The organism is Vibrio tapetis subsp. tapetis (assembly GCF_900233005.1).
GTDB classification, from domain to species: domain Bacteria; phylum Pseudomonadota; class Gammaproteobacteria; order Enterobacterales; family Vibrionaceae; genus Vibrio; species Vibrio tapetis.
Map to the genome: position 1 here is coordinate 2,075,935 of NZ_LT960611.1, position 57,671 is coordinate 2,133,605.

Below are 57,671 nucleotides of genomic sequence, written 5' to 3' on the forward strand. Positions count from 1 at the left end.
AGCAGCCCATGTAAAAAAATAATCACAGGCTTACTGGAGTCTAGATCAGCGGTTAACCAATGAGTGTTTAGCTTTTGGCTTAACATTATTGATGACTGTCACGTAGATGGCTTGCCGTGCAGAGGCTTTGCTGTAGCGCAGAAATTCGTTTAAGTTCGTTTGATGCCTGCCCAGCAGGAGTAATGATTTCAACGACCAACGCCCCTTTACCGTAGGCAAAGTGTTGCTCGACGACATTCTGACACTCAGTTAGACTTTGTGGGGCGTGGTAAGCCAAACCAAATTGTTTCGCTGCAAATTCGAATTGATAGCCGTGAGGCATCTGGTACAGTGCGGTTTTCTTGTCATCCTCGACGGGCAGTAAATCGAAAATTGCCCCACCATCATTATTCGTAACGATCAAAACCACTGGAAAATCATTCGTTGCGAACTCATCAGTATGCGATTGATGTGAAGTCAGCAAAGCCAGAGAGTTTAAGTCATGCAGTAAGGACGTATCTCCTAGCATCACCAGCATCGGACGCTGACGATAACGTTGCACACCAGCCGCAGTCGCGACCAACCCATCGATACCAGAAGCACCACGATTACTGTAGGTTTCTCGCGGCAGCCAAACCCCTAACATATCTATCAAGCGAACAATCAAACTGTTACCGATAAATACATCGCTCTCTTGTAAAGACCAAGTGAGCACCTCTTGTGCAAATGAGGTTTCACTAAACGAAGTCGGAGTCTTGATACCGTCGACATCACGTTTAACTGACAAACTATAATCCGCTAACTGCTTCGACCAACGTTTAACGTCGCGATCAACATCCAGCGGTGTCGCACAAGCTTCTAATTCATTCAGTTGGGCATTAACCCAAGCTACCGGGTCGCAAACCACAGTCTGCATACGTATATGGCTTGGATTTAAGCGCTGGGTGTTATCTTGCACCAGCCGGTACTCACAATCAGGATTCAAGTTAGTAAGTACCTGATTAAGACGTTTTGAAACCAGACGAGCACCAAATTGAATGACCACGTCACATTGGCTTAATACAACATTGGCTTCTGGATTTTGTAGCCAGAAATCGAAATGAGCCCATTCACTGGTTACGCCTGATTGGGGGTCACACAATACGGGCCAGCCAAGATGCTGAGCCAGCTTCAAACCGGACTGAGCCTGCTCCAAAGAAATAGAACCGAGAATAACCACACCTTTACGCTGCGGCTGCCATAAAGGCAATGGAGGGTTAGCTTGCTCACAGGCAGTAGCCGTTTGCACATAAGTCTGTTTCGCTTGGTCCTGATACCATGACGACAGTGGCAACAAATAATCATGCTGCCAAGGCAATGCACCTTCGCCATAAAGTGGCTCAGGATAAGCGCAGTTAATATGAATCGGGCCACCAAGACGTGCTTGAACCTCAAGACCTCGGTCAAGCGAAGTTAATAACCAACACGGAGAAATTCGTTCGCTAGGGCTTGGCAAGTCAAGAGCCCAACCAACATGAGAAGAAAAAATCCCACTTTGAACAATCGCTTGATTTGCCCCACAGCCTACCAATTCAGGCGGCCTATCCGCCGTTAGCAAAATTAGCTTCTCACCAGTAAGGCAAGCTTCTGCAACCGCCGGTAACAAATTGGCAACCGCTGTACCGGATGTCACCACAATCGCCACCGGGGTTTTGCTTGCTTTGGCAAGCCCTAGTGCCATAAAACCAAGCCCGCGCTCATCAAAATGCCGATGGAGTCTTAAACGAGGATGAGCATCCGCTTGCAAAATAAGTGGGGTAGAACGAGAGCCGGGAGCAACACAAACATCAGTCACTCCATGGCGAGATAATTCTTCGAAAATGATCGTAGACCAAGTGCTGTTTAAGCTAGCTTGCCCTATCACGAAGCCACTCCTAATGGAGATTGTTCAGTGATTAATGTAAGAAGCGTCGACATTTTTCTATCTAACTCCTGCCATTCAAATTCACTGTCTGAACCAGGAACAATTCCCGCTCCTGCAAATAACTTGACGCATTTATCTAATACCAACGCACTGCGAATCGCGACACAAAACTCAGCTCGGTCATGGCTAATGAATCCAACTGAACCGCTATACCAACCACGAGCAAATGGTTCATGCTCGGCAATAAAGCTTAGTGCTTCATCACGAGGCAGACCTGCCACCGCAGCCGTCGGCTGTAATGCAGCCAGTAACTGTACGCCATTAACACCAATTTTGAGTTGAGCGCTGATCTCTCGTTTTAAATGCTGAACTTTACGTAAGCGAATTAAACGAGTTTCATCTTGTACGTCAATTTCATGGGCATGCTCCGCCAGGCTACCGACAATATCATCCACGACATATTGATTTTCTTGCAAATTCTTCGCATCGTTGCTTAACCAATTTGCCAGCGCTAGATCTTCTTGGGCATCACAACCACGGCCGATAGTTCCCGCGAGAGCTTCGGTAAACAACTCGGTTCCATAGCGACAATATAGGCGCTCAGGAGTAGAACCCATAAAAGCATGGGACTTATCTAAGGCAAAAAGAAAGTGAAAACTGTGGTGATTGCTCAAGGTGCTCGCTTTCAAAAATTGAGCCGCGTTAATAGAATGGTGCAAAGCCAATTCAGTTTTACGAGCCAAAACGACTTTCTTGAACTGGCCTTGTTCAATATGTTCGAGCGCTTTGTCTACTAACGCCGACCAATGTGGAAACTCAGGGGTATGTTGGATAGATTCAATATGAGTTGGCTCATCTTGCAATGTCACCACATCACAACACAAACGCGTCAGTGCTTGAATTGCCTTCGCTTTTCCACCATTCAAATTCACATTTAACGACCAATGCTGGTCAAAGCGGATTAATTCAATTTGAGGTAAGAAGAAAAAAGACGACATACAGCGTCGGTTTTTCTCCGTGCTGCCATCAAAGGATCGACCGCCCCATACTCGTTGACCTTCGCTCAAAACAGCATAAGCCGGAGCAGGTTCAGAAAAGATATGTTCTTTACCAAGCGCGACGACCTCTTCACGAGTGTCACGAGACTGCCAATAAAACTTTGGAAATAAAGGTTGCGCGTCTAGCCAATCAATAAACGAAAAACCAGCGTCTAGCTCAATGCTATGACTGATTCTACTGTCGTTTTCTGATGCCTGCTCTATTTGCTGAATTAGCGCATTTATTGTCTGCTGAAAGTGCGACAAAGTCACCTCGCTCACTTATGATTCTTATTAATATGCCACTTGCGGGTGATACTTTATTTGTTGAACTCTATTAGATCAAGAAGTAGCAAGGTAATTTGCGGGCTACTGACTATCTTGATGATTAAAATTCAAACAATTCTGATATTTATCTTTGGCTAGTGAAGTAAGATTTGTCAGATATTTATTCTATACAAATGTAAAATAGTGTAATTTGGTAACGTAAAATAATTATTATCGGGATGCAAGTAATGAAAAATATCGGGATGTCATCAAAACTCAACAATGTCTGCTACGACATTAGGGGTCCTGTACTCAAACATGCTAAGCGCATGGAGGAAGAGGGGCATAAAATATTGAAGTTAAATATTGGCAACCCCGCCCCATTTGGTTTTGACGCCCCAGACGAAATACTTGTAGATGTGATTAGAAACCTACCAACATCACAGGGTTACTGTGATTCAAAAGGAATTTACTCAGCCCGAAAAGCCGTTGTCCAGCATTATCAGAAAAAAGGCCTGCTCAATTTAGACGTTGAAGATGTCTACATCGGTAACGGCGTTTCAGAATTGATCGTAATGGCGATGCAAGCTTTGCTAAACAATGGCGATGAAATGTTAGTACCAGCGCCAGACTACCCTTTGTGGACCGCTGGTGTGTCTCTCTCAGGTGGTACGGCCGTGCACTACCTTTGTGATGAAGAATCGGATTGGTACCCTGACCTTGATGACATTAAAGCCAAGATCACACCAAAAACACGTGGCATTGTACTAATCAACCCTAACAACCCGACGGGTGCCGTTTATAGCCGGGATTTCTTACTCCAAGTGGTCGAGATTGCACGTCAGCATAATCTGATCATTTTTGCAGACGAGATCTACGACAAAGTGCTTTACGATGGCGCCACCCACACTTCCATTGCCACACTTGCAGATGACGTGTTAATGGTGACGTTCAATGGTATATCCAAAGCCTATCGAGTATGTGGTTTCCGTGGTGGCTGGATGTTCCTAACCGGCCCTAAACACATGGCGAAAGGCTACATCGACGGCTTAGACATGCTTTCCTCGATGCGTCTATGCGCTAACGTGCCAATGCAGCATGCTATCCAAACGGCGTTAGGTGGCTACCAAAGTATTAATGAACTCATTCTTCCTGGCGGCCGCCTGCTAGAGCAACGAGATAAGGCCTACGAACTGATCACCCAAATTCCGGGCATCACTTGTGTTAAACCAAAGGGAGCCATGTACCTATTCCCTAAACTGGATGTTAAAAAGTTCAACATCACCAATGACCAACAGTTTGTGCAAGATTTCTTAGTTCAAGAAAAAGTACTACTGGTGCAAGGTACTGGTTTTAATTGGCCAAAACCGGATCACTTCCGAATTGTCACCTTGCCACATATTGAAGACTTAGAAACAGCGATTGGCCGACTGGATCGATTCTTGTCGACTTATAGACAATAAGAACTAAGTACTAAAAACGAAGTGCTAAAAGCGAAGTGCTAAAAGCGAAGTAAGAGCAAAAATTCAGAGCTCTAGACTTAGCACTTCGTATCTATCGCTTAGTACTTCCTGTCTCTCACTTCGCATTTAGCTTTTCGTACTTAGCACTTGAAATAATGCTACTATCCCACCAACTTTCTTCACTCAGATCTTCGCTATGCTTTTAACTCAACAACCCGCAGACACGCTTATCGTTCTCGATTTTGAAACCACTGGTCTTTCTCCTAATCAAGGGGACAGAGCAATAGAGATTGGTGCAGTAAAACTAGAAAATGGTCAAGTAACCGATCGTTTTCAACAGCTCATGAATCCAGGGTTTCGAGTTAGTGGTTTTATTGAAAACTATACGGGGATTAATAACAACATGCTGCGTAATGCACCGAGTTGTGAAGAAGTCATGGCTGATTTTGGTGAGTTTATTCAAGGATATAACCTTGTGGCGCATAATGCGTCTTTTGACCAACGTTTTTTGGATGCAGAACTCGATACAATTGGCTGTCAGTATCAAGGGGAATTTGTTTGCTCGATGCTGTTAGCACGGCGTTTATATCAGAATGCACCAAACCACAAACTGGGTGGTTTAGTGGAATACAAGAATATCCAACACGATGGTGTGTTTCACCGAGCATTAGCCGATTCCGAGATGACCGCTAAACTATGGTTGCAGATGCTGGAAGATCTAAAAACGCAGCATCAGGTCAATCAGCCAGATTTCAAGTTAGTGAAAAAAATCACTAAAACCAGTAAATCAGCGCTTCCCCAAATGCTGCGTCGAAGTGCTAAAGGCTAAGTTAAAAGTAGTCGCTCTACTTAGCTTTTAGAACCTCGCTTTTAGTACTTCCCTTTCACCACCAAATTGTTTCGGTTATCTCGGCTACTGCGAATCAACTCGTCACCTTGAATACGTTGAGTTGACTTCGCAAGGCGATCGTAGAGCAGTACATTAACCGTTGCAGCTAAGTTCATGCAGCCTACGGTTGGTACATAAACCACGCTGTCTGCGCGATCGACAACATCCTGTGTAATGGTGCCATCTTCAGGACCAAAAACGTATAACGCTTGTTCAGGATGTTCAAACTCTGGCAACGAGATCGCCCCCTCGGCCAACTCCACACACACAACTTTCGTTTCTGGATGTAAATCATCTAGCAGAGAAGACATGCTTTTAAGCGGGATTTTGTTTGCCACATTTTTAGTGTCGGTTTGAAATTTAGCAGCCTTCCCGTAGCGTTCACCGGTATAAAGTACTTGGTCTACCTGATAGCATCCAGCGGCGCGCATGACAGCACCTACGTTGGTTGGGCTTTTCGGGTTACTCAGTCCAACGGTAACTTTGACGATGTTTACGACTTCTGCAGGTTCGGCCTGTTGCGAATTTTCACTACTCACGATTCATCTTCCACTAAATGAGCACAACCACACTCTCTTTGAGTCGTGGCGACAATTAAGCGCGGCATTTTAACAAACACCGCAAAAAAAGACAGCATCATCACCATTCCAGCCTTTTACAATAATTCTGCGCATAAGTTGTTATCGATGAAACAATCACTTAACCTTATGGTTACGAGTTATACAAGGAGGTCGTATGGCACACAGTCATTTTTTCGCTCATCTCGCCCGCATGAAACTCATCCAACGCTGGCCATTGATGCGTTCAATTTCTAAAGAAAACATTTCCGAGCATAGCCTGCAAGTGGCTTTTGTTGCTCATGCACTTGCCATCATCAAAAATAAGAAATTTGGCGGTAATGCCAACCCAGAACGTATTGCCATTCTTGGCATGTATCACGACACCAGTGAAGTGCTCACAGGCGATCTACCCACACCGGTCAAATACTACAACCCAGCCATCGCAAAAGAATACAAAATCATCGAAGCCGCGGCTGAACAAAAGCTTCTCTCTATGCTGCCTGAAGAGTTTCAAGAAGACTTTGCTCCTTTTTTAGTGTCTTCTAAAGCCAATGAAGAGGACGCGCGTATTGTCAAACAAGCCGATAGCCTGTGCGCATACCTGAAGTGTTTAGAAGAGCTTTCAGCAGGTAATCACGAATACGAAAAGGCAAAAAAACGCTTAGAAGCCACGCTAAAAGAAAGAGAAACACCGGAAATGCGCTACTTTCTAGAAACATTCTCTGAAAGCTTTAAGTTATCCCTAGACGAGATCAGCTAACTAATTGTAAAGTCGGGATTATAGCGGTAGATAGCGTCACTACAGGTCTACACAATAATCGCGTAAAAGGGGTTCCGATGGATATGACCAAAAAGAAGGTTTGGCAAGCACGAAATAACAATGAACATGTTATGAGGCGTGATGATCACCGAGATCCTTTCCAACGCGACCGTGCTCGGGTTTTACACTCTGCAGCGTTTAGGCGCTTACAAGCGAAAACTCAAGTTCACGGAACAGGCACGAACGACTTCCACCGAACTCGCCTGACCCACTCACTAGAAGCCGCTCAGTTAGGTTCGGGGATCCGTGCCCAACTCAAACGCAAGCAACCTGAATTTTCTGACATCTTGCCATCAGCCAGTTTGATGGAAGCTTTATGTTTGGCGCACGATATCGGTCACCCGCCGTATGGTCATGGTGGTGAAGTCGCACTCAACTACATGATGCGTGATTTTGGGGGCTTTGAAGGTAATGCTCAAACTTTTCGTATTGTCACTCGACTAGAACCCTACACGCCTGAGCACGGCATGAATCTTACTCGCCGGTCAGTTTTAGGCTTACTGAAGTACCCCGCCTTTATAAGCCAAACTCAATCACTATTGCGCCCAGAACCCGTCGCGCATCAACGTCAGTTGAAAGCGCATGATTGGCTACCGGCCAAGGGAGTGTATGACGCCGACAGCGATTTACTTGATTGGGTATTAGCTCCTCTCAGTAACCACGACAGACACCTGTTTTCGACCATGCGAGAATCAAATTATTCGGATTCAGAACACAAGAAAACGCGTTTTAAATCTCTCGATTGCTCCATCATGGAGTTGGCCGACGACATTGCTTACGGCATCCACGACTTAGAAGACGCCATCGTGTTAGGCATGGTCACTCGAAATCAATGGCAGGAAAGCGCAGCGAGCCAATTAGCGGAATGCGGTGACTCATGGTTTGAAAGTAACATTCAACAAATCAGTGAAAAGCTCTTTTCTAGTGAACACTATCACAGGAAAGATGCGATCGGCAGCATCGTAAATGCCTTACTCACCAGTGTAAAAGTCGCCCCTTTACCCAATGCTAATTTTGATGAAGTGCTACTCAATTGGAACGCATTTTTAGACCCTGAAATGGAGCAAGCACTGGAGATATTCAAACAATTTGTCAGTCAATATGTGATTCAAATACCACAGGTTCAAATTGTTGAATACAAAGGCCAGCAGATCGTAATGGATTTGTTTGAAGCCTTAAGCGCAGACCCCGCAAGGCTTTTACCCGATACCACTAGAGAAAAATGGTTCAGTGCACAGCAAGAAAGCCAGGCAAGCGGCATGCGAGTGATCAGTGACTACATCTCGGCCATGACCGACGGTTACGCACAACGATTACATCAGCAACTATTTTCCGCCTATTCGCCCTATTAGCCTTGATCTACTCTCTACCAGAAAAGTGCTTGGCCCTTAATTCTGCCGGAATGTGGGCCATTTGCTTATCGACCATTTGATCAAACGCATCGATAAGAGGTTGATAATCTGTCTCTCCATCGAGGAGAGTCAAAACATGAAAACCCGCCTCAACGGTGGATAAACTGTTCGCTGACGGCGCTTTTCTCATGCGATAATTACCCGATAAATCTTCTGGTAACGCGATGCATGGCAATGAATGTAAGTTGGTAGAAAGTTGCCACATTTTATAGGCTTTTTTCCACGTACCATCTAATAAGATCACACGCCATTGTGTTGATTGCCCCAACGGGTGTTGATTTTTCTGTTGCATCGCTATCAAATCTTCAAGAGCGGTACTCGATTCACCAGGGTACAGAACTAACGTCACCACGCCCTCTTCAGCCAGTAACTCGTTCAGTACTTTGTCTTCACTGAAGTTTTCTCCAACCAATATTTGGCTATTAGCCAGCGATAACTTCAAGATACGCGCCGTTCCTTTAGGTTGGTGTGCTTCGCTTGAATGCTGAAGAATGATAAGCTCAATCTCCGATTCAATCGGCGTAATCAAACAACAGATACACATTTTTGTGGCTTTACCACATTGAAGACAATATCGATACATGGAGTGACTTTGTACCCTTTGTTAATAGTAATCAGCCTAGTGATGACACTAGCTCAATGGCCCGCATTACAACCTTTCATCACTTGGGATGCAAGCCTTATTGCAGGCGGACAATGGTGGCGATTACTTTCTGGAAACTTCACTCACACTAACCTTATTCACCTTGGTATGAACACCGCAGGTCTTTGGGTTATTGCGTTCTTCTTTCGCTCTATCGCACAACCTAAAGAGTGGTTAGCCGTATTGTTGGCCAGTTCGATACTGATAGGAGTGACATTACTAGGCAGTGACATCCAAGTTTACTTAGGCTTATCAGGTACATTGCATGGATTATTCGCCTATTATGCCCTCAAAGAGTCTTTAAGCGGCCGTAATTCAAGTTGGCTACTGATAGCGGGTATTTTGGCGAAAGTCGCTTATGAGTGTCTTATAGGAGCACCAGAAAGTACGGCGAGTATGATTAACGCTAGAGTAGCGACAGAGGCGCATTTAGTTGGGATGCTAGCTGGGTTCGCCTTAGGGTTACTGAACCATAAACTAACACCGCGCACCGTTAAGCAGAGTAATACCGACAACAGGTAAGTATTTAACATCATAGCTAACTCTACGCTGACCATTTGAAATAAGATTGAACTACAATAGCAGCCTCTTTGCTTCTACTTATGGCTCTGAATTAATGACCGACATCAACAACACACCTCATGAAAACAACGCATCATGGCAGAAACCTTTTTTACTCTGTTTTGTATTTTTGATGATTGCGTTGCAATTCGTAGCTTACGGTAACGGAAATGAAGCCGTTGGGTTCCCGTTCAATTTCTATTCGTATAATACCAAGTTTGATACCCACCACTTCTTCGCAGTGAGGTTAGCATCAAGCCTGTTGTTCTGGCTTGTTTTGTTCACCAGTGGATATACATTCATACGCTTTTATACTCGCAGAAAAAAGCAATCTGACTAATTTGTACATGATACAAATTAGTCAGATACGAATGCGCTGTGATTAAAATAGACGTTCAACGACAGCAACAAGCATCTACGTAGATAAGCTCTCAGTATTCTAGGGGGGCTCTGGAACTCACTACACCTTAACCGGCAGCACATTCGATTGGCAGCAAGCTTACTACAGCTTTATTCGACCGCGGTTTTTCTCGACGGTTGCTAAGCCAATCCCTTTTACATTTGCCAGTTCTTCTGCAGTTTTAAACTGACCGTTCGCTTCTCGAAATTCGACGATTTCATGCGCTTTCTTCTCTCCGACACCTTTTAATAGAATCGCTAGCTCTTCTGCATCGGCGGTATTAATGTTAACGGTGATCTCGATACCTTCATGCTTACTTTGTGTTGTGGTTTCCGCTGCTATACCTAATTTAGGCACCATAAAAGCGAAACTAGCCATAAGTAGTGCGATCAGTATTTTCATCTGTATTCCCTTTTTAGTAATGAAAGCCGCATACTCCCAACAAAAGAACGCTGATAAAAATGTAGTTTGCTAAAAACAAAACAGGCCGCATAAGCGGCCTGTTTTAATTGCATGTTTCTCTCGGTAAATTACTGAGCGGCATCCAATACGTAGTACTCGATATCAGCATCCGCACGCAAGGCGTTTAGCGTTGCTTGAAGATCTTGTTGAGTATTAGTACGAACTAACTGAGCACCGATTTGCGCTGTATAAGCTGGCTCTATTTGAGACGCAACACCAGACAACTCAACAACAACGATGTTGCCTTGCATGTCTTTCGCTTGGCCGTAAACTTTGTCACCTTCAGCTGGCTTCGCCATAGCGAAAACAGTGTTAGCAAACTCATGCCCACGATCAATGGTTTCAACGTCGCCAAAGCTCAATTGGTTAGCTTCTAATGCTGTTTGTGTGCCCGCTCTAAGCTCGCTGACTAGCGTTGAAGCCAATTCAATAGCTTGTTGCTCGCCTTTCTTAGAAGCCAGCGCAGAAGTCGCCTGCGCCTTCACGTCTTCTAAAGGAAGAACAGACTCATCACGGTAATCATCAACACGAACGACGATAACGTGCTCAGGTGCCACTTCCACCACTTCTGAGTTAAGACCTGTGTCTTTTACTTCAGAGTCTAAAATGGTTTGCATTACCACTGGGTTTAGTAGCAGTTCAGGCGCATCAACTTCAGAGATAAAGTCGGTATGTGCAACTTTATGACCAATCGCTTCTGCTGCGTCATCAAGAGAGTCTGGGAATTCAAATGCTACGCGCTCTAGTTCCGTTTGCAGTTCGTAAAAACGCTCTACCGCTTGAGTATCAATCAGCTCTTGTTTGATTTCAGCGGCAACCGCTTCAAATGGCTGAGCTTGTGGCTCTTTTAGGTCATCAAGTTTAATGATGTGGTAACCAAAGTCTGATTTCACAAGGCCCGTTACATCACCCGCTTTCTCGATAGCAAAAGCTGCGTCTTCAAATGCTGGATCCATCACGCCACGTTCGATCCAATCTAGTGAACCACCTTGCTCTGAACTGCCAGGATCTTCAGAGCGAGTTTTCGCAAGCTCAACGAAATCTGCACCCGCATTAAGCTCATCAAGCACCGATTGAGCTTTTGCTTCATCGTCGCCGATGATTAAGATATGACTTACTTGGCGTTGCTCTTTGGTTGAGTATTGGTCGATGTGTGCTTGGTACTGAGCTTGTACTTGCTCGTCAGTCACTTTAACTTGTGATTTTAGCTCTTGCGCCGACAACTCAAGGTACGCCACTTTTAGCTGTTCAGGTCTTGTGAACTGAGCGGCATTTTGTTCGTAGTACTCTTTCACTTCTTCGTCGGTCAGGCTTACTTTTTCGCTGAACGTTTTCAGGTTAAGTGACAAAGAACGAATATCACGAGTTTGACCAATAAGCTTACCTTGTTCCGCAACTTCGCTAGGAAGGCTAAACTCACTGGTTTGCAACGCAGACACTAGCTGATTGCGCACTTCATCACGACGCAAGTATTCGGCAAAGCTTTCAGGGCTAAAACCGGCACGGCGTAGTGCAGAAGCGTAAATTTCTTGGTCGAATGCACCACCGCTTTGAAACTGTGGCATTTCTAGAATCATAGCGCGAATTTGGTCGTCGCTGATTCGTAAACCCATTGCCTGAGCATGTTGCTCAAGTAAAATATCGTTGATCATTCGATCAATGATAGATTTACGGAATGACTGAACGTACTGAGGGTCACCAAGTAGCGTCGAGAAGTAATCACCAAGTTGAGATTGCATTCTGTTGCGCTCATTTTGGTACGCTTGCTCAAATTCACCACGGCTAATTTCTGTATTTCCTACTTTCGCCGCTGCATTGTTGCTCGAACCTAAATAACCGCTCACTCCCGTAAATACGAAAGAAAGAATGATCAAACCTAGGATAATTTTTACCGCGATGCTGTTTACGCCTTCGCGCAATCGCTCCATCATAATCTAAATACTCTCTAAAATTACGCCGAACGGCGAGTCGCTCTTGTGAGCGGAATGCGATTGATGATATCAGAAAAAGAAATGCGCACCAATTTGATGCGCATAATTCAGATACTTTTGGCAGATTTAGCTGCCAACTTATAACTATTTGCTGTTGTTTTAAACAATCAGCTTAGTTACAAGCGTCTTTAAGTGCTTTACCAGCTTTAAATGCAGGTACTTGCGCTTCAGCGATTTGGATTTCTTCGCCAGTCTTAGGGTTACGACCTGTGCGAGCTGCACGAGTACGAACACTGAAAGTACCGAAGCCAACTAAAGCCACTTGATCACCAGATTGTAAAGTGTCGCTCACTGAGTCAATGAAAGCATCTAGAGCGCGACCAGCTGAAGCTTTAGAGATGTCTGCGTTCTCTGCAATTTTTTCTACTAGTTGTGTTTTGTTCACTTGATGTTCCCCTTTACTACTACCTGTATGATTTGGCAGTATTCGTTCCGTTAAAAAAAATCTAATTATTTTTAGACCACGCCTTATAAATAAAGGCGTCGTCCTTGGTGAATTAACTTAGCGCCCTAAAAAAACGCTGACAAGCCTTTTAGGGCCTGTCAGCGCGATTCTTTTACTTATTTTTGCTACACGTCACTATTTTGCAGACTCTAAAGCCACACCGGACGGGTCGTTAGCCAATGCAATGGTCAATACTTCATCAATCCATTGAACTGGTTTTACAACTAAATCAGCAATAACGTTGTCTGGAATCTCTTCTAGATCACGTTCGTTTTCTTTTGGAATCACGACTGTTTTGATGCCACCACGATGTGCAGCAAGCAATTTTTCTTTCAGGCCGCCAATCGGAAGTACTTCACCACGTAGGGTAATTTCACCCGTCATAGCCACTTCAGAACGAACCGGATTACCCGTTAAGCTTGATACCAATGCAGTACACATTGCGATACCTGCACTAGGGCCATCTTTCGGGGTTGCGCCTTCAGGAACGTGTACGTGAATATCGCGCTTTTCGTAAAAATCGGCATTAATGCCCAATTTTTCTGCACGCGCTCGTACAACCGTCATTGCCGCTTGAATCGATTCTTGCATAACGTCGCCAAGTGAACCCGTTTGGGCTAACTTGCCTTTGCCTGGCATAGATTCAGTTTCAATCGTTAGTAGATCGCCACCCACTTCAGTCCAAGCTAAGCCCGTTACTTGCCCTACTCGGTTACTGTCATCAGCTTTACCAAAGTCGCAACGCTGAACACCTAAGTAATCTTTTAGGTTGTCGATATTAACCGTCACGCTCTTAAGCTCAGAGTCGAGTAAGATATTCTTCACTGCTTTACGGCAGATTTTTGAAATCTCACGCTCTAAGCTACGTACACCCGCTTCACGCGTGTAGTAACGAATAATGCCGATGATCGCGGAGTCTTCAATCGTGATCTCATGCTCTTTAAGGCCGTTGCGTTGAATTTGCTTAGACAACAGATGGCTTTTCGCAATGTTTAACTTCTCGTCTTCTGTATAGCCAGAAAGACGAATCACTTCCATACGGTCCAGTAGCGGCCCCGGAATGTTCATAGAGTTCGACGTTGCAACGAACATAACATCAGACAGATCGTAATCGACTTCTAAATAGTGATCGTTAAATGAATTGTTTTGCTCAGGGTCAAGCACTTCCAACAAGGCAGAAGCCGGATCGCCACGCATATCTGAAGACATTTTGTCAATTTCATCAAGCAAGAACAGTGGGTTCTTCACTTCGACTTTTGACATCTTCTGAATCAACTTACCCGGCATAGAGCCAATGTAAGTGCGGCGGTGACCGCGGATCTCTGCTTCATCACGTACGCCACCTAGAGCCATACGAACGTATTTACGACCCGTAGCCGAAGCAATAGAGCGTCCTAAAGAGGTCTTACCCACACCAGGAGGCCCAACAAGACATAAGATAGGCCCTTTTAGCTTGTTGATTCGGTTTTGAACGGCGAGGTACTCTAAAATGCGTTCTTTAACACGCTCAAGGCCGTAGTGGTCTTCGTTAAGTACTTCTTCCGCTTTTGCTAAGTTCTTTTTCACCTTCGAGCGTTTAGCCCAAGGTACGCCAATCATCCAATCGATGTAGCTACGAACCACTGTTGCTTCTGCCGACATAGGCGACATCATTTTCAGTTTCTGTAACTCTTGCTCGGTTTTTTCACGAGCTTCTTTTGGCATTTTAGATTCTTCAATCTTAATCTTTAGCGCTTCAAACTCATCAGGAGCATCGTCCATCTCACCCAGTTCTTTTTGGATGGCTTTCATTTGCTCGTTCAGATAGTACTCGCGCTGAGATTTTTCCATCTGCTTTTTAACGCGACCACGAATGCGTTTTTCAACTTGCAGCAGATCGATTTCTGATTCCATCTGACCCATCAAGAACTCTAGACGTTCATTGACTTCAGTGATCTCGAGAACTTGTTGCTTTTCTTCTAGCTTAAGCGGCATATGCGCAGCGATGGTATCCGCTAGGCGCGCTGCTTCATCGATGCCATTTAGTGAAGTCAGTACTTCAGGTGGGATCTTTTTATTCAGCTTAATAAAGCCTTCAAATTGGTTAATAGCGCTGCGAACAACAACTTCTTGCTCACGCTCATACAGTTCAGGCGTTAATAAATATTCTGCGTCAGCAACAAAAAATTCATCTTCTTTGAATTTATGAATTTTAGCGCGCTGTTGGCCTTCGACGAGTACCTTCACAGTACCATCTGGTAGCTTAAGCAACTGCAAAATCGTGGCGACTGTACCAATTTCAAATAAGTCATCAATTGATGGCTCATCGGTGTCAGCTTGTTTTTGAGCAACTAACAATACTTGCTTGTTGGTATCCATTGCAGATTCAAGGCAACGGATTGATTTCTCTCTTCCAACAAACAGAGGAATGACCATATGTGGGTAGACCACAACATCTCGTAAAGGTAATACGGGAATCTCGATACGCTCGGAACGTTCCAAGTTCATACTATTCTCTCTTCCGTTTCTGCTTATGAGCAGTATATGGGGGCAATTGGCGTATATTCAACGAGATAATAAAAAAAAAGGAGGCAAAAGCCTCCTTAGTTTAATAATTGTGAATTACTCTGCGCCGGCGGCCTGATTTTCAGTGCCGTTGTAGATAAGTAGCGGTTCAGATTCACCGTTAATTACGGAATCATCGATAACTACTTTGCTTACATCAGTGCTTGATGGAAGCTCATACATCGTCTCTAGAAGTACACCTTCTAGGATAGAACGCAAACCACGAGCACCTGTTTTACGGTCCATTGCTTTCTTAGCAATCGCTCGTAAGGCATCCTCGCGGAATTCAAGTTCAACATCTTCAATATCGAACAGTGCTGCGTACTGTTTCGTCAATGCATTTTTCGGCTCACAAAGAATTTGGATAAGTGCTTCTTCATCCAACTCTGTTAGCGTCGTTGTGACAGGAAGACGACCGATAAACTCTGGAATCAATCCATATTTAACGAGATCTTCTGGCTCAACCTGCATGAACAGTTCGCCAACCGTTTTGGTTTCATCTTTAGAGCGAACTTCCGCGCCAAAGCCAATACCAGAACCTGTTGCTGCACGTTGCTCAATCACTTTATCTAGCCCAGCAAATGCACCGCCACAGATAAATAGAATCTTAGATGTATCAACTTGAAGGAATTCTTGTTGTGGGTGCTTACGTCCGCCTTGCGGTGGAACCGACGCCACAGTACCTTCAACTAACTTAAGCAATGCTTGTTGCACACCTTCACCAGATACGTCACGAGTAATTGATGGGTTTTCTGCTTTACGAGAAATCTTGTCGATTTCATCGATGTAAACAATACCGCGCTCAGCTTTCGCTACGTCGTAATCACATTTTTGCAGTAGCTTTTGAATGATGTTTTCAACATCTTCACCCACATAACCGGCTTCGGTTAGTGTGGTTGCATCTGCCATTGTGAAAGGTACGTCTAGGAATCTTGCCAACGTTTCTGCAAGCAAGGTTTTACCACTACCTGTAGGGCCGATAAGCAAAATATTACTTTTACCTAGCTCAACACCTTCAGCAGTAGTGTCACCGTTACGCAGACGTTTATAGTGATTATAAACCGCAACAGCTAGCACTTTCTTAGCATAATCTTGACCAATCACGTAATCATCTAGATGGGCACGGATCTCACGAGGCGTTGGTAACGCTGTAGATTCCTTTTTAGGCAACACATCTTTGATTTCTTCGCGAATAATGTCGTTACATAGATCGACACATTCGTCACAAATATATACGGATGGACCTGCGATTAGCTTGCGAACTTCGTGCTGGCTTTTGCCGCAGAAAGAGCAATATAGCAGTTTACCACTACCGCTCTCTTTGCTTTTATCTGTCATTCGCTAACCTCTTTAGCCTTTTTCATTCTGGTTTGAGTGTATAACACTTTTGTTCAAAATGCGCCTGCATCTTTGAATACAGGCACCTTTTGCAATAATAGGTCGGGCTTTATTATGCCCTAGATATTATTTAGCGTTGCGTTCCAAAATGGAATCCACCAAACCGTATTCCACAGCCTGATCCGCAGACATGAAGTTATCGCGGTCTGTGTCTTGCTCAATCACTTCTAGCGGTTGGCCAGTGTGTTCAGCAAGTAATTTATTTAGTCGTTGCTTGATCGTTAGGATCTCTTGCGCGTGGATCTGAATGTCAGACGCTTGGCCTTGGAAACCACCTAATGGTTGGTGGATCATCACGCGAGAGTTAGGCAATACATGACGCTTACCTGGTGCACCACCAGCTAGCAAAAACGCGCCCATTGAACAAGCTTGTCCCATACATACTGTGCTCACGTTTGGCTTGATGTACTGCATGGTGTCATAGATAGACATACCTGCTGTTACGCTGCCGCCAGGAGAGTTGATGTATAGGAAGATGTCTTTGTCTGGGTTTTCTGACTCAAGAAACAGAAGCTGCGCCACAACAAGGTTTGCCATGTTGTCTTCAACTTGACCTGTAAGGAAGATGATACGTTCCTTAAGCAGACGAGAAAAGATATCGTAAGAGCGCTCACCACGGGATGTTTGCTCTACTACCATAGGTACTAGCGCATCAATAATTGGTGACATTGCATTTTTTTCTTGGTAGCTCATATTCTTATATCCCTAAAATAAAATGGCCCGAATGATTTACTCACACGGACCATTGTTAGCAGAAGAGTTAAAACAAAGTCAACTGTCTACACACAGAAACCTGAGTTATGCAGGTTGTTGTGCATTCATAAGCTCGTTAAAGCTTACTTCTTTGTCAGAAACTTGTGCTTTAGCGATGATTGCATCGATCGCTTGCTCTTCTAGCGCAACGTTACGCATGTTGTTCATCATTTGCTCGTTTTGCTCGTAGTAAGCAATAACTTCTGATGGATCTTCGTAAGCAGTAGCCATCTCTTGGATGATTGCTTTCACTTTCTCGTCGTCAGCTTTTAGCTCTTCAGACTTGATTACTTCACCTAATAGTAGGCCAACCACTACGCGACGTTTAGCTTGCTCTTCGAAAAGCTCACGTGGAAGTTGCTCAGCAGCTTCTGGGTTGCCGCCAAAGCGTTGTGCAGCTTGTTGACGTAGAGTAACGATCTCTTGGTCAATAAGAGCAGTCGGAACGTCGATGTCGTTCTCGTTTACTAGACCGTCAAGAGCTTGCTCTTTGATGCGGTTCTTAACTGCTTGCTTAAGCTCACGCTCCATGTTCTTACGTACTTCAGTTTTAAGACCTTCTAGGCCATCTGTAGCACCGAACTTAGCAACGAATTCTTCGTTTAGCTCTGGAAGCTCACGCGCTTCAACTTTGTTTACTTTAATAGCAAACTTAGCTTCTTTACCTTTTAGGTTTTCAGCGTGGTAATCTTCTGGGAAGTTTACGTCGATTTCAAATTCCATGCCCGCTGTTTTACCAGTGATGCCGTCTTCGAAACCAGGGATCATACGACCTTGACCCATTTCAAGTGGGAAGTTTTCAGCTTTGCCGCCTTCAAACTCTTCACCGTCGATAGAACCAACGAAATCGATAGTTGCACGAGAACCTTCTTCAGCAGCTGCGTCTACTTCTTTCCAAGTAGCTTGTTGCTTGCGAAGTGTTTCGATCATTTCGCTTACGTCTTCTTCTTTAACTTCAACAGCTGGTTTTTCAACTGTGATGTTTTCTAGGCCTTTAAGCTCTAGCTCTGGGTATACTTCGAAAGAAGCAGCGAATACTAGATCTTTACCTTCTTCAGTTTCAACTGGAGTGAAAGTAGGTGCGCCCGCAGGGTTGATTTTTTCTTTAACGATCGCTTCGATGAAGTGACGTTGCATTACTTCGCCCATCACGTCTTGACGTACTGCTTGGCCGTACATTTTCGCAACCATTTTCATCGGCACTTTGCCTTTACGGAAACCATCGAAACGACGGTTTTTTGCGATGTTACGTAGTTCAGCCGTTACCGCATCTTCAATGTTAGAAGCAGGAACAGTAATAGTAAGACGGCGCTCTAGGCCTTCTAGAGTTTCAACAGTAGCTTGCATTATATTTAAACCTCAAAACTGGCTCAGATTAACTGAGCGTATGAGCCGTTCACATCAAATGATCACGACTTCATCATTTATGTACCCCAAGTGAGCACATACATACAAATTGAGCACCATCAGCCTCAAATAAGACTAATGAACTATTCAGCGATTTCTTCTGCACACATACCTAAATAGGTGGCCAAAGGAATCTCCGATTAGTCTCAGAACGAAAAAATAGACGCGACATTCTAGCGATATGCACTTCAACTGTCGAGCCAAGTCCTAAATTCCCAACGAAATGACGTTAGTTTCCTGAGAAATGGGGACGATACATGGCTTTTCAAGGGAAATAATCCCTTTTTTTCAGAAAAAAACGAAAAAGAGATCCCAGTCTTGTTTTGATAGGATTAATTGGTAACTTTTTGTGCGGCATTTAATCTAGAGGCTAAATGATAAAAGGAAGTTGTCATGGCTGTACGCAAGCGCGTTTCAATGGTTTTTTTTGTGATCTACTTCATCAGTATGTTCATTGTTACCAGCTGGGTTTGGCAATCTGGTTATCAGCAGCTCAGCGATAATGCACTTCAACAGGCCGAACAACTTAACAGTCATCTGTCGAGTCAACTCGATAAATACGCCTATATCCCTCAACTGATGTCAAAAGACAGAGAGTTGATTGATGCATTAATTAAACCAAATAACAGTGCACAGCTAGATATTACTAACCGCTACTTAGAGCAAGTAAATCAAATTATTGGCGCTTCAGACACCTATCTAATTGATAAAAATGGCACGACTATTTCGGCCAGTAATTGGGCTAATCCACGCACTTTTATCGGTCGTAATTTTGCTTTTCGTCCCTACTTTCAAAAAGCCATTAATGGACAAAAAGGGGAATACTTCGCTCTTGGTAGCACGTCAGGAAGACGAGGTTACTACTACGCCTACCCTATTGTGTATGGCGCCAAGACGCTAGGAGTCATCGTCGTAAAAAAAGAGCTCTCTAACATTGAACAAAACTGGACCAATAAAGAGAGTTATTTCGCGGTCACCGATGAAAACAACGTTGTGTTTATGTCTAATCGTAAATCTTGGCTGTTTCATAGTTTAATTCCACTCAGCATTGATACTAAGATTAATATTGCAGAAAGCAGGCGATATCTTGAACGAGAAATTGGCTCATTAATGCTGTCCGGCGATCTAGACAGCACGAGCAGCGAAATAGCCCATAGCATTAACCCGTCTTGGAACAATCAATACCTTAGCGCCCATCAACCCATGGACAATATCGATCTTACGGTGCGTGTACTAACGCCAAAAATTCAGCTTATGTGGAGCGTAGCAGCGATAGCTTCAATTTATACGCTAATATTCGTTTTGATGTACCTTAGCTACGTTGTTTACATCCAGCATAGAACGAAACAAAAGCACATCGAAAGAATCCAAGAAGATGCGAAACACAAATTGGAATTTCAAGTCATGGAGCGTACCGCCGAACTCCATCATGAAGTAAAGGTCAGGACGGAAACCGAACACACGCTACGTCAAACTCAAGACGAATTGATACAAGCTGCAAAACTCGCCGTACTTGGCCAAATGTCTGCCAGCATCAGTCATGAACTGAATAACCCATTGGCCGCGATTAGAAGTTATGCCGACAACGGGAAAGCCTTCCTTGAGAAAGGAAAACCTGAAAAAACCAGCGAAAACCTAGTTCGTATTTCGGCCCTAACCGAGCGAATGGCCCAGATCAGTAAACAGCTAAAAGCGTTTGCTAAGAAGTCCAATGCGAATGAGCTCGTTGATGCGCAAATATTCCCACTGATTATCGCCGCGAAAGAGCTGCTTAAAGCTCAGATAAAAAACCAACAAGTCGATCTACAACTTAACATTCAAACTGAATTGATCCAGACCAAGGTCAATCCGATTCAACTTGAGCAAGTACTGGTAAACTTGCTGTCTAATGCGATGCAAGCCATCGAGCACCAATCCATTAAGCAAGTCATCGTGTCACTGTCTCAATTAGACGATGAAATTGTGATACGTATAGAAGACAACGGGCCCGGTATCGCGCAAGATCATCTTAGCCGCCTATTTGATCCTTTCTTTACCACCAAACAAAACGGTTTGGGGCTCGGTTTGTCGATTTCTCAGCAAATCGTTGAAGGAATGAATGGGACGCTAACCGCGAATACGAGTGCCATTGGAGGCGCTTGCTTCCAAATTACGTTGCTTAAGAACTAGAACTAGAACGACTTAGGCCACAGTAAACGCCATAATTACAAGGATAAGTACCTAAATGTGTCATGTGTTTTTTATTGATGACGAAGAAGATCTCCGCATCGCAATGGAGCAAAGCTTTGAGTTGGCTGAGATTGAAGCCAAGGGCTTTGCCGATGCTGAATCTGCGCTGCTTGCTTTCGACAATGATAACCCTCCGCATGTAGTCGTCACTGATATTTGCTTACCTAACCTTTCAGGCCAAGATTTACTTCGCTCTATCAAACACAAAGATGCCGATATTCCAGTGGTACTGATCACTGGTCACGGTGATATTTCTATGGCAGTGCAAGCCATGCATGATGGCGCTTACGACTTTATCGAAAAGCCGTTTGCCAGTGACCGCCTCATAGACACCGTCAAGCGAGGCATCGAAAGACGTAAACTGACGCTTGAAAACCAACAATTAAAACGCGCATTAAAAGCCAAGCAAGCTCTTGGGCCAAGGATTATTGGTGACACCTCTAGCATTCAAGCACTTCGCGATACCATAAGCCATGTTGCCGACACTAACGCGGATATTCTTTTGTTTGGCGAAACCGGAACAGGCAAGGAATTAGTGGCTCGATCTCTTCATGAGCAAAGTGGTCGAAGAGAACAAAACTTTGTTGCCGTAAATTGTGGTGCCGTGCCAGAAAACCTAATCGAAAGCGAGCTTTACGGGCACGAAAAAGGCGCATTCACTGGAGCAGAAAGTCGAAGGGTTGGCAAGTTTGAACACGCCCAAGGAGGCACACTTTTTCTTGATGAAATCGAGTCAATGCCGATGCAAGCACAAATCAGGCTGTTACGGGTATTACAAGAGCGTAGCTTAGAACGTGTTGGCTCAAACCAAGCTGTTGAGCTAGATATTCGCGTCATCGCTGCCACTAAAGTCGATTTAAAGCAAGCCGCTAGCGAAGGAACCTTTCGTCAAGATCTCTATTATCGATTAAACGTCGTAACGCTAGATCTGCCTCCTCTTCGCTCACGTAAAGAAGATATTCCGGGTTTATTCCATCACTTTTTGTTGGTTGCCGCAGCTCGCTATGGCAAAGCAGCAACCTCATTACCCGCCAGTGATCTACAGATCCTACTTGCTCATAATTGGCCCGGAAATGTACGAGAATTACGTAATGCAGCCGAACGCTTTGTCTTACTGGGTAAATTAATTCAATTAGGTGATGCCAATATTGCCCAACCGCAACAAGGTCTTTCCGAACAAGTCGCAGAGTTTGAGAAAACTATTTTAGAGCAATGTTTGGCAGACTGTGGCGGTAGCATCAAAGACACCATGCATAACCTTCAATTAGCCCGAAAAACACTGTACGACAAAATGCAAAAATATGGATTAAGTAAGGAAGAATTCAAAAGTTAAACGACGCATAGTGATACTTTGAGGCTTTACGCCCAACAACAAACAAATGGCATTCACTATGAGAATGCCAACCTCCCTTCCAATAGATTCATTCGCCAAATTAATAGTAACGATAAATATATTTCGCTGTAATTGGCGATAAATTCCGCACTCAAAACGTACATTGTTCTGGATCAATAGTTGTACCACGGCATTCCCCCTATACTGCTCGCGTCTCTTGGAATCCACTAGGGTCTATTTAATTAGCGATATTACAGCAGGCACAATTTCAATAGCTTAATGCCGCATGGATACACAACACTGACCACGGAACCGTCACATGAATAGTCGAGACAACGAATTTTCGTTGCTATTCACCTACATTTTCTATTTTTTGTTCCCAAATAAAATTTGATTGCAGTGTTTCAGCATTGCGCCTGCTTATTATTCCTTTGCCAATCGGTAAAGCACGGAAGATTTACAATTTGATTCCCTGAAGGCGTAAATACATACCTATTAGAGGAAATGTCTATAATGGACACTGTTAAAAGTAATACTATCGATATCTCACTAGAAGATAACTCCAGCAAATCAACCTGGAGTAAAAGCGACACGATTTGGGCTCTTGGCCTTTATGGTACGGCCGTTGGTGCAGGTACTTTGTTCTTACCAATTAATGCGGGAGCTGGCGGTTTGATCCCGCTGCTCGTCATGACAATACTCGCGTTACCTATGACATTTTTTGCCCACCGTGGGATGACTCGCTTTGTCCTTTCAAGCTCTAACCCTGGGGCAAACATCACTGAAGTCGTTGAAGAACACTTTGGCATCGGAATGGGGAAAGTCATTACCTTACTGTACTTTTTTGCTATCTACCCTATTTTGTTGGTTTACAGCGTAGCACTGACCAACACGGTAGAAAGCTTCATGATCCAACAACTGGGTGTTGAACCTCCGACTCGTGCTTTGTTGGCATTAATGCTAATTGTTGCGCTTATGGCGGTTGTCCGTTTAGGTGAGCAACTGATCATTAAAGCAATGAGCGTATTAGTCTTTCCATTTGTCGCCGTACTCCTCATGCTGGCTCTTTACCTCGTGCCACATTGGAGCGGTACGATCTTCGAACAAGTGATCCCGACAGGTGGCAGTTTCACCAGCGTTTCAATGGCGGTATGGCTTATTTTACCCGTCATGGTGTTTTCGTTTAACCACTCTCCTGTTATCTCTTCTTTCGCCGTTGCGAAGCAAAAAGAATACGGTGAGAGGGCCGAAAAACAGTGTTCTAAGATCCTCGCTATTGCACACGTAATGATGGTCGTAACTGTGATGTTTTTTGTATTCAGTTGCGTACTCAGCTTATCACCCGCCAATCTAGCGGAAGCCAAGGAGCAGAATGTTTCAATCCTGACTTACTTAGCCAATCATTTTGAAACACCAGCCATCGCCTACGCTGCTCCTGTTGTCGCTATAATTGCCATCACAAAGTCTTTCTTAGGTCACTACCTAGGGGCAAGCGAAGGCTTAAACGGCCTGGTGATCAAAATGGCACGTAGTAAAGGTAAAGAAGTCCCGGAAAAGGCACTCAACTCCTTTACAGCACTGTTCATGCTCGTCACAACGTGGTTAGTCGCGACGATTAACCCAAGTATTTTGGGCATGATTGAAAGCCTAGGCGGCCCAATCATCGCCATGTTGCTGTTCATCATGCCAATGTACGCAATTAAAAAAGTTCCAGCTATGCGCCAATATTCCGGAGCTATCAGCAACGTGTTTATCGTCATCATCGGTATGATCTCTATTTCAGCTATTTTCTACTCCCTAGCGCAGTAAAACAAAGGCGGAGGGCGTGAGGCAGAAGGCTACAGGAAAGCCCCCCGTTACGCCTTAAGCCTTAAGCCTGAACCAAAAAAGCCCTGCGGGGGAGGCAGGGCAATACGGAGTTTAGGAACATCGTTATTATTATTTTGCTTCAGGGAAACATTCTGGCTAAGAGCAGCATTGGGACAAGCTGCTCTTAGCACTACTTTCCTTCGTTTAGCTTTGTTATTTAGTAATAATTTCCGGCCCCATTAGCGTCGTAGGCAACCAAGTTGAAACCCAAGGTACGTACGTCACGATGATGAGGAATAAGAACATCACGCCAACCCATGGTAGAGCGGCTTTTACCACATTCATCATCGACATTTTCGCAACCCCTGCCGTAACAAAGAGGTTGAGCCCAACCGGCGGTGTGATCATGCCTATTTCCATGTTCACCACCATCATGATGCCCAAGTGGATAGGATCAATACCCAACTCTATCGCGATTGGAAATACCAGAGGAGCAACGATGATCAAAAGACCCGATGGCTCCATAAACTGGCCGCCAATCAAAAGCAGAATATTCACCACAATCAGGAACGCAATTGGCCCAAGCCCGGCCGACAGCATAGATTCCGTGATCATCTGAGGAATGCGCTCTTCGGTAAGAACGTGTTTTAAGATCAGTGCATTGGCAATGATAAACAGCAACATAATTGTCAGCTTGCCCGCTTCAAACAGTGTGTCTTTAGTGTCTTTATGCACAAATGTTTGAACAGCTTTTACGATCGCGGGTTTGGTATTTTCTTTATCCGCAAACGGCCCCATATCTTTATAGATGAAGTTAGCAATGAAAAACGCATACACCGCCGCAACTGCCGCCGCTTCTGTTGGTGTGAAGATACCGCCGTAAATACCACCAAGAATGATGACGATCAGTAACAATCCCCAACTCGCGTCTTTAGCCGCGGCAAACATTTCGCCCCAACCCACAAACGGTTGAGCCGGAATATTTTTCCAACGAGCCGCAATATAGATAGCAATCATCAGCATCACGCCAGCTAATAAGCCAGGGATCACGCCACCTAAGAACATACGGCCTACTGACACATCCGTCGCTGCTGCATAAACAACCATTACGATAGAAGGCGGAATCAAGATACCAAGCGTACCCGCATTACAGATCACACCTGCTGCAAACTCTTTTGAGTAACCATTTTTCACCATACCGGCAATCACGATACTACCGATAGCAACCACCGTTGCAGGAGACGAACCAGACAACGCAGCGAACATCATACAGGCCACAACAGAAGCCATAGCAAGGCCACCGCGGAACCAACCAACCATGGCAATAGCAAAACGAATAATACGTTTGGCCACACCGCCGGTAGACATAAAGCTAGATGCCAAGATAAAGAATGGTATTGCTAACAGGGTGTAGTGCCCAGCAAAAGCATTGAACAAAGTTTGTGCCACAGATGCGAGCGACGCATCAGAGTGCATTAACAGGAATATCATGCTGGACAAACCCAGCGATATGGCAATTGGCACGCCAATCAGCATGAAAGCAATCACCATCAAAAACAAAAATAACATGGCCATGATTTACTTCTCCTTACCTTTGGTATCCAGTGGTGCCATTGCGTCTTCGTCGCTACCTTGTGTCACTTCCGCTTTCAGAGCTTCTAAGCCCTCTTCCGCTTCATGACCGGCAATCATGCGGTCCATTTTTCCGTTGAACACTTGCACTGCAACTTGCAGGAAACGAAAAGTCAGCATCGCCATGCCAATCGGCAACGCCATATAAGGAATAAATCGTGGCATTTTTTCGTAGCGTTCACCTTCGTTTAACCAATCCGACATGAACTGTAAAAACTCCGGCATAGGAATATCATCGGTCTCGTACCACGCTCGCTCACTGACAAACGGATACCAATAGTTCCAAGAACCGATCAAGAGCAAGATAGAGAATGCCAAACATGAGCAAACGGCTACCATGGCATAAGCTTTGCGCCATTTCTCTGAAGCGAGGTTGATGATCACATCAACGCCAATGTGGAAGTGCTTTTTCACACCATAAGAAGCGCCCACCAGCACCATCCATGCGAACATAAATACGGTAAGCTCTAACGCCCACAAAATGTTGTCGTTGAACACGTAACGCGACACAACGTTGGCGAACGTTAATAGGGTCATGGCCCCGAGAAAAAATGCGATAAGGGTTTCTTCTATCGCATCGGTAATTTTTCCGACTTTAGAAAAAAGAGACTGTTCCATGGAATACTCCGCTCTCAAGAACTGTTTTTCATCGTTATAATTAAAGGCGGGACATGCCCGCCTATTAGTTTTGTAATTATTATTTGTTTGAAGCTAAAGCCGCTTCAATAAGATCCGAACCGATGTCTTTTTCAAACTTCTTCCATACAGGTTGAAGTGCTGCTACCCATGCTTGACGCTGATCTGGCGTTAACGTACGAACTTCACCACCCGCTTCAATGATGTTGTTCTTATTCGCCATATTTACTTTTGAAGATTCAGCATTTCGTGTTGCAGAAACCTCCGTAATAATCGTTCCCAATTGATCGCGAATGTCATCGGGTAGGTTTTTCCAGAAGTCGTTCGACGTTACTACTAGGTAATCCAAAATACCGTGATTAGTTTCCGTTACGCCGTCTTGTACTTCGAAGAACTTCTTGCCGTAGATGTTTGACCATGTATTTTCCTGGCCGTCGATAACCTTAGTTTGTAGGCCACCGTACACTTCTTTAAACGACATTTTTTGTGGGTTTGCACCCAGTTGCTCAAACTGCGCAACCAAAACATCAGATGCTTGAACACGGAACTTGAGTCCTTCCGCATCTGAAGGCATTAGCAGCGGCTTATTCGCCGACATTTGCTTCATACCGTTATGCCAAAACGCCAAACCTTTCAGACCACGACGTTTCATCGCATTTTTCAGCTTATCGCCTGCTTCTGAGTTCTGGAAGCGGTCAACCGCTGCAACGTCTTCAAACAAGAATGGCAAATCGAAAATACGGTACTTTTTAGTGAACTTCTCAAATTTTGATAAAGAAGGGGCGGCGAGTTGTACGTCACCATTAAGTAGCGCTTCAAGTACTTTGTTATCATCATAAAGCGTCGAGTTTGGAAATACTTCCATACACGCTTTACCGTTCATCTCTTCGTTAACTCGCTTTTCAAGCAATGAAGCCGCGATCCCTTTTGGGTGTTTATCTGTATTCGTTACGTGGCTGAACTTGATCACCATTTCACCAGGGTCACAGTTAGCAGACGCTTGAAAACTGGTTACAGCAAGAATCGATACCGAAAGTAGAGTAAGAGGCTTTAACATTTTATTTCTCCTTGTTTTTATCATCCAGCGTCCATGCTCTGGCGCCTTGTCTTTCTTATAAGCAATTAGCGCGCCAACAAGTCACATTTATTTAACAAGTCAATAACCACAAGGGTTACAGAAATTTAACCTGAATAGATCCAAGCTAGACATAAGAAATAATGGGTGGGAAATGACACATGAGAAAAAGTCGATTTGGTGGAACTCCACCGAAAAGCGAAAAGCGAAGTGCTAAAACCGAAGTGCTAAAAGCTAAGTGCTAAGTTAACTGCTCTGACTTCGTTTTTAGTATTTAGCTTTTCGTACTTGCTAAGGTAAAGTAGCCACCACTAATGCAATTACCGCTTACTAATATGAGACCAGTCCTAGCATGAGCACCATTTATCACCATCCTGTGCAAATCTACTACGAAGATACCGACCATTCAGGTGTGGTTTATCACCCAAATTTTTTGAAGTATTTCGAAAGAGCACGCGAGCATGTCATTGATAGTGATAAATTAGCGACACTATGGAATGAACACGGGTTAGGTTTCGCGGTATACAAGGCTGACATGACGTTTCAAGAAGGTGTAGAGTTTGCTGAAGTGTGTGATATTCGCTCTAGCGTAGAGCTAGAAGGTAAATACAAAACACTGTGGCGACAAGAAGTTTGGCGCCCAAACGCAATAAGACCGGCCGTTATTGGTGAAATAGAAATGGTCTGTTTGGATAAAGAAAAGCGCCTACAGCCCACGCCTGATTTTATCTTAACGGCGTTTGCCAAGCACACCGACTAAATCAGGATCGCAATGCTGCCAACAACTGGCTAGACTCGAGCCAGTTTGCTTGGATCACTAAATCAAACGGAGTTTCAGTACACAAAGAGACGGCATAGCGGTACTCCTCTCCAATGCGCCCCATACAATTCTTCCAAATTTGCGGTTCATCTGAATTTTCTGAAATACTACCAAGTTGGACCCTTTCTAACAAAATTCCTTCTAACAACGTCGCTTGCGGTAGATCCATTACAGAGACGGGCTGTAATTCCTTCTCAAATCCTTCAAGATTAGAACCGTGTGGTTGAATCGGCAGTTTGCTCTCCAGTCCATTCGACATATCGAAACCAAAGCTATGTAGCGGCGTCGATAGCCCCTTCCCTGTTGCTTTGATATAAGACTCTTTCAATGCCCATAAGTCGAAAAAGTACCGTCTTTGCTCACTCATAGGTAGCGCAAGCAAACGCGTTGATTCATTTTGAGAAAAGTAGTGTTGGTGAATAGCATGAATATCAGTATTTGGGCGAGATTCTTCAATATCTACCCCTAACTTAAGTGTATTGCATCCTCCCGGTAAGTGGTCAAAAGATCCAGATATCACGACTGCCACCAAGAGGTATCCACCACTGTGGCTGATGTTGAAATCCATTCCTGTCTGCTCATATTGTTCATCACATAAATGAGGCTTACCCTTCGATCCATACTTAAATCGCCATTGCTCTGGAGCAATATTCAAATTTGAGCCTCTTGCGCAGTGGGTCAAAATCAATCGTAAATAATTCCGCACGTAGAGCGCTTGTAAACGCGCGTTAGGAAAACGATACCGATCAACTTTCGCCAGTTCGTCTTCATTTAACGTAGAGCGCAATACGGCAAGATGGTCAATACCATCATCCAGAGAGGTAAGAGGACAAAACCACAATTGAACAGTATGAATAGAAGACAAAACAGCAAACCTTTTCACTAACGATATCTGGCCATTTTGACTGGGTTTCAAACCAATTAACAGCACTGATTGACGAGGGATTAAACCACCCTATTAATAGGGTTAACAATGACACAGTTAGAGCTAAAGCTCTATATTAGTAATTCATAAAATTTACACTTTTGATCCAGCAAGAACCCGCCACAACAAGAATTAAGAGACTTTTATTACCAAAAACAAGGCTTAGATCACACAAAGCCACACACCTGAGTGTTTACTCTAAAAATTTAAGATAAATCCATTATTTTCATAAAGTTAAGATGCAGACCACTTAGAAATTCAACAAAAACACACTTACGCTGGTCTGATGAGACCATTCCACGGTTTGCTGATATTGTATACATCGTGCCCCTCGCGTAATCTGCTCTACCATTGATAAATTTAACGACGTTTTTTGGACAAAAAAGACGTTTTATTGCCGTATATATAGCGGCAACGGCTAGAGTAAATATTGATGGAAACCACCTCACATTTTCCCAGTGCATTTTCGCAATGACTTTCTCTATTCGTAACGAGTTGAATCACTCACATACTTCAAATTTCAAAGATCTACTGCTTATCAGTAGCACACTATTATCACGGCGCTTTTATATAGCCACTCCCACAAGCAACACACATTATCTAGAAGCCCAAACTAAGACAAAGGCAACCGAATTGCGGCTGCCCAGCGGAGACTCATAATGAGCCAAACCCCGGAATCACTATCAGAAGAGCAACAAGACAAGCGCCTGAATAAGCGTTTGAAAGACATGCCTATTGCCATTGTTGGTATGGCGAGCATTTTTGCTAACTCCCGTTATCTAAACAAATTTTGGGATTTGATCAGTGAAAAAATAGACGCCATCACAGAGGTGCCTGACACTCACTGGCGCGCAGAAGACTACTATGATGCAAACAAAAGCACGCCAGATAAGTCTTACTGTAAGCGTGGTGGTTTCATTCCTGAAGTTGATTTCAATCCAATGGAGTTCGGCCTACCGCCAAATATCCTAGAGCTAACGGATACTTCTCAACTGCTTTCTTTGATTGTGGCGAAAGAAGTACTTGCTGATGCAAAACTGCCTGAAGGCTACAACCGCGATAAAATCGGGATTACGTTGGGTGTGGGTGGCGGCCAAAAGATCAGCCAAAGCCTGAATGCTCGTCTGCAATATCCTGTACTTAAAAAGGTATTTGCAAACAGTGGCATCAGTGAACAAGACAGCGAAATGCTGATCAAGAAGTTCCAAGACCAGTACATTCACTGGGAAGAGAACTCGTTCCCAGGTTCGTTCGGTAATGTCATTTCAGGCCGTATCGCTAACCGCTTTGATTTAGGTGGCATTAACTGTGTGGTTGACGCGGCATGTGCAGGCTCTTTAGCCGCAATGCGTATGGCTCTGGGCGAGCTTGTTGAAGGCCGCAGTGAAATGATGATCACAGGTGGTGTGTGTACTGATAACTCACCAACCATGTACATGAGCTTTTCAAAAACCCCGGCCTTTACTACCAATGAAACCATCCAACCTTTTGATATCGATTCAAAAGGCATGATGATTGGCGAAGGTATCGGCATGGTTGCGTTAAAGCGCCTAGAAGATGCAGAACGCGATGGCGATCGTATCTACTCGGTGATCAAGGGCATTGGCGCATCTTCAGACGGTAAGTTTAAGAGCATTTATGCTCCTCGCCCTGAAGGCCAAGCGAAAGCACTGAAAGCCGCTTACGATGATGCTGGCTTTGCACCAGAAACGTTAGGTTTATTAGAAGCTCACGGCACGGGCACAGCCGCGGGTGATGTCGCTGAATTTGGCGGCTTGAACTCAGTATTTAGTGAAGGTAACGATAAGAAGCAGCACATTGCATTAGGTTCAGTTAAGTCTCAAATCGGACACACTAAATCAACGGCAGGTACGGCTGGCCTTATTAAGGCATCACTAGCACTTCACCACAAAGTGTTGCCAGCGACCATCAATGTTTCCGCTCCAAATCCAAAATTGGACATTGAGAACTCGCCATTCTACCTAAATACCGAAACACGTCCTTGGGCACAAAGAGCAGACGGCACGCCACGTCGTGCGGGTATCAGCTCATTTGGTTTTGGTGGCACTAACTTCCACGTTGTATTGGAAGAGTACACAGCAGAGCACAAACGTGGCGACAAATACCGCCAACGTGAAGTGGCGCAAACCTTGCTGTTTAGTGCCGCATCTCGTGATGCACTGGTCGCTAGCTTAAAAACCATCAACGCCGATCTTGCAGCAGGCAAGGCATCTGTCGCTGAACTGGCTAAAGCGCATGCACTTCGTGAACTAGACGCTAACCACGCTCGTTTGGGGTTGGTTGCTAAAACTGAGCAAGAATTACAAGAATTGCTGACTCAATCGATTTCTCAAATCGAGAAAAACTCAGCGGATAAATGGCAGCTACCAAACGGTACTAGCTTCCGCGTTTCTGCTCTTGTAAATAAAGATGAATCAAACAAGGTTGCCGCTCTGTTCGCAGGCCAAGGTTCACAATACCTCAACATGGGCCGTGAACTGGCGTGTTACTACCCAGAAGCACGTCAGCAACTTGAACAAGCAGATGCTGTCTTTGCAGAAAATAAGAAAACGGTGCTTTCTCAAGTTCTATTCCCTATTCCTGCTTTCAATAAAGAAGCGGTAGCAGAACAAGAAGCAAGATTAACCAATACCGCAAACGCACAAAGCGCGATTGGTGTCGTTTCAATGACCCAATTTGAACTGATGACCCAAGCTGGCTTTAAAGCCGATATGTTTGCTGGCCATAGCTTTGGTGAGCTAAGTGCATTGTGCGCATCAGGTGTTATCTCTCAACAAGATTACTACAAGCTAGCGTTTGCTCGAGGCAATGCCATGGCTCAAAAGCCTGCTGAAGGCGACAGCGGTACCATGTACGCTGTGATTTTGGATGCGAAAGAACTGGCTACCGTTGAAAAATGCGTCGCTTCATTTGAAGGCGTTAGCATCGCTAACTACAACGCGCCAACTCAGCTTGTAATTGCAGGCCCAACGGTTGAAGCACAACAAGCAGCAAAAGCACTCACAGAGCAAGGCTTCAAAGCGATTCCACTGCCTGTTTCTGGTGCCTTCCACACACCACTTGTGGCACACGCGCAAAAACCATTTGCAGCCGCCATTGATAAAGCAAGCTTTACCAAGTCAGCTCTACCGCTTTATTCAAACGCAACGGGTGACGTTTACCCACAAGATGGCAAAGCCATTAAGAAAGCGTTTAAGCAACACATGCTTCAGTCAGTGCACTTTAGCGAGCAACTAGAAGCGATGTACCAAGCGGGTGCTCGTGTATTTGTAGAGTTTGGTCCAAAGAATATCCTACAAAAACTGGTCGAAAAAACACTCACAGATAAATCTGAAGAGCTATGCACCATCAGCATCAACCCAAGCCCTAAAGGCGATAGTGACGTACAATTGCGGTTAGCTGCCGTTCAATTAGCGGTTGTGGGTGTATCTCTTACTGAGGTTGACCCGTACCAAGCAGAAATCGCACCGCCTGCACCTAGCTCTCCGATGAACATCAAGCTGCACGCAACGAACTACATCAGCCCTGCAACTCGTAAGAAAATGGCCGCTTCACTTGAAAACGGTACCGTCACATCGAAAACAGAAATCGTTGAAGTAGAAAAAGTGGTTGAAAAGATAGTGGAAAAAGAAGTGATCAAAACTGAAATTCGCGAAGTGCCTGTTGAGGTAGCGCCTGCTGCAAATAACGCACCCGTGACACAAGCTGTTCAAGCTGCGACTCAAACCGTTGCACCCGCACAACCGGCGACATCAGCCGTTTCTTCAAGCGATGCATCAATCAATGCCTTCTTTGCTGCACAGCAGCAAGCAGCGCAAGTGCATGAGCAATTCCTAGCGATCCCAACTCAATACGGCGATACCTTCGCAGCCCTGATGACAGAGCAAGCGAAAATGGCGGCGGCTGGCATGGCTATTCCAGAAAGCCTGCAACGTTCAATGGAGCTTTTCCACCAGCACCAAGCTGAGACACTAAAAGCACATGCAACGTACTTGAACATACAAGCAAGCAGCAACAATTCTGCACTTTCGGCTTTGGGCTCTACTCCGGTCTCTTCTGCTGCTATCGTTAACACCGCAGTTGCAACGCCAGCACAAGTAGCAGCACCCGTACAAATCGCAGCACCAGTGGCAACTCAAACTATCGCACCTGTTGCAGCGCCAGTATCCACTCCGGCACAAGTGCCTGCACCAACTCCAGTGGCTAAAGCTACCGTTACAAAAGCAGCTGTGACAAAAGCACCTGTCGTAAAAGCACCGGCTGTTCAAGCACAAGCGGCTGCCGTTGCAAAACCACAAGTTGTGCCAACCCCGGTTGCAGCGCCTGTTGCTAACGCACTAAACCCAGAAAAAGTGATGCTAGAAGTGGTTGCTGAGAAAACCGGCTACCCGACTGAGATGCTTGATCTAGAAATGGACATGGAAGCAGACTTAGGCATTGACTCTATCAAGCGTGTTGAAATTCTTGGTACGGTTCAAGACGAGCTACCAAACTTGCCTGAACTGAACCCGGAAGATCTGGCAGAGTGTCGTACTCTGGCTGAAATTGTTAGTTACATGAACAGCAAAATGCCTGCTGCTGCATCAGATTCTGGAGTTCAAGCATCAGCGCCAGCTCAAACAGGTGGCTTAGAAGCAAGTGCAGTACAAGCGACCATGCTTGAAGTAGTCGCAGACAAAACTGGCTACCCAACTGAAATGCTTGATCTAGAAATGGACATGGAAGCAGACCTAGGCATCGACTCTATCAAACGTGTTGAAATTTTAGGTACCGTTCAAGACCAACTGCCTACACTTCCAGAGTTAAACCCTGAAGATCTAGCAGAATGTCGCACGCTAGGCGAAATTGTTGACTACATGAACAGCAAACTGCCTGCAGCAAACACGGCACCCGCTGTTACGGCAGCTCCAGTTCAAGCTGGCGGTTTAAACGCAAGCGAAGTACAAGTAACCATGCTTGAAGTCGTTGCAGAAAAAACGGGCTACCCAACTGAAATGCTAGAACTGAGCATGGACATGGAAGCAGACCTAGGTATCGACTCTATCAAACGTGTTGAAATTCTAGGTACGGTTCAAGACCAACTGCCTACGCTGCCAGAGCTTAATCCAGAAGATTTAGCGGAATGTCGTACTCTTGGCGAAATCGTTGATTACATGAACAGCAAATTGCCAGCTCAAAGTGCAGCAGCTGTTGTTGCTCCAACGGTTTCACAAGCTCCTACTCAAACTGGCGGCTTAAGCGCGAGTGAAGTACAAGCGACCATGCTTGCAGTCGTAGCAGACAAAACCGGCTACCCAACTGAAATGCTGGAACTGAGCATGGATATGGAAGCAGACCTAGGTATCGACTCTATCAAACGTGTTGAAATCTTAGGTACGGTTCAAGACCAACTGCCTACCCTGCCAGAGCTTAACCCTGAAGATTTGGCCGAGTGTCGTACGCTGGGTGAAATCGTTGACTACATGAACAGCAAATTGCCTGCTCAAAGTGCTTCTGTAGAAGCCGCTCCTGCTGCACAAGCAAATGGTCTAAACGCAGACGAAGTTCAAGCGACAATGCTAAACGTTGTTGCAGATAAAACGGGCTACCCAACAGAAATGCTTGACCTAAGCATGGACATGGAAGCAGACCTAGGCATCGACTCTATCAAACGCGTTGAAATCTTGGGTACCGTTCAGGACCAACTGCCAACGCTACCTGAGTTGAACCCAGATGATCTAGCAGAATGCCGTACACTGGGTGAAATCGTCACTTACATGCAAAGCAAACTCGCTGCGCCACAAGCCGTTGCACCTGTTGCCCAAGTTCAAACTGCAGCACCAGCAACAACGCCAGCAAGCGAGCTTCCACCACACAACGAGGTAGCGCTAAAAAAGCTACCAGCGGTAGATAAACTCAGCGACAGCTTTGCAAAAGACGCGTGTGTCGTGATCACAGATGATGGTCACAACGCAGGTGTACTAGCAGAGAAGCTGACCGCTAACGGCGTACACGTTGCCGTAGTGAAAACATCTTTGTCTACCGCATCTCCTTTAAACAGCGAAATCAAAAGCTACAACCTAACATCGGTTGATGATGCTGGTATTAGCGCTGTGATTAAGGAAATCGAAGCAAAGAAAACCATTGGTGGCTTTATCCACCTGCAACCGCAATCTACTGCGTCGCACAATGGTTTCGTACTGCTAGACGATGAAGCAAAAAATAGCCTAGACGTTGCGTTCTTATTTGCGAAGCACTTACATCAGCAACTGAACAAAACGGAAACAAAAGGCCGCCATAACTTCTTTACGGTAAGCCGTATCGATGGTGGCTTTGGTTACCTAGATAACCAATTACTTGCAAAAGCAGAGCTCAACCAAGCGGCACTAGGTGGCCTGACCAAAACATTGAGCCACGAGTGGCAAAACGTGTTCTGTCGCGCTATTGATGTTGCGCCAAGTGTTGATGCACGTCATCTAGCCGAAGCGATTACCGCAGAGCTATTTGATGTTAATACAGCAGCGGTTGAAATCGGCATTACTGATGCAGATTCAGCAGAATCAGGTCGTAGCACGTTGATTGCAGTTGAAGCAGGCCAAGCAGTCACAAAAAACGCAGCCGCACAACTGACTAAGACTGACAAAGTGTTGGTGACTGGCGGCGCGAAAGGCGTAACGTTTGAATGTGCGTTGTCACTGGCAAAGCAGTGTCAGTCTCACTTCATTCTTGCAGGTCGCAGTAAACTCACTGAACTTGCTGACCTACCAAGTTGGGCACAAGGCAAGCAAGCTTCTGAACTTAAGCCTGCGGCGATCAAACACATCCAAGCGAGCGGTGAGAAACCAACACCGAAAGCGGTTGATGCGTTAATTTGGCCAGTACTGAGCAGCTTAGAGATCAACGCATCTCTGAACGCCTTTACCAAAGTTGGTGCGAGCGCAGAATACATCAGCTTAGATGTTTCTAACGGTGAGTCTGTTGCCAATACCCTAGATAAAATTGACGGCATTACGGGCCTTATCCACGGCGCAGGTGTACTTGCAGACAAACACATCCACGATAAAACCTTGGATGAGCTGAACATGGTTTACGGCACGAAAGTCGGTGGCCTTAAAGCCGTCCTTAACGCGCTAGATAATAGCCAACTTAAGTTACTCGCCATGTTCTCATCAGCGGCAGGCTTCTATGGTAATACCGGCCAAAGTGACTACGCGATGTCTAACGATATTTTGAACAAGGCAGCGCTGCAGTTCTCGGCGCGTCACCCTCAAGCTAAAGTAATGAGCTTTAACTGGGGTCCTTGGGACGGCGGCATGGTTAACCCTGCTCTGAAGAAAATGTTCACCGAACGTGGTGTGTACGTCATTCCTCTTCAAGCCGGATCTGACTTATTTAGCGGCCAACTAACCAGCGAAACGGGTATCCAACTACTGGTTGGTACGAGCATGCAAGGTAAGGAAGACGCTGTAAAAAAGCCTAATGCGGAGTCTGTGCTGTTAGCAAAGAGTCCGCGTAAATCAAGCGTTACTATCACACGTGATCTGGACATTAAGGCCATGCCTTTTGTTCAAGATCACCGTATCGCCGGCAACCCTGTGTTGCCGACGGTATGTGCGATTCAATGGATGAGAGAAGCGGCACAACAATGGCTAGGAACACAAGTGAATGTTCTTAACTACAAGTTGCTTAAAGGCGTGATCTTTGAAAATGACGACGTGCAAACGCTGGAACTTACTCTAAGCCAAGATGCAAAAGCACAAGGTCAGTTTAAAGCCTTGATTAACTGTGGTGGCCGACCTCAATATCAAGCAACACTGGTTGTTGATGCCCTGCCACAAGGTGATACCAAACCAATGGCTATTAGCACTCAAGCGCCTGTAACAACGGCTCAAGAGCTCTATAGCAACGGCACGCTTTTTCACGGGCCAAGACTGCAAGGCATTAAAGCAATCACTCGCTTTGATGACCAAGGTCTGGCTGCAACTTGTCAGCTACCGACAGTCGCTGATAACGAGTGTGGCGCGTTTACACCAACACTGTATGTCGGTGGCAATCAACCGTTCGCGGAAGACTGCTTGCTGCAAGCCATGCTGGTATGGGCAAGATTAAAGTACGGCGCGGCAAGCCTGCCTTCGGCGATTGGTGAGTGTTACTCATACCAACCGCTAGCAACAGGTGAGCAAGGTTGGATTGAGCTTAAGGTCATCAAGAGCACTGCTCGTTCATTACAAGCTGATGTCACGCTTTATCATCAAGATGGGCGTATCAGTGCCGTAATGAAAGGCGCAAAGATCACCATCAGTAAAAGCCTGAACGCCGCATTTTTGCCTGCCGATGAAGCACAAAAGGAGCCATTGTCATAGTGATGGACTCAACAAATAAAGCGATGCCATTGCGCATCGCTCTTTTGGCTAATTCCACTATCTCAGACGACGGTAATGTTAAATGCATTACCGTCGCTGACGATTTTGCCCATAGCCTAAAAACAGCGATTCTAGCGATAGAGCAAGGCCAAACTGTTCAGTTAGTGGGGCAAACTTCTGACCAAGGTCATTTGATTCTAATGGCAGGGTTAAAAGCGGCGCAAAACCACGTACATCCACATGCTTATTTATCCGGTATGGCGGACTCAGCTGAACTTGCTTTAAGCCAATCACGTCGTCGTGCCTCTGATGTAAGTTGTCAACATAACCATCAAGACATCAGTGCCCAACAGCAATTTGATTCGTTCTTATTGATGGTTGAAGCCATTGCTGGTCGCACTTATTCTTCCGATGAAGAGCAAAGTCATTATTGGTTTACCGAGCCAAATCAAGCTCGCGTTGCAAGCCTGACGTTTACTGGCACTCAAACGACTAGCATGATCCTCACTCAAGCGACGGGGCTAAAAAATGCTCGGTCTATCTTAGATGCATCACGCCTAATGTTTGTCGTTTTAGCTCAAGATAATTCATCTTTAGCAACAAAACTCGACCAGTTAGACCAGCAAATAGACCAATGTTCTAGCGAGCATGATCTACTTCGCCTAATGCGTAGCAACCTTGCAACGTACCAATACGAATCTACCGCCAACGTAAAAATGCCAACGGCCGTTTTACAAGCCGCTTCAAAGCAAGCATTGACACAAGAAATTCAGGCGATGATGCAAGCACTAGATAAAGCGTTTGCAGAAGACCATCACTATAAAACGCCTGCGGGTAGCTGCTTTGTTGCGGCGCCATATAGCCGAGGCAGCGTGGCTTTTGTTTACCCAGGCGTTGGCACTGTTTACCCGAATATGCTGGCTGAAATGCATCACTATTTTCCTGAACTTTACGCTCGACTAGAACGTGAAGGTAACTTGAAACAAATGCTGCAAGCAGACAAAACCTACCCAGTTAACGCAGATTCCAAAACAGAAATGTCTCTTGGTGAAATGGCGATTGCAGGTGTCGGCACCAGTTATTTGTTCACGCGTTTGTTGTGCGATGAGTTTCAAGTCACACCAAATTATGCCCTAGGTTACTCCAAAGGCGAGGCCTCAATGTGGGTAAGCTTAGGCGTATGGCAAAACCCTCATGCGTTAATTGAGCAAACCAAAACCAGCCCAATATTCACCAGCGCTATTTCTGGAGAGTTAACGGCGGTGCGCCAAGAGTGGCAACTTAAACAAGGCGAAACCATTAAATGGAACAGCTTTGTTGTGCGTTGTAGCAAGCAAGAAATTGAAGCGTTACTTCCTGCGTACCCTCGCGCATACCTTGCGATTATCCAAGGTGATACCTGTGTGCTAGCAGGTTGTGAAGAATCGTGTCGTGCTCTGCTTAAAGCACTTGGTAAACGCGGCATTGCTGCTAATCGTGTTACGGCGATGCACACCACACCCGCGTTAACTCAACATGCACAAGTTAACGAGTTTTACACTCAACCACTTTGCGACACTTTGCCAAACAATATTGGCTTTATCAGTGCTGCCTGTTTAGTCAATGAAAGCCAAAGCGTATTGATTAACCCAGACAGCCAAAGTATCGCCAGCTCAATTGCGGATACGTTCTGCTCAACACTGGACTTTACTTCTCTTATTCGTGCTGCCCGCGAACAAGGCGCTAAGTTATTTGTTGAAGTGGGAGCCGATCGCCAAACCGCGACATTGATCGACAAGATCAACCGTACTGATAGCGCTACCGATTGCAGTTGCATTGTTACCAACGCTAAAGGCGGTGAAGACATTGTTCACCTCATTAAGTGCTTAGGCCAATTGATCACTCATCAAATACCGCTGTCTGTTGCCCCTCTGATCGAAAGATTAGATCAACGCATCGCGTTGGCAGCCGACACAACCAACTTAAAACAAGGGGAACCAGTGTGAGTTCTCAACATCACGATGACAACAAGGCTTCAGGCCACGCGAATAAAACCGTTGGCAAAATCGCCATTGTCGGTTTAGCCAATCAATACCCTGATGCCGACACGCCAAACGACTTTTGGCAAAACCTGATCAACAAAAAAGATTCTCGTAGTACGCTAACTAACGAGAAACTTGGTGCGAATACCGAAGCTTACCAAGGCACGCAAGGTCAGTCTGATCGCTTTTACTGTGACCAAGGTGGCTACATCAAAGACTTTAACTTTGATGCAAACGGCTACAAAGTCCCTGCTGAGCAATTTTCTGGCCTAGACGACAGCTTTTTATGGGCACTGGATACCAGCCGTAAAGCACTGCTCGATGCTGGCATCAATTTAGATGCAGACATATTAGCGCGCACGGGTGTGATCATGGGGGCTTTGTCTTTCCCGACCACCGCCTCTAACGATCTGTTCTTGCCGATTTACCACTCCGTGGTAGAAAAAGCATTGCAAACCAAGCTAGGTAACTCAAGTTTTCAGCTAAACCCATCCAATGGAAATGTCGGCCCGTTGAACCCAAGTAATGGTTCAGCGGCGCACAACGCATCGAAAGTGGTGGCAGAGGCGTTAGGACTTGGCAATGCACAACTTAGCCTAGACGCAGCGTGTGCAAGTTCGGTTTATTCCTTAAAACTAGCCTGTGATTACCTTAATACTGGCAAAGCAGACATGATGCTAGCAGGTGCCGTATCTGGTGCTGACCCATTCTTTATTAACATGGGTTTTTCCATCTTCCACGCTTACCCAGACCACGGTGTTTCTGCTCCGTTTGACAGCAACAGTAAAGGTCTGTTTGCGGGTGAAGGCGCTGGCGTACTCGTACTTAAGCGCTTAGACGATGCCGAGCGAGATGGTGATCAGATTTACGCTGTAGTCAGTGGTATTGGTCTTTCTAACGATGGCCGTGGCCAGTTTGTTTTAAGCCCAAATAGCAAAGGCCAAGTGCAAGCATTTGAGCGTGCATACCAAGCGTCTGATTTAACCCCAGACAGCATTGAAGTCATCGAGTGTCATGCGACAGGCACACCACTTGGTGACAAGGTAGAACTGACTTCAATGGAACAGTTCTTCCAGCACAAACTCAATGACAGCCAAGTGCCGTTAATTGGCTCCGCTAAATCCAACTTAGGCCATCTATTGACCGCTGCTGGCATGCCGGGAATCATGAAAATGATCTTCGCCATGAAGCAAGGCGTACTGCCGCCAAGTATCAATTTAGAAACACCGCTTTCATCGCCAAACAATATGTTTGGTGCCCATACCTTGCCAACCCAAGTGCAAGCATGGCCAGATAAAGCAGGTAATGAACAACGTCGTGCTGGTGTCTCGGTCTTTGGTTTTGGTGGTTGTAATGCGCACCTGTTATTGGAAGCGTATTCAGCGCCATCTAATCAACAGCCTGCGAATAAGACGCTTCACTCACAAGCTAATCGTTCGTTAGATGTGGTTGGCATAGCGTCTCACTTTGGATCACTAAGCTCGATTAATGCCCTAAGTGACGCAATAAAAACCAACACAACCGCGTTTGGTGCGTTACCTGAAAAACGCTGGAAAGGCTTAGATAAGCACCCAGAATTATTAGCGAACTTTGGTTTAGATACCGTGCCACATGGTGCTTACATCGACCAATTTGAGCTGGATTTCTTGCGCTTTAAAGTGCCCCCAAATGAAGATGACCGCCTGATCTCTCAACAGCTACTGCTGATGAAAGTGGCAGATGAAGCAATCCGCGATGCTAAGTTAGAAGCGGGGCAAAAAGTTGCGGTGCTGGTTGCGATGGAAACCGAATTGGAAATGCACCAATTCCGTGGCCGTGTAAACCTGCATACCCAACTTGCAGACAGCTTGAACAACATGGGGATTGCTCTTAACCAAGAGGAATATCAAGCTCTTGAAACGATTGCCATGGACAGCGTACTAGACGCGGCCAAGCTCAATCAGTACACCAGTTTCATTGGCAACATTATGGCGTCTCGTATTTCGTCATTATGGGACTTCAATGGACCAGCATTCACCATTTCAGCAGCCGAGCAATCTGTTGCTCGTTGTATTGATGTCGCTGAAAACTTGATGAGCCAAGAATCACTTGATGCTGTGGTTATCGCAGCTGTTGATTTAAGCGGCAGTGCTGAACAAGTGATCTTGAAAAACAGTGTCACTCCCGTTGCAAACACAGCGCAAGACGCTGGTTGGCATGTGGGTGAAGGCGCTGGTGCGATGGTCTTCGTTGACAGTCAATTAGTTAATAATAACCAAAGCTATGGTCAACTAAAATCACTGGCGTTTGGCAATGTAAACGGCAGCCACATCACAACCGATACCCTACTGACTTCAGCGGGCCTAAATGCTAACGACATTCAGCTTATCGAGCGTAACCAAGCACCTGAAAGTGCCAACCTGACCGTTAATATTCCACTGCCACAATCGCGTGCCACTCAAGCAAACCTACGCTTGGGTCACAGCTTTGCTGCATCTGGAATGGCGAGCATACTGCATGGCTTAATAGAGCTCTCGCAAGTGAGTGCTCAAGCAAATGGTACAGACAAACACGCGGTGATTGCCAACATCAGTGAGAACCAGTGTTCTCAACTGTTGTTTGGCCAAAGCGAATCGCAAACACGTGCCCTTCAAGATCGCTTAGCGGTGCCATTAGCATCAGACACTAAACGCCAGTTGATCAAGCAAGTGACGTTAGGTGGCCGTGATATCTACCAACACATTGTAGATTCGCCACTGGCAGCACAAGCACAAATTCAACAAAAGGCCGTCAACAAGCAGCCAACGCATCAAGCAGCAAAAGTAAGCCGCCAAGTGGTAGCACCATTTGCTCAAACTCATGCATCCCCTACTTATGAATCCCAAGCCGAGAAGACACCTCTTCAGGCTTCGATGACAGGTATAAAAACAACCATGACTCAGAACTTGTCCAATTTAGACCCACAAACCGTTGCTACTCACGCAGCATTTAATGATAACCAACAGCTGACCCAGCAAGTTCACCAAGCGTATTTGCACAATCGTGAACAAGGTTTAAAAGTAGCAGACGCTCTATTGCGCGCACAACTAAACCAAGTCACCGCGCAAATGGACGCAGGTAATGGCCAAGTTATTGAACATGCGGTTCAACAAGCCCAAGTAGCTAACGTTCTTGCAGCACCAGTAAAGCCAGTTCGCAAGCCTTGCATTTGGGATTACGACGATCTAGTAGAATACGCTGAAGGCGACATCGCCAAAGTATTTGGTGAAGATTACGCCATCATCGATAGCTACAAGCGCCGTGTACGCCTACCAACCACCGATTACTTGTTGGTATCTCGCGTAACCAAGCTTGACGCAACTATGCTGGAATACAAGCCAAGTACCATGACCACAGAGTACGACATCCCAGTGGATGCACCTTACTTAGTTGATGGCCAAATCCCGTGGGCGGTTGCGGTTGAATCTGGTCAATGTGACTTAATGCTGATCAGCTACCTTGGTATCGATTTTGAAAACAAAGGCGAGCGTGTATACCGCTTGCTCGACTGTACGCTAACCTTCCTTGGCGACTTGCCTCGCGGTGGCGATACGCTTCGTTACGATATTTCCATCAATAACTACGCTCGCAATGGCGACACTCTGTTGTTTTTCTTCTCTTACGAATGTTTCGTCGGCGACAAGATGATCCTGAAAATGGACAACGGTTGTGCTGGTTTCTTCACTGACGAAGAATTGGCAGACGGCAAAGGCGTGATCCGCACTGATGATGAAATCAAAGTGCGCAACCAAGCGGTTAAGCAACGTTTCAACCCATTGCTACACTGCCCAACCACTCAATTTGATCATCTAGCACTGCGTAACCTGCTGACTGCAAACATTGCAGAATGTTTTGGCCCAAGCCACATTCCTAGCAGCCAACAGCCATCACTGTGCTTTAGCTCTGAAAAGTTCATGATGATTGAACAAGTAAGCCGAGTTGAACCACAAGGCGGTGCATGGGGCTTAGGTTTGATTGAAGGCCATAAGCAATTAGAACCAGAGCACTGGTACTTCCCTTGCCACTTTAAAGACGACTCTGTTATGGCAGGATCTTTAATGGCCGAAGGTTGTGGTCAACTGCTTCAGTTCTACATGATGCATCTAGGTATGCACACTTTGGTTGAAAACGGCCGCTTCCAGCCGCTAGAAAATGCCCCACAGCAAGTACGTTGCCGTGGGCAAGTTCTGCCACAATCAGCGGTTCTTACTTACCGTCTGGAAGTCACTGAAATCGGTACAAGCCCTCGCCCTTACGCGAAAGCAAACATCGATATCATACTGAATGGAAAAGTAATTGTTGATTTCCAAAACTTGGGTGTGATGATCAAAGAAGACGCAGAATGTACGCTTTACCCTGAGCTGCACAATGCTTCTGAAGACACAACTACCGTTGCCGCAGAGACTGTCGTAGTGGAAGAAACAACAGGCTACCAAGCCGCTTCTGTTAATGCTCCTTTAATGGCGCAAATCCCAGACTTGAATACCGCAACTAATAAAGGCGTTATTCCACTTCAACACGTTGAAGCACCAACAACACCCGATTTCCCGAACCGCACACCAGACACCGTACCGTTCACGCCGTACCACATGTTTGAGTTTGCGACTGGCGACATCGAAAAATGTTTCGGCCCAGATTTCTCTATCTATCGTGGCATGATCCCACCGCGTACTCCGTGTGGTGATTTGCAACTGACCACTCGCGTTGTAGAAGTTAACGGTACTCGTGGCGACTTTAAAACGCCGTCTTCGTGTCTTGCTGAATACGAAGTACCTGAGAACGCATGGTACTTTGATGAGAACAGCCATCAAACCTTAATGCCGTACTCGGTATTAATGGAAATATCTCTGCAACCTAATGGCTTTATTTCTGGCTACATTGGTACAACACTTGGCTTCCCAGGCGAAGAATTGTTCTTCCGTAACCTAGACGGCAGCGGCAAGATGCTGCGCAACGTTGACCTGCGTGGTAAAACCATCGTCAACGATTCACGCCTACTTTCTACCGTAATGATGGGCACCAACATTGTTCAAAGCTTCAGTTTTGAACTGTTAACTGACGGTGTGCCTTTCTACCAAGGTACCGCGGTATTTGGTTACTTCAAAGGCGCGGCACTAAAAGACCAACTGGGTTTGGATAACGGTAAAGTGACTCACCCTTGGCATGTGGATAACAACCGCACACCGGATGTACACATTGACCTACTAGACAAAACTAGCCGTTACTTCAATGCGCCAGCATCAGCCGCGGGCGAAGCAAGGCCACACTACCAGCTCGCAGGTGGTCGTTTGAACTTCATCGATAACGTTCAAATCACCAGCGATGGCGGTAAAGAAGGTCTTGGTTACCTTTATGCAGAACGCACGATCGACCCAAGCGATTGGTTCTTCCAATTCCACTTCCATCAAGATCCTGTAATGCCAGGTTCACTTGGCGTCGAAGCTATCATCGAACTCATGCAGACCTACGCATTGAACAAAGACTTAGGTGCTGGTTTCCGCAATCCGAAGTTTGGTCAAATCCAATCGGAAGTGAAGTGGAAATACCGTGGTCAAATTAACCCACTGAATAAGCAAATGTCACTGGATGTTCACATCACCTCTGTGACCGACCAAGATGGCAAAAAAGTCATCGTGGGTGACGCGAACCTAAGTAAAGATGGCTTGCGTATTTATGAAGTGAAAGACATTGCTATCTGCATCGAAGAAGCTTGAGTTAAGGGTTAGAACATGACGAACCAAACGATATTGAATAACGAAAAGCTTTCTCCATGGCCATGGCAAGTAGAGGACAGCACAACAAGTTACCAACAAGACGACATGGCAGCAGCACTAAAAGACTTAAGCCGTGGTTGTTACCTAATTAACCACCCAGAAAAAGGCTTAGGCATTAGCCAACAAGCAACGATTACCGCAGGCGACACGGCCAGCAGTAACACTAGCCACCCGGTTAGCGCATTTGCTCCTGCATTGGGTACACAAAGCTTGGGCGACGATGAATTTCGTCGCTGCCATGGCGTAAAATACGCCTACTATGCTGGCGCAATGGCAAATGGCATCTCTTCTGAAGAGTTGGTTATCGCATTGGGTGAAGCTGGCATTCTTTGCTCGTTTGGCGCGGCGGGTTTAATTCCATCTCGCGTAGAACAAGCCATTAACCGCATTCAAGCGGCGCTACCCAATGGCCCTTACGCGTTTAACTTGATCCACAGCCCAAGCGAACCTGCACTTGAGCGTGGCAGTGTTGAGTTGTTTCTAAAGCACAAAGTTCGCACGGTTGAAGCCTCTGCTTTCCTTGGTCTTACTGCTCAAATCGTCCAATACCGTGCTGCTGGCTTAAGCCGTGACGCACAAGGTGAGATTCAGATTGGCAATAAAGTCATTGCTAAGGTGAGCCGTACAGAAGTGGCAAGCAAGTTCATGCAACCTGCTCCAGCTAAAATGCTACAAGCTTTAGTTGATGAAGGCCGTATCACCGCTGAGCAAATGGAACTAGCGCAATTGGTTCCAATGGCAGATGACATCACAGCAGAAGCAGACTCAGGCGGTCATACCGATAACCGTCCACTGGTTACGCTATTACCGACTATTTTGGCACTGAAAGACGAAATTCAAGCCGAGTACCAATACAAAACGCCACTCCGTGTTGGTTGCGGTGGCGGCGTTGGCACACCTGATGCCGCGCTTGCTACATTCAATATGGGCGCCGCATACATTGTTACCGGTTCTGTTAACCAAGCATGTGTTGAAGCGGGCGCAAGTGAGCATACCCGTAAGCTACTGGCGACAACGGAAATGGCTGACGTAACGATGGCACCAGCAGCAGACATGTTCGAAATGGGCGTAAAACTGCAAGTGGTTAAGCGCGGTACATTATTCCCAATGCGTGCTAACAAGCTGTACGATATTTACATGCGTTACGACTCTATCGAAGCAATTCCTGCAGATGAGCGCGAGAAGTTAGAAAAACAAGTGTTCCGCTCTACCCTCGCTGATATTTGGGCAGGGACTGTCGCGCACTTCAACGAGCGTGATCCTAAGCAAATCGAACGTGCAGAAGGCAACCCTAAACGTAAAATGGCATTGATTTTCCGTTGGTACTTGGGGTTATCTAGCCGTTGGTCTAACACTGGCGAAGCTGGCCGTGAAATGGACTACCAAATTTGGGCAGGCCCAGCACTTGGCGCATTCAACCAATGGGCAAAAGGCAGCTACCTAGATGATTACCAACACCGTAACGCGGTAGATGTTGCAAAGCATCTGGTTCATGGCGCAGCGTACTTGGCTCGTGTGAACTTGCTAGAGTCGCAAGGCATTAAACTGCCTTTGAGCATGGCTCGCTGGACGCCTGCGAAGAGAATGGCTTGATTGGTAAGAGCGAAGTGCTAAAGGCTAAGTTCTAAAAGCTAAGTAGAGCAAAAGATAAAAGCGAAGTGGGATATCCTGCTTCGCTTTTTTTGTGCGGTGAAGCCTCGTGCCCATAATAGGCATAGTAAGAAAGACTCGCCCTCAAATCCACTCGGAGAACGAGCCGTTATCTTCTATTGGTTAAGGTCTTTCCAACTGGGTTTACTGGAAAGCAAGTCTAGGCTTAACTTTGCCAGTGTGTCTTTGAAAGGGGAGCTTTGTAAAGCGGTGCTGAGGATGTCGACCTCTCGTGCGGAGAACAGGCTAGCGTGTCTAAACAGAACGTAATCTAACGCAATGTGTAAGTATAATGTCGAGAAATCAGGCTGAAATAAATCATCAGTGACATTCAATTGTTCGATAAGTGACCGAACAGCTCTTTGAATCCCTTCTTTTCCTCTAACAGACAGAACATTTTGCTCAGCTTCAAAACGGCTCAATGCCGCACAGCGAAATGCCACTTCCATTAGCGTTTTACTCACGCCTAATAATGACATGCGTTTACTATGCTTAGCGTTTGTGATTGTAAGGTTTTTTGTTGGGTAATTCTGCATAAGGAATTCGCAGATCGTTAAACTCTCTGTTAGCGCGACACCCTCATTGGTTTCTAGAACTGGGATCGTACTAAATGGATTGATAGTGACCAATGCTTGAGGAGTCTGCCACGGGTCTACCCATTCGAGCTCTAGTGGTGCCTCGCATAGATAGGCAGTTGCCAGCACGGCTCTTGAAAATGGTGAGGTATCATTTAAATAAAGTTTCATGAGCGATTCCTTTGCTAAAAACTCGTTTGAGTAGTGTCTAATGTTGGCTGTTTGGTTGATGTAAACAAAATGCATGCTATCGATAGAACGAGTGCACTCGCGCTGATCATAAATAGGACGCTATAAGTGGCCAATTGTGGGGCATAATGAGCCATAGCAAAGCCAACCACTCCTTGCGAAACAGCAAAAGCCATTGTCATTGCTCCCCATGACTTTGTATGGAGCTGTGTTCCGACGATTTCTAAGGTGTAAGTTGATACAAGCGTTACCGTGCCGGGGGTAAACATACCCACGAGCAAGGATGACGCAAAAAGTGCAATCTCATTGGTGCTTAACAACGGTAGTGCTACCCCGATCGCTTTACACGAAAATGCAGCTACTAGTGCTTTTTTGAGCCCGAATCTATCACCTAATATACCGGTCACTATTGGTCCTACAGCAGCACCGATACCAAAAACTGCCCAATAGAAACCGCCACTCGTCAAAGTCATTCCCAACTCACGAACAATATAGTCGACCCAAAAGAGAGTATGAGGCAAGTAACCAATCGCACTAAATGTATAGGCTAAAAGCACAAAACGAATACTGACTCGTTCACACTTAGATAGGTCGCTAAACGTAGAAGGGCTGTTAGTGTAATGAGTCGGTTTAGGCTCAAGACCCCATGCGTTCCATGTGAGGACGGTCGCCAGAAAAGCGATCGCTCCCATACCTAACCATGCGCTTTCGACACTTCGATAGATAAGTAGAGGTATGAGTGTTCCTGAGATCATGGCACCAAGACCGATTCCTGAAAATACGACGCCACTAATTCTTGCCTTCATCTCTTGTGGGTGAAGACTCGCGATCATTGGTGGAGCGAGCACCATGAGAATGGCACCCGATACTCCTGCAATGGTTCTCAGTGTTAGAAACCATTCAAAAGGGGCCGATTTTATAGCACAACCAAGATAACTAAGGCTGCTCAATAACAGGGAGATGCGTATGAGTGTTCCTGTTGAACAATATCTCCGTAAAAAGCTTGAAGCAGGTGCACCAAATATATAACCAATGAGCGTCGCAGCCCCAAGAATTGAAGCATCTTCGCTTGAGAACCATCCGTTTTGTATGAGAACTGGCATCAATGCTATATAGGCAAAGCGACCAATACCATTCCCGACTAACGTTGCTGCAAGCCCAGCGAAAGTCGCTTGGTTGAATAGTTTAGTTTGCTGCATATTGCGTACCTTCAGCCTGGGAGTAAGACTATCGTTAAAATAGGGCGTTCACCGGTCAATCGGCATCGACAGTAGCAATGGGACTAACACTCGGCATTGCGATGCTTTAAACAGATTGCTTCAAAGTACGAGATTTTCGAGCGCTAAACGCAAACAAGACGATCACCGCTAGAACGAAGGGTAATACATAGATGTTGAGGTTTTGCCACCCGGCTGTCGACTCTAGCCAGCCAGAGAGCAGCGCCGTAACCGTCACGCACCCAAATACCACAAATTCATTCAATGCTTGAGCTTTGGCTTTATTCTGCGATTGGTATGATTGGCTAAATAAACCCGTGGCCGAGATAAACATGAAGTTCCAACCAACACCTAGCACAACCAAAGCCGCCCTAAAGTGCCAAATAGATTCGCCATGGATGTTGATAGCGATACAAAGCACAAACAGCACCCCACCCGCTAAAATCATCACCCTTGAACCGAATTTTTCAATTAAGGTCCCGGTAAAAAATGCCGGTACGAACATCCCTAACACGTGCCACTCAATCACACCTGCGGCTTTGGTAAAGTCGAACCCACAACCAATCATTGCAAGTGGCGTCGCTGTCATCAAAATATTCATCACCGCATAAGCCACCATGGCGGCAAACACCGCACCAACAAAATTAGGCGCTTTAACTATCTCACTGATGGGATCGGCTTTAGGTGTTTGGCTATTGAAAGAAACCTTAGGGAACTGGATCGTTTGTAAGATAACAAGTGCGAGGATATTTAGGCCGATTAACGAAGCGAACGCGCCAATGTACAAGCCATCTTGTGACCACTGTTGAGACATGATCGCTAAGTTTGGCCCAAGTACAGCAGCAAGGACGCCACCCGCCATCGAGATAGAAATCGCACGGTGACGAGCATTTTCGTCACACACCTCAATAGCAGCAAACCGATAAAGCGTACCAAAACCAATACCGATGCCGAGTAAGAAGGTGGCAAAACAAAACAGGTAAAAGTGTTGCTGAGACAACGCGTAAGTTGCCAAGCTCGCCCCTGAGATGCCGACCACATTACCAATGCTAAACCCTCTCTTTCGCCCTAGCTTACCCGAAATCAAAGACGCCGGAATAGTCGCGGCCATCAGACCTAAAAACTGCAGCGCAACTGGCAAAGTAATCATACCGACACTTGGCGCAATCTGTTTGCCTATCAAGCCAATCACCGAGATCAGTAATATGTTCCCCGTCATCAACAAAGCCTGACACAGTGAAAGCAGCCAAACATTCCTATTCATCTTGATTCCTAAATCTGAGCGTAGCTGGTCAATAAAACAAAAAACCAACAAAGTCGCAACACTTTGTTACTCAAAAGTCATTCAACAGAACAATTAATTGTAGGGACAGTCGCTTCAATAATGAACAAAGCACGCAAAGTCCTCTTTTTACTGAACAGTGTCCTTGTAATGCTTTTTACTGAAGCGTGTGTCCCTGCAATAAGAATAAGGGCACCTGAACGCGTCTTGTTTGGTATGAGTTAGACTACGCTGAATCGTGGAGAGGGCGAAGTAGAGCACTCTACTTCGCATTTAGTCATTTACGCCGAATGATTAATCGCAATCACCGCTTGGCTACCAACCGGAATGGCCTCTCCACCATGAATATTTGCGTAACTAACCGCTTCATCCATCGTTGAAAACCACAGGGCGGGATAGCCAATATTCTTAAGTTTAATTCGCTCAGGAAGGTACTGTCCGGAAGAATCCGACGCAGATTCAAGAGTTTGTTTAAACGCCACCCAGCTTGCAAATCCGTTCTCTATCGATACCAATTGCAGCAGATGCTTGCGCTGAACGATCGACACGTCTTTTTGCAATTCGGGTAATGATAATCCAACAAGGACTTTTTGATTGAGTAGGCGACGCAGCACTGGAAGGGAATGTGATTTCCGCTCAGACTTAACGTGTTTATGCAGTAGCTTGGCTTCAAATAGCCAAAATTCGACGAGGTTTACTTGTTCTATACGCATGATGCTCTCCTATATTGAACCTACTCGCTATCGGTTTCAGAAGGTTTTCAGCGTATAAACTGAAGAAAATTTTAATGCGGCATGTTAGCCGCGACATTGGTACGTGCGCTTTTGCGAGGCAGGCGTCCAATCAACCTGCCTGTACGATATTTCATCTTGGCGAATTAATCAACAATAAAGCTGTCATCAAGTAATTGAACACTTCAGGAGTGTTCGTTTTCACTGGAGATAACGAGACTGGCTTTTCGACCTATCCACTTCACTACGATACTGATTTATCACATAAAGTTGTATATGATTTAAACTAAGGACCGTTTTTATATAGGTGAAACATGGAAGTTTTACGAATTAGTTTTCTCACGTTAATCGCATTAACGTCAGGAACAGGTAACGCAAATGTAAGCAGCTATTGGCAATTTGATAGTAATACTGACGGGATAACCATCCACACTCACGAGCAAAAAAATGGCCTTGTTGAAATCCGAGCACAGATGTTCACGCCAACCAGTTATAGTGCCTTTTTAACTCTATTAGAAGACAGTAACAATGTGCCCAACTGGATCGATAACGCCAGCCACAGCCGGGTTCTCAGTCAAATATCTAATACTGAAAATATCGTCTACACCCAATTCACCGCGCCATGGCCGGCAAGTGATCGTGACATGGTGACTTACTCTAAGTATTGGGTTAATGATCTCGGATTTACTATTGAAATAAAAGATGCCCCAGAGACCACGCTTGCAGAACAGAGTGGTTATATTCGTATCCATTCCGTTAGCGCTAGCTGGACACTGCAAAAGTTCACCAATGGCACTACGTTTATTGAATACAAAGCGTTCGCAAATCCCGGAGGCTTAATGCCAGACTGGTTGATGAATAAATTGTCTAAACAAAGTGCTCGCGCCACTTTTAATAACTTGCGAACACAACTGCCAAAGTACCAGCAATACTCTCACCCTCAGATAATCGAATGAGTTTAACGGCGTAAAACACTGTGATATTCACTCCTTGTCATAAAGGCCTTAGCTATCTTTTGATAACTAAGGCCTTTATGACAAGGATGTTCCATCCGTCACTAAATGAGCAAATGTACTTTGTTCGCAGCTTTGAGCCAAAGCAATCGCTTACTCAGTACACCTTTCTCCCCCGCTCAAAAGCTGACTCATTCCCCAATGTCGTCAGCTTCAATTACTACAAACCTAGTAGGCGATTCGCTGTTCGGTCGCCGCATCAAAAATGACCGCTTTTGATAAGTCGAAATGCAAGGGCGCAACTTGCCCTACACTGACATCAAATTCTGGTGACAAACGACAAGCAATTTCCTGATCGTTGACTTTCACCATTGCTATCGTATCTGGCCCTGTTGGTTCTAAAACTTCTAACAGTAGATCCAACTGAGTCGATACCGATTCGTCTTCTCCCGGTTGCTCGGTAATGTGCTCTGGGCGCAAACCGATCACGACTTTCTTACCGTCTTGATCACGCATGGAATCTGGCAATTTAATGTGGTGCTCCTGCTCATTGGTACCAACCACCTTAATCACTGGATTATCGTTGCTGTCCAGATCAACCATGGTATGAATAAAGTTCATCGACGGTGAACCCATAAAGCCTGCGACAAACATGTTATTTGGCTTGTTATAGATTTCCTTCGGCGTCCCAAGCTGCTGCAATTCACCATCTTTCATTACCGCAATACGATCGGCCAATGTCATGGCTTCGATTTGGTCGTGTGTTACATAAACAATAGTGGTGTTTAACTGTTGATGTAATCGCTTGATCTAATGACGCATTTCAACTCTAAGCTTGGCATCAAGGTTAGATAATGGCTCATCAAACAAGTAAAGCTTCGGCTTACGAGCAAGGGCACGGCCCATGGCAACCCTTTGTCTCTGGCCACCAGAAAGCATGCTTGGTTTTCTGTCTAGTAACACATCAATTTGTAGCATTTCAGCGACACGTTTTACTTCCGCATCAATGGCTTCATTCGACATTTTTCTAATGCGTAAACCGAAAGCAATGTTCTCATACACGGTCATGTTTGGATACAAAGCGTAAGACTGAAACACCATAGCGATGTCGCGATCTTTTGGTTCAACCTGAGCCACATCCACGCCGTCAATGACGATTTCGCCTGCGCTGATGTCTTCAAGCCCTGCAATGGTATTCATCAGAGTGGATTTACCACAACCAGACGGTCCAACCAAAATAAGGAACTCACCTGAATCGATGCTGATATCAATGCCCTTAAGGGTTTCTTGATCAGCATTACGATACGTTTTTCGAATTTGTTTAAGTTGTAAAGTAGCCATCGTTTATCCCTTCACTGAGCCTGCGGTCAAACCGCGCACAAAATTCTTACCTGCCAATACATACACGACTAATGTCGGCAATGCGGCAATAATGGCGGCTGCCATGTCTACGTTATATTCTTTAACTCCGGTACTGGTGTTTACCAAGTTATTCAATGCGACCGTTATTGGTTGAGTGTCCGAGCCTGAATAGACCACGCCAAATAGGAAGTCATTCCAAATGGACGTGAACTGCCAAATAATGGTTACCATGATGATTGGCGTTGAAAGCGGTAAGAGAATCTTAAAGAAAATAGTAAAGAATCCTGCACCGTCCAACTTAGCTGCTTTGACTAACTCGTCTGGAATACCAATGTAGAAGTTACGGAAAAATAGAGTAGTAAAGGCCATACCGTAAATTACGTGCACAATCACCAAGCCCGTTGTGGTGTTAGCCAGTCCTAACTTACCTAACACTGCCGCCATTGGCAGTAAGATAACTTGGAACGGAATAAAACAACCAAAAAGCAACAAGCTGAAGAACAAGTTGGACCCTCTGAACTGCCATTTCGTGACTACATAACCGTTAAATGCACCCAATAATGTTGAAAACAACACAGCAGGAATCACCATTTGGAACGAGTTCCAAAAATAGCCTTTGATCCCCTCACATTTCACCCCAGTACAAGCACTTGACCAGGCTTTATCCCAAGCCCCAAACACCCACTCTTGTGGCAGTGTCATCAAGTTACCCGCTTTAATATCTGGCAAGGTTTTGAACGAAGTGATGACCATGACGAACAGAGGCATCAGATAAAACAGGCAAAAGAAAATCAACACCGCATAGAGAAAAGCACGAGACCAATTAAATGAAGACGTCATCATTTTTTCTCCCTAAGTTCGGAATAAAGATAAGGAACCAAAATCGCCAATATACCGGCTAACATCACCATAGCACTGGCTGAACCTAGGCCAATTTGGCCACGAGTAAAGGTATGTGAGTACATAAACAAGGCGGGTAAATCTGAAGAATAACCAGGTCCACCTGAGGTTAATGCTGTCACTAAATCGAAACTCTTAATCGCAATATGAGAGGTAATGATCACCGCACTAAATACCACTGGGCGTAAGCAAGGCAAAATGATTTTTAAATAAATTTTTGGTAAGCTCGCGCCATCAATTTGCGCCGCTTTGATGATCGAAGAGTCGATACCACGTAAGCCTGCGAGAAACATCGCCATAACAAAGCCTGATGATTGCCATATAGCCGCAATAACCAAGGTATAGATAGACATTTCAGAGTTGACGAGCCAATCGAATTTAAAGTCGGTAAAACCCCAGTCGTGCACCATTTTCTCAATGCCAAGACCTGGGTTTAGAATCCACTTCCAAGCCGTACCCGTCACAATGAATGACAACGCCATTGGGTAGAGATAAATGGTTCGAATTGCACCCTCTTGTCGAATATTCTGATCCAAAAAAATGGCCAGAAACACACCAAGTGCAATCGCGATAATTAAGAACAACACACCAAAGATCGCGAGATTAGTAATCGACGTGATCCAGCGGTCGTTTTCCATTAGCTTTTCGTATTGTGCAAAGCCAACAAACTTAAAACTTGGTAAAAAACGCGAGTTTGTCATTGATAACGCAGCAGTCCAAAAAATATACCCGTAAATACACACCACAGTCACTAACATAGTGGGTGCAAGAACGATTTTCGGCAGCCAGTTTTGCAACCGGTCAGCGAAGCTTTTTTTAGGTGCTGAGCGAGTAGTCGATATAGTCACAATACGCTCCATTACGAATCCTTGTAAAAAAAACCTTAACGCCGCCGACTTAGCAGCGGCATCAAAGGAAAAGCTACTCCACCATGGAGGAGCTTTTCAGGGGGTTCATTACATAGCTGATTTCACGGCTTTTGCCAGTGTCTTAGCGGCTTCTGCTGGATCGGCTTTTGGATCGTTAAAGAAGTTAGTGACAACGTCAAAGATAGCGCCTTGAGCGTAGCTTGTTGTTGACATGCCATGCGCCATACTTGGCACAAAGTCACCCGTTTTAGCGGTAGATTTAAAGGTTGCCATTGCGTCTAACGCACATGAATCAAACTTAGACATATCCATATCTAGACGTACAGGAATAGAACCTTTGTTTAAGTTGAAGACTTCTTGGAATTTCTTGTCAAGAATGGTCGCGGCCAATGCTTTTTGAGCTTTAATGTTCTCTGGATCTTTTAACTCAAAGAACGCAAAGCTGTCTACGTTATGAGTAAACTGACCCGCAGTACCCGGCGCAGGAGCACAGATGAAATCTTTACCCGGCATTTTTCCTGCCGCCGTAAATTCACCTTTCGCCCAGTCACCCATGATTTGCATTGCTGCTTCACCATTGATAACCATCGAGGTTGCAACGTTCCAGTCACGTCCTGGCGAGTTGCTATCAATGTAGTCATGGATACGTTGGAACTTAGTGAATACTTCAACCATTTTCGGGCCAGACAGCACGTCCATATCAAGATCTACAAACGCTTTTACGTAGTCTTCTGAACCTAATACATCGAGTGCAACGGCTTCAAATACGGTCGCGTCTTGCCAAGGTTGACCACCATGCGCCAACGGAATAAATCCAGCAGCTTTAATTTTGTCACCGGCAACAAAGAACTCATCAAGTGTTGTTGGTACTGATACGCCCGACTTCTCGAGTACTTCTGGGTTTGCCCATAACCAGTTAACACGGTGAACGTTGACAGGAACCGCCACATACTCGCCATCCCATTTCATGATGTCTGTCACCATGCTTGGTACCGCTTCGTCCCAACCGCCTTGTTTTGCAACGTCATCAAGATTAGTAAGGAAACCTAAGCCACCCCACTCTTGAATGTCATGGCCTTTAATCTGTGCCGCCGACGGAGGGTTGCCAGAAACTGCACGAGTTTTTAATACTGTCATGGCACTTTCGCCACCACCACCAGCTACCGCAAAATCTTTCCAGCTGTGGCCTTCTTCTTCTAGCATATCCTTAAGAACTGCAATAGATTTCGCCTCACCACCAGATGTCCACCAGTGGAGAACTTCAACTTCGCCTGCTTGAGCGAAAGAAGAAGCGGCAAGAAGGGAGATGCTTAGTAGGGTTTTATTCATATTCATTATAATTACCATCGTCCGTGTGTATTGGATTTAGCCAAAAAGAGGAAACAAATACGGCTCAGATTTCCTCGATTGACTAGAGCTTAATCCGACCGGACACAGAAGATTGCAACAAAGAGTAATACTAATGTAACAATGACGTTACATTAGTCATCAAGATCGTGTGGTATCAAGACCTTAGCCTCTAAACCACCGTTAATAGAATTGTAAATAATGAGATCTCCGCCGTGTGCATGCACGATACTACGGCTAATACCTAAGCCTAAACCGTGTCCGTCAGAGTCTTTTGCTAAGCGGTAATACGGTTCAAATACCGTTTCGAGTTTGTCTTCTGGGATACCCGAGCCTTCATCAAGAACAATCAATTCAAGCCCGGTGTCGTTATCATAGGCAAAGACTCTGACTTTATTGCCATATTTTACGCCGTTATCTATCAGATTCGTCAGCACACGCTTTATCGCTAACGGTTTAACCCACAAAGGTGGGATTTTATCTGTTGGCAGCACAACATTAAGTTGCTTGTGGTTGTGGCTCTCGGCAATGCTTGCCAGCATGTCGTTGAGATCGACCCATTCAGTGTTCTCATGAATGTCGGTTTCTCTTACACACTGAAGTGCCCCTTTAACCATCATTTCAAGATCATTTAAATCTTGACTGAATTTTTCGCGCTTAGCGTCACTTTCGAGCAACTCCGTTCGCAACCTCAAGCGAGTAATCGGCGTTTTGAGATCATGTGAAATAGCCGAAAAAAGCGTTTCTCTATCGGTAATATAGCGATTAATACGCAGCTGCATTCGGTTAAATGCTCGAGTTGCCGTCACTAGCTCCGACGCCCCCTCTTCCACCAAAGGCGCTTGATCGATATTTAGGCTCAAGTCGTTTGCCGCTTGTGCTAAACGCTTAAGTGGCTTCACCTGCCGCCGGATCATCAAGTAGGTTAATAGCAATAATAACGACGTAGAGAAAAACAGAAAGATCAGTTGATCGGTACCTAGAATTTCATCTTCTAAGCTCACATAGGGTGCGGGCAATAATGCGG

The 57,671-nt window shown here is 45.4% G+C and carries 37 protein-coding genes and 3 pseudogenes (2 of these 40 only partly in view); 15 read left to right on the forward strand and 25 right to left on the reverse strand.

The genetic code is table 11. The annotated features are described in order from the left end of the window. The 3 genes in view from menH to VTAP4600_RS09275 are tightly spaced (each overlapping or abutting the next) and all read right to left on the reverse strand, a layout consistent with a single transcriptional unit that may run on beyond the window. On the reverse strand, positions 1-86 hold the 5' portion of the coding sequence (gene menH / locus VTAP4600_RS09265; RefSeq protein WP_102522540.1) for a 2-succinyl-6-hydroxy-2,4-cyclohexadiene-1-carboxylate synthase. 703 nt of this gene lie to the left of the window's left edge; the window shows 86 of its 789 coding nt (coding positions 1-86); its start codon is at positions 84-86; the stop codon falls past the left edge of the window. Beyond that, a complete protein-coding gene (menD, locus tag VTAP4600_RS09270; protein ID WP_102522541.1) occupies positions 86-1,882 on the reverse strand; it encodes a 2-succinyl-5-enolpyruvyl-6-hydroxy-3-cyclohexene-1-carboxylic-acid synthase in 1,797 nt (598 codons plus the stop codon). The genes menH and menD overlap by 1 nt, the downstream gene beginning before the upstream one ends. Beyond that, entirely contained in the window at positions 1,879-3,186 is a 1,308-nt protein-coding gene (locus VTAP4600_RS09275; RefSeq protein WP_102523949.1) for an isochorismate synthase, read from the reverse strand. Before VTAP4600_RS09275 ends, menD begins: the two co-directional genes overlap by 4 nt. Before the next feature lie 248 nt (positions 3,187-3,434). On the opposite strand from VTAP4600_RS09275, the gene VTAP4600_RS09280 reads away from it, so the two are divergent. Both VTAP4600_RS09280 and VTAP4600_RS09285 read left to right on the forward strand, forming a co-directional pair. Continuing rightward, positions 3,435-4,649 (forward strand): pyridoxal phosphate-dependent aminotransferase, encoded by a 1,215-nt coding sequence (locus VTAP4600_RS09280; protein ID WP_102522542.1) that lies wholly within the window; start codon positions 3,435-3,437, stop codon positions 4,647-4,649. A gap of 196 nt (positions 4,650-4,845) precedes the next feature. Next, positions 4,846-5,478 carry a 3'-5' exonuclease gene (locus VTAP4600_RS09285; RefSeq protein ID WP_102522543.1) on the forward strand — a complete coding sequence of 211 codons (633 nt, stop codon included), beginning with the start codon at positions 4,846-4,848 and terminating at the stop codon, positions 5,476-5,478. Between the two features lie 41 nt (positions 5,479-5,519). Here the strand turns inward: VTAP4600_RS09285 and VTAP4600_RS09290 are convergent, their stop codons facing one another. Next, the gene (locus VTAP4600_RS09290) at positions 5,520-6,077 is read right to left on the reverse strand and encodes an RNA methyltransferase (RefSeq protein ID WP_172443109.1); all 558 of its coding nucleotides are present in this window, start codon (positions 6,075-6,077) and stop codon (positions 5,520-5,522) included. 196 nt (positions 6,078-6,273) lie between these two features. On the opposite strand from VTAP4600_RS09290, the gene yfbR reads away from it, so the two are divergent. Together yfbR and VTAP4600_RS09300 are read left to right on the forward strand one after the other, a co-directional pair. After that, positions 6,274-6,858: a 5'-deoxynucleotidase gene (gene yfbR, locus VTAP4600_RS09295; RefSeq protein ID WP_102522544.1), complete on the forward strand. Its 585-nt coding sequence runs from the start codon at positions 6,274-6,276 to the stop codon at positions 6,856-6,858. Positions 6,859-6,935: 77 nt separating this feature from the next. Continuing rightward, on the forward strand, positions 6,936-8,270 hold the full coding sequence (locus VTAP4600_RS09300; RefSeq protein ID WP_102522545.1) for an anti-phage deoxyguanosine triphosphatase: 1,335 nt from the start codon (positions 6,936-6,938) through the stop codon (positions 8,268-8,270). A 7-nt stretch (positions 8,271-8,277) separates the two neighbouring features. Here VTAP4600_RS09300 and VTAP4600_RS09305 read toward each other — a convergent pair whose 3' ends face one another. Beyond that, positions 8,278-8,913: a tRNA-uridine aminocarboxypropyltransferase gene (locus VTAP4600_RS09305; protein WP_102522546.1), complete on the reverse strand. Its 636-nt coding sequence runs from the start codon at positions 8,911-8,913 to the stop codon at positions 8,278-8,280. On the opposite strand from VTAP4600_RS09305, the gene rrtA reads away from it, so the two are divergent. Continuing rightward, positions 8,812-9,495: a rhombosortase gene (rrtA, locus tag VTAP4600_RS09310; RefSeq protein ID WP_102523951.1), complete on the forward strand. Its 684-nt coding sequence runs from the start codon at positions 8,812-8,814 to the stop codon at positions 9,493-9,495. The two genes, VTAP4600_RS09305 and rrtA, sit on opposite strands and share 102 nt — an antisense overlap. Positions 9,496-10,036: 541 nt before the next feature. Here rrtA and VTAP4600_RS09320 read toward each other — a convergent pair. The 7 genes from VTAP4600_RS09320 to tig form a co-directional block, all read right to left on the reverse strand. Beyond that, positions 10,037-10,294: a ComEA family DNA-binding protein gene (locus VTAP4600_RS09320; RefSeq protein ID WP_415239687.1), complete on the reverse strand. Its 258-nt coding sequence runs from the start codon at positions 10,292-10,294 to the stop codon at positions 10,037-10,039. 170 nt (positions 10,295-10,464) lie between these two features. After that, positions 10,465-12,327, reverse strand: coding sequence for a peptidylprolyl isomerase (gene ppiD / locus VTAP4600_RS09325; RefSeq protein WP_102522549.1), 1,863 nt, complete (start codon positions 12,325-12,327; stop codon positions 10,465-10,467). A 172-nt stretch (positions 12,328-12,499) separates the two neighbouring features. Next, positions 12,500-12,772, reverse strand: a complete 273-nt coding sequence (locus tag VTAP4600_RS09330; protein WP_102522550.1) for an HU family DNA-binding protein — start codon at positions 12,770-12,772, stop codon at positions 12,500-12,502. Between the two features lie 195 nt (positions 12,773-12,967). Further along, complete coding sequence (gene lon, locus VTAP4600_RS09335) at positions 12,968-15,319, reverse strand: endopeptidase La (protein WP_102522551.1); 2,352 nt, start codon at positions 15,317-15,319, stop codon at positions 12,968-12,970. 114 nt (positions 15,320-15,433) lie between these two features. Then, positions 15,434-16,714, reverse strand: coding sequence for an ATP-dependent protease ATP-binding subunit ClpX (clpX, locus tag VTAP4600_RS09340; RefSeq protein WP_102522552.1), 1,281 nt, complete (start codon positions 16,712-16,714; stop codon positions 15,434-15,436). Between the two features lie 126 nt (positions 16,715-16,840). Beyond that, positions 16,841-17,467 carry an ATP-dependent Clp endopeptidase proteolytic subunit ClpP gene (gene clpP, locus VTAP4600_RS09345; protein ID WP_102522553.1) on the reverse strand — a complete coding sequence of 209 codons (627 nt, stop codon included), beginning with the start codon at positions 17,465-17,467 and terminating at the stop codon, positions 16,841-16,843. Positions 17,468-17,572: 105 nt separating this feature from the next. Then, complete coding sequence (gene tig, locus VTAP4600_RS09350; protein ID WP_102522554.1) at positions 17,573-18,874, reverse strand: trigger factor; 1,302 nt, start codon at positions 18,872-18,874, stop codon at positions 17,573-17,575. Positions 18,875-19,327: 453 nt separating this feature from the next. On the opposite strand from tig, the gene VTAP4600_RS09355 reads away from it, so the two are divergent. The 3 genes from VTAP4600_RS09355 to VTAP4600_RS09365 all read left to right on the forward strand — a co-directional run bounded on the left by VTAP4600_RS09355 (position 19,328) and on the right by VTAP4600_RS09365 (position 24,305). Continuing rightward, a complete protein-coding gene (locus VTAP4600_RS09355; protein WP_102522555.1) occupies positions 19,328-21,103 on the forward strand; it encodes an ATP-binding protein in 1,776 nt (591 codons plus the stop codon). 55 nt (positions 21,104-21,158) lie between these two features. Beyond that, positions 21,159-22,496, forward strand: a complete 1,338-nt coding sequence (locus VTAP4600_RS09360; RefSeq protein WP_102522556.1) for a sigma-54-dependent transcriptional regulator — start codon at positions 21,159-21,161, stop codon at positions 22,494-22,496. A gap of 513 nt (positions 22,497-23,009) precedes the next feature. Continuing rightward, positions 23,010-24,305 (forward strand): HAAAP family serine/threonine permease, encoded by a 1,296-nt coding sequence (locus VTAP4600_RS09365; RefSeq protein WP_102522557.1) that lies wholly within the window; start codon positions 23,010-23,012, stop codon positions 24,303-24,305. Positions 24,306-24,518: 213 nt separating this feature from the next. Here VTAP4600_RS09365 and VTAP4600_RS09370 read toward each other — a convergent pair whose 3' ends face one another. The 3 genes from VTAP4600_RS09370 to VTAP4600_RS09380 all read right to left on the reverse strand — a co-directional run bounded on the left by VTAP4600_RS09370 (position 24,519) and on the right by VTAP4600_RS09380 (position 27,630). Then, positions 24,519-25,880, reverse strand: coding sequence for a TRAP transporter large permease (locus VTAP4600_RS09370; protein WP_102522558.1), 1,362 nt, complete (start codon positions 25,878-25,880; stop codon positions 24,519-24,521). A 3-nt stretch (positions 25,881-25,883) separates the two neighbouring features. Then, positions 25,884-26,555: a TRAP transporter small permease gene (locus VTAP4600_RS09375; RefSeq protein ID WP_102522559.1), complete on the reverse strand. Its 672-nt coding sequence runs from the start codon at positions 26,553-26,555 to the stop codon at positions 25,884-25,886. Positions 26,556-26,634: 79 nt separating this feature from the next. Further along, complete coding sequence (locus tag VTAP4600_RS09380) at positions 26,635-27,630, reverse strand: TRAP transporter substrate-binding protein (RefSeq protein WP_102522560.1); 996 nt, start codon at positions 27,628-27,630, stop codon at positions 26,635-26,637. A 370-nt stretch (positions 27,631-28,000) separates the two neighbouring features. On the opposite strand from VTAP4600_RS09380, the gene VTAP4600_RS09385 reads away from it, so the two are divergent. Further along, positions 28,001-28,408: a thioesterase family protein gene (locus VTAP4600_RS09385; protein WP_102522561.1), complete on the forward strand. Its 408-nt coding sequence runs from the start codon at positions 28,001-28,003 to the stop codon at positions 28,406-28,408. A gap of 1 nt (position 28,409) precedes the next feature. Here VTAP4600_RS09385 and VTAP4600_RS09390 read toward each other — a convergent pair whose 3' ends face one another. Next, complete coding sequence (locus tag VTAP4600_RS09390; RefSeq protein WP_145958573.1) at positions 28,410-29,333, reverse strand: 4'-phosphopantetheinyl transferase family protein; 924 nt, start codon at positions 29,331-29,333, stop codon at positions 28,410-28,412. A 719-nt stretch (positions 29,334-30,052) separates the two neighbouring features. Between VTAP4600_RS09390 and VTAP4600_RS09400 the strand changes: the two genes are divergently transcribed. The 5 genes and pseudogenes from VTAP4600_RS09400 (at position 30,053) to pfaD (ending at position 47,162) form a co-directional block, all read left to right on the forward strand. Further along, positions 30,053-37,756, forward strand: coding sequence for a type I polyketide synthase (locus VTAP4600_RS09400; RefSeq protein ID WP_102522564.1), 7,704 nt, complete (start codon positions 30,053-30,055; stop codon positions 37,754-37,756). Then, positions 37,756-39,741, forward strand: a complete 1,986-nt coding sequence (locus VTAP4600_RS09405; protein WP_102522565.1) for a PfaB family protein — start codon at positions 37,756-37,758, stop codon at positions 39,739-39,741. Before VTAP4600_RS09400 ends, VTAP4600_RS09405 begins: the two co-directional genes overlap by 1 nt. After that, positions 39,738-44,160: pseudogene (locus VTAP4600_RS09410) on the forward strand (hotdog fold thioesterase); the annotation flags it as partial. The gene VTAP4600_RS09405 and the pseudogene VTAP4600_RS09410, both read left to right, overlap by 4 nt. A gap of 68 nt (positions 44,161-44,228) precedes the next feature. After that, positions 44,229-45,509: pseudogene (locus VTAP4600_RS26680) on the forward strand (beta-hydroxydecanoyl-ACP dehydratase); the annotation flags it as partial. A 15-nt stretch (positions 45,510-45,524) separates the two neighbouring features. After that, complete coding sequence (gene pfaD, locus VTAP4600_RS09415) at positions 45,525-47,162, forward strand: eicosapentaenoate synthase subunit PfaD (RefSeq protein ID WP_102522567.1); 1,638 nt, start codon at positions 45,525-45,527, stop codon at positions 47,160-47,162. A gap of 173 nt (positions 47,163-47,335) precedes the next feature. Here the strand turns inward: pfaD and VTAP4600_RS09420 are convergent, their stop codons facing one another. The 4 genes from VTAP4600_RS09420 to VTAP4600_RS09435 all read right to left on the reverse strand — a co-directional run bounded on the left by VTAP4600_RS09420 (position 47,336) and on the right by VTAP4600_RS09435 (position 51,195). After that, the gene (locus VTAP4600_RS09420; RefSeq protein WP_102522568.1) at positions 47,336-47,965 is read right to left on the reverse strand and encodes a glutathione S-transferase N-terminal domain-containing protein; all 630 of its coding nucleotides are present in this window, start codon (positions 47,963-47,965) and stop codon (positions 47,336-47,338) included. Between the two features lie 14 nt (positions 47,966-47,979). Next, positions 47,980-49,182 (reverse strand): YbfB/YjiJ family MFS transporter, encoded by a 1,203-nt coding sequence (locus tag VTAP4600_RS09425; protein ID WP_102522569.1) that lies wholly within the window; start codon positions 49,180-49,182, stop codon positions 47,980-47,982. Positions 49,183-49,288: 106 nt separating this feature from the next. Next, positions 49,289-50,464 (reverse strand): MFS transporter, encoded by a 1,176-nt coding sequence (locus VTAP4600_RS09430; protein WP_102522570.1) that lies wholly within the window; start codon positions 50,462-50,464, stop codon positions 49,289-49,291. Between the two features lie 299 nt (positions 50,465-50,763). Next, positions 50,764-51,195, reverse strand: coding sequence for a hypothetical protein (locus tag VTAP4600_RS09435; protein ID WP_102522571.1), 432 nt, complete (start codon positions 51,193-51,195; stop codon positions 50,764-50,766). A 332-nt stretch (positions 51,196-51,527) separates the two neighbouring features. Here VTAP4600_RS09435 and VTAP4600_RS09440 point away from each other — a divergent pair, with 332 nt between their 5' ends. Next, complete coding sequence (locus VTAP4600_RS09440) at positions 51,528-52,169, forward strand: START domain-containing protein (protein ID WP_102522572.1); 642 nt, start codon at positions 51,528-51,530, stop codon at positions 52,167-52,169. Between the two features lie 225 nt (positions 52,170-52,394). Here the strand turns inward: VTAP4600_RS09440 and VTAP4600_RS09445 are convergent. The 5 genes and pseudogenes from VTAP4600_RS09445 to VTAP4600_RS09465 all read right to left on the reverse strand — a co-directional run. After that, positions 52,395-53,507 (reverse strand): annotated as a pseudogene (locus tag VTAP4600_RS09445) (ABC transporter ATP-binding protein). Between the two features lie 3 nt (positions 53,508-53,510). Beyond that, entirely contained in the window at positions 53,511-54,368 is an 858-nt protein-coding gene (locus tag VTAP4600_RS09450) for a carbohydrate ABC transporter permease (protein WP_102523952.1), read from the reverse strand. After that, complete coding sequence (locus VTAP4600_RS09455) at positions 54,368-55,288, reverse strand: carbohydrate ABC transporter permease (protein ID WP_102522573.1); 921 nt, start codon at positions 55,286-55,288, stop codon at positions 54,368-54,370. Before VTAP4600_RS09455 ends, VTAP4600_RS09450 begins: the two co-directional genes overlap by 1 nt. A 96-nt stretch (positions 55,289-55,384) precedes the next feature. Further along, positions 55,385-56,632 (reverse strand): ABC transporter substrate-binding protein, encoded by a 1,248-nt coding sequence (locus VTAP4600_RS09460; RefSeq protein ID WP_102522574.1) that lies wholly within the window; start codon positions 56,630-56,632, stop codon positions 55,385-55,387. Between the two features lie 146 nt (positions 56,633-56,778). Continuing rightward, positions 56,779-57,671, reverse strand: partial view of an ATP-binding protein gene (locus VTAP4600_RS09465; protein ID WP_102522575.1) — the 3' portion only. Its footprint extends 547 nt past the window's final position; 893 of the gene's 1,440 nt are visible here — the last part of the coding sequence; its start codon lies off the right edge, out of view; the stop codon is at positions 56,779-56,781.

Bases quoted from the DNA above. Each gene is read 5' to 3' on its own strand.
- clpP (WP_102522553.1), bottom strand. From the start codon at position 17,467: ATGAGCTACCAAGAAAAAAATGCAATGTCACCAATTATTGATGCGCTA.
- VTAP4600_RS09455 (WP_102522573.1), bottom strand. From the start codon at position 55,288: ATGGAGCGTATTGTGACTATATCGACTACTCGCTCAGCACCTAAAAAA.
- VTAP4600_RS09365 (WP_102522557.1), top strand. From the start codon at position 23,010: ATGGACACTGTTAAAAGTAATACTATCGATATCTCACTAGAAGATAAC.
- VTAP4600_RS09320 (WP_415239687.1), bottom strand. From the start codon at position 10,294: ATGGTGCCTAAATTAGGTATAGCAGCGGAAACCACAACACAAAGTAAG.
- tig (WP_102522554.1), bottom strand. From the start codon at position 18,874: ATGCAAGCTACTGTTGAAACTCTAGAAGGCCTAGAGCGCCGTCTTACT.
- VTAP4600_RS09370 (WP_102522558.1), bottom strand. From the start codon at position 25,880: ATGGCCATGTTATTTTTGTTTTTGATGGTGATTGCTTTCATGCTGATT.
- VTAP4600_RS09460 (WP_102522574.1), bottom strand. From the start codon at position 56,632: ATGAATATGAATAAAACCCTACTAAGCATCTCCCTTCTTGCCGCTTCT.
- VTAP4600_RS09400 (WP_102522564.1), top strand. From the start codon at position 30,053: ATGAGCCAAACCCCGGAATCACTATCAGAAGAGCAACAAGACAAGCGC.
- VTAP4600_RS09430 (WP_102522570.1), bottom strand. From the start codon at position 50,464: ATGAATAGGAATGTTTGGCTGCTTTCACTGTGTCAGGCTTTGTTGATG.
- pfaD (WP_102522567.1), top strand. From the start codon at position 45,525: ATGACGAACCAAACGATATTGAATAACGAAAAGCTTTCTCCATGGCCA.
- VTAP4600_RS09280 (WP_102522542.1), top strand. From the start codon at position 3,435: ATGAAAAATATCGGGATGTCATCAAAACTCAACAATGTCTGCTACGAC.
- VTAP4600_RS09300 (WP_102522545.1), top strand. From the start codon at position 6,936: ATGGATATGACCAAAAAGAAGGTTTGGCAAGCACGAAATAACAATGAA.
- VTAP4600_RS09435 (WP_102522571.1), bottom strand. From the start codon at position 51,195: ATGCGTATAGAACAAGTAAACCTCGTCGAATTTTGGCTATTTGAAGCC.
- VTAP4600_RS09380 (WP_102522560.1), bottom strand. From the start codon at position 27,630: ATGTTAAAGCCTCTTACTCTACTTTCGGTATCGATTCTTGCTGTAACC.
- VTAP4600_RS09440 (WP_102522572.1), top strand. From the start codon at position 51,528: ATGGAAGTTTTACGAATTAGTTTTCTCACGTTAATCGCATTAACGTCA.
- VTAP4600_RS09355 (WP_102522555.1), top strand. From the start codon at position 19,328: ATGGCTGTACGCAAGCGCGTTTCAATGGTTTTTTTTGTGATCTACTTC.
- yfbR (WP_102522544.1), top strand. From the start codon at position 6,274: ATGGCACACAGTCATTTTTTCGCTCATCTCGCCCGCATGAAACTCATC.
- VTAP4600_RS09450 (WP_102523952.1), bottom strand. From the start codon at position 54,368: ATGACGTCTTCATTTAATTGGTCTCGTGCTTTTCTCTATGCGGTGTTG.
- lon (WP_102522551.1), bottom strand. From the start codon at position 15,319: ATGAACTTGGAACGTTCCGAGCGTATCGAGATTCCCGTATTACCTTTA.
- rrtA (WP_102523951.1), top strand. From the start codon at position 8,812: ATGCTGAAGAATGATAAGCTCAATCTCCGATTCAATCGGCGTAATCAA.
- VTAP4600_RS09385 (WP_102522561.1), top strand. From the start codon at position 28,001: ATGAGCACCATTTATCACCATCCTGTGCAAATCTACTACGAAGATACC.
- VTAP4600_RS09360 (WP_102522556.1), top strand. From the start codon at position 21,159: ATGTGTCATGTGTTTTTTATTGATGACGAAGAAGATCTCCGCATCGCA.
- ppiD (WP_102522549.1), bottom strand. From the start codon at position 12,327: ATGATGGAGCGATTGCGCGAAGGCGTAAACAGCATCGCGGTAAAAATT.
- VTAP4600_RS09420 (WP_102522568.1), bottom strand. From the start codon at position 47,965: ATGAAACTTTATTTAAATGATACCTCACCATTTTCAAGAGCCGTGCTG.
- VTAP4600_RS09375 (WP_102522559.1), bottom strand. From the start codon at position 26,555: ATGGAACAGTCTCTTTTTTCTAAAGTCGGAAAAATTACCGATGCGATA.
- clpX (WP_102522552.1), bottom strand. From the start codon at position 16,714: ATGACAGATAAAAGCAAAGAGAGCGGTAGTGGTAAACTGCTATATTGC.
- VTAP4600_RS09285 (WP_102522543.1), top strand. From the start codon at position 4,846: ATGCTTTTAACTCAACAACCCGCAGACACGCTTATCGTTCTCGATTTT.
- VTAP4600_RS09305 (WP_102522546.1), bottom strand. From the start codon at position 8,913: ATGTATCGATATTGTCTTCAATGTGGTAAAGCCACAAAAATGTGTATC.
- VTAP4600_RS09425 (WP_102522569.1), bottom strand. From the start codon at position 49,182: ATGCAGCAAACTAAACTATTCAACCAAGCGACTTTCGCTGGGCTTGCA.